This is a genomic window from Elusimicrobiaceae bacterium (genome assembly GCA_017528825.1).
Classification (GTDB): domain Bacteria; phylum Elusimicrobiota; class Elusimicrobia; order Elusimicrobiales; family Elusimicrobiaceae; genus Avelusimicrobium.
On sequence record JAFXOI010000025.1, the window covers coordinates 1 to 50,248 of the forward strand.

Below are 50,248 nucleotides of genomic sequence, written 5' to 3' on the forward strand. Positions count from 1 at the left end.
AGAAACTATGAAAAAAGGTTTCACGTTAATTGAATTATTAATAGTTGTGTTAATTATCGGTGTGTTAACTGCAATTGCTTTGCCGCAGTACCAAACCGCCACCGATAAAAGCCGGTACGCTACTTTGATGCCGATGGCCAAGAGTGTGGCTAATGCCCAAGAAGCATTTTACATGAACGGCGGACACTATTCGGAAGATTTGGCATACTTAGATGTACAGTTACCCAATGACCCGAGCGGTACGGTAGCTAACATAGGAGACGGATTAAAAGTAGAGATTAGTGAAGATACGGATTATGGATATGTGAAAATGTCCAAAGAGGGGTTAGAGAATAACTACATTATTTACCAAGATAACAGTCTAAACTATCCCAAAGAAATCCATTGTGAAGCGTTAAGCGGTAGTGACCGGGCAGAGCGGTTGTGTAAAGCATTAGGCGGCTCCTATATCAGCGGGAGCTTAAGTGAGGGATATGATACGTATGTGCTGGAAGGGGGCGGCAGTGGTACTCCGTGGAGCTTAGCACATGCCGACACAGGCACTACGGGTGTGGAAGGATGTGAATCCTATCCGTGTATTAAGGAATGTACAGGGGCTATTAGTGCTTGGGTTGCACAAGCTTTCGGGGCAACTCCGAGTTGCGAGGCAATTTATCAAGAAGATGGGAGTTTTGTGGAAAAAGCTTGTATAACAGGACAAGGCTGCATGGTTGTTGATTATACAGAGAACGGTATGGATGGAATGTTGTGTGACGAAAGTGGAACAGTATGTCCGATTTCAGGCCAAACAGATGCCAATGGTAATATTACCTCCTACCGGAGTTGTGAAAGTTCTTTAAACATAGGGGCAGACGGTAAGTGTGCTGGTTATGATTATGGGTATGATGCTACTTACGATGGTAATGGCAACCAAACCTCTTATCGACATTGTGCGTTTGATGAAAATGGGCAATGTAGCAGCTATGATTATGGGAGTGACTATACTTATTATGCTAATGGACAAGAGGCTACAAGGAGCGATTTTAGTGAAGACGGTTCTGGAGATAACTATACTTTTGATGAGAATGGTAATGTAACCTCTTTTAGGTACTGCTCTGCTGTTGACGGGAACAAGCAATGTACCGGGGAATATTATTCCGGTGGTACCTATACTTACAACGGAAATGGTGATCTGATAGCTTCTAGTTCTTTTTATTATGGCTCTGGAAATGAGACTACTTACGATGGAAATGGCCATACTGTATCTACTCGAAGCTGTGCTACTGACGGAGAGGGTGCATGTACCGGTGGTTATACTTCGGGGACGGATTATTCAGGTTATGATGAAAGTGGTAATTATTTATCATATACGTGTGCAATTGTAGATGGACAATGTAATAGTTACAGTACCGCTTATGTGTTCAAAAAAAGAACAGAGGGTAGCTGGGGTGGTGTCGCAGAATGTAAAGCTTGGAGTGGAAAAACTTGTACTTCTTGGTGTCGTACTCGATATGGCTATACTCATCAATGCAGTTCTTCACCAGAAACTTTTTTACTAGATGATAATGTGTAACAGAGAAGTTACGAAAATTTAAATTTTCCGTATGCGTGCGTGCAGAGCTTACATAGATGATATCTTTACCAGCCGTCCTATTTTGGGCGGCTGTTTTTATGGCGTCATATTTTCCTAGTTAAACAAATAGATAGTTTTACGTGCCTAAAAAGGTACAATATAGCTATCTATATAGAAAGGAGTTTGTATGCTAAAAAAATCATTTTTTTCTCTTTTATTTATTAGTTGTTTTTCGCTGGCGGGGGCGGAGCCGTTGCAAGTGGTATCTGTTTCTCCCAAGGGAGATGTTTCTCATGCCGGAAAGCGGGCCATCCAAGTTACCTTTAATCAACCGGTCGTGGCCTTGTCTGAAAAAAATGCTTTTGCTCAAGGAAACTGCCCGCTGGTTATTACGCCTGCCGTTGCCGGCACTTGCCGATACACAGGCACTCAAACCTTACAATTTGAACCTGCTGAAAACTGGAAAAATGCTACAGAGTATAAAGTTTCTTTACCGGCCGGATTTTCTTCTTCCGTGTCTAAACAGAAACTAGCCAAAGAGGAAAGCTGGTCTTTTACGACCCCTCGCCCGTCGGTGCAACAGGTACTTCCCAGCTCCAACGAACAATGGATTGATGTGCGCCCGCTCATTTATGTCAAAATGTCTCAGCCGGTAGATTTAGAAATAGCTAAACAAGCCTTTCATTTGACTCATCCGCTAGCGGCACAAGAGCCCAGCTGGTGGGAGCGTATCAAAGCGTATGTATGGTCAGAAAATTTGCCATCTAATTCACAAGTGGCAGAAGTGCCCGTGACATTGCGTCGTCTTACCGCCAAAGAAAAAGAAGATAATTATTCCTATTTAACGCATACCAATCAAGTGTTTGTAGCAGAAGTGCAAAAAGATTTACCGGTGCAAACCCCTGTTACAATTACCCTTTCTAAAAATTTGCACGGTACGGAAGGCCCTTTGGGTTTAGCAGAAGATTTTACTTCTGTTTTCCATACCTATCCTAAACTTCAAGTGGCCGGAGCCAATGTGGAGGGGTGTTTGCCATTTGACGCACATATAGATTTTACTTCTCCGGTGCGCTTGTCAGATTTAATGAAGCATATGACGATTTCCCCGCAGGCGGCCTTGGCTGAGATTACAGAACAAGAAGCCCAGACCTTAGGCTATCAACGTTACGTGCCGGAAAAGCAGGAAGAAGAAAAACCGGTTTCACATCCGGTGCGATTGCCCGCCGGTACGGGTTACTTTGTCATGCCTCTTTCCTTTTTGCGTTTGCAACCTCATCAGCCGGTTACGGTTACGATTGATAAAGATTTGACAGATATTTACGGACAGAAATTGGGTCGGTCTCGCACGTTTACAGTAACTAATAACGGGTATTGTCCTGCGGTCGTATTTAAGGGAGGAACCGGCGTATTAGAAAGCTATTTGCCGGCCCGTCATCCCATTGATGTGCTCAATGAGGAATCGGTCGAGGTATATGCGGCTCGGTACGGAAAAGAAACTTTTATTCCGTTTGCACAAAAAGATATTCCTTATTGCAAACAAGCGGAACTGGATAAAGCGGCGGTGCAGTATAACGGAAAATATGATTTCCATATTTCTGCGGACAAAACCCGAAAAACTTATTTAGATTTATCACGCTTTCACCCCAGTGCCCATGAGAGCATTATCTTTTCACAAGTGCGGGTTCCCAGTGCGTATCGGGCAGATGGTTTCTGCTGGGTGGGCGCTACGGATAATATTACCGATCTGGGAGTCACTCTTAAAACTTCCCAAGAAAATACGTTAGTGTGGGTTACTTCTTTGCAAACAGGAGAGCCGCAAGGCAATTTGAACGTAGAACTCAGAGACAGCTCTAACCGCACGGTATGGAGCGGTAGCACCGATGCGAACGGATTAGCTTGGGCTCCCGGGTGGAAAGAATTAAATGTAAAAGCCGCCAATCGTTGGAGCCGACCGATTTTATATGCTTTTGTCAGTAGCGTGGGAGGAGACGCGGTACTAGCCAGTGACTGGAATGACGGACTGGAATTATGGCGTTTTAACATCAATTATGATTATTCTCCGCAGGGTAGTACACTTAAAACCGCGCTTTTTACAGACCGTGGCGTATATCGTCCGGGAGAGACCGTTTATCTAAAAGGACTCACGCGTCAGTTGAAAAAAGGAGCGTGGCAATTACCGGAAGTTTCGAAGGTATTGGTGAAAATTTACAATTCTCGCGGAGACGAGATGTTTAAGCAAACAATCAGCTATCAAAAAGGATCGTTTGACTGGTCTTTCGTGCTGCCCAAAGAAGCCACAACAGGTACCTGGCAAGTATATGCAGTACCTGAGAATAGCGAAGAAGATACCATTTACTCTTTTCAGGTAGAAGCCGTCAAGCAAGCAGATTTTGAAGTGAATGTGCGTGAATTGCAGCCGTCATATATCGGTGGACAAAAAGCAGAATTTACTGCCTCTGCCCAATATCTTTTCGGAGCACCGGTAGCCGGCGGAAAAGTAAAGTGGACCGTACGCCGAGCGAATGAATGGTTTGATCCGAAAGGGTATGATGATTATATTTTCGTTCCCTATTTCCTGTCACGGGAAGATCAAACAAAAGATGGCTTGTTGGTGGAATCTTCGGGAGAGTTAGATGAGCAAGGAAAAATTAATTTTTCCGTTCCATTGCCTAAAGTATCTCGCATGCAAATGCTGTATGCAGAGGTAGGAGTACAAGCTCCCACCGGCCAAGAATTATTTGCTAGAAAAAGTATCCCTTTGTATCCGGCCGAATTCTATTTGGGAGCTTATATGGAACGCTGGTCGACCGAACTGGGAGAACCGGTCAAAGCCCAGTTGCTTGCGGTGAATGAAAAAGGAAAACGTGTTGGCCCCGTGCAGGTCAAAGCCACGATTGAAAAAGAAGAGTATTTATCCATTCGTAAAAACGGTCTTGCCGGGCGTTTGGAATGGGTTAGCCAGCGACGTACGAAAAAATATCCTTCTCAAACATTCACGGTTGGTATGGACGGATATGATTTTTCTTTCGTGCCTGACAAAGCCGGTAGTTATTTGATTACCCTGTCGGCTAAAGACAGTCAAGGGCGCACCGTACGCGGCGGTTTTGAAGTGACGGTATATGGAAAAGGCGAGGCCTATTGGAAGCAAAATGATGATGATATCCTCGTACTCAAACAGGATAAGAATTCTTACCAAATTGGAGATACGGCCCGTATTTTAGTGCAAAGTCCGTACGAGAATGCAACCGCACTGGTGAGCGTCGAACAGAATGGAGTATTAGACAGTTGGGTCACTCCAATTTCTGCCGGAGCCGATTCAATCGAGGTGCCCATCAAGGCCAGTTATACTCCAAATGTATTTGTGAGCGTGACGTTGGTGCGCGGCCGCGCCGAAAAAGCAGCTTACGACGAAGAAGGATTAGATTTAGCAAAACCGCAGGGAAAAACGGGATATGTACAGTTGATTGTTTCGCAAGAAGAACGGGAAATTACGACGACGGTTTCTCCCGCTAAAACTGCGTACCGACCCGGGGAAGAAGTGCGGGTCAAAATTAATACGCGAGTGCAAGATAAACCGACACCGGCCGAAGTAACATTTATGGCAGTGGATGACGGAATACTTTTGCTAACCGGTTATCAAGTACCCAATTTAATGAAAGTATTTTATTTCTTGCGGCCGTTAACTGTTTTAACTGCTGACAACCGTTCCTTTTTAATCGGCCAGCGTAATTTCGGTGAAAAAGGAGAAAATCGCGGCGGCGGCGGTGGGTTAGGCAATAAATTAGGCGGCGCGGATTTACGTAGCCATTTTGAGTTCACCCCTTACTTTAATGCGACCGTGCGTACCAATGACAAAGGAAAGGCAGAAGTGAAATTCAAATTGCCGGATAATTTGACGAAATTCCGTTTGATGGCCGTGGCATCTACCGTCAAAGAATTCGGATCCGGAGAAGCTACCATTACGGTGTCAAAGCCTTTGATGATTACGCCGAAAATGCCGCGTTTTGCCCGCCAGTCAGATGAGTTTTCATGCGGCGCAGTCGTCTACAATTATGAAGATGAAAAAGGAATCATTACGGTCACCGCGCGTGCTTCCGGCGCAGTAACACTGGCAGAAAAGACGCAACAAATCCACGTGCAAAAAGGAGCCGCGCAAGAAGTAACGTGGCCGTGTCAGGCTAAGGAACTGGGGCAGGCAAGTGTGATCTTTACTGCTAAAGGAGCGAAAGAAGAAGATGCCGTGCAACATGCATTTTCTGTTATCCCCGTGGAAAAACAACAGACGCTGGCGTTGTATAGTGCTACAGAAGACACGCAAACCCAGCAATTAGAGAAACCGGATTCTGTCAATCCGCAAGTACCCAGTACCGTAAATCTTTCACTCGCTTCTACGGCTCTATTGAATTTACGGGGAAGCATGTTGTATTTGCTCACGTATCCGTACGATTGTTTAGAGCAGAAAATGTCTAAAATTTGGCCGGTCATAGAAGGCGCTGATCTGATAAAAGATTTCAAGTTGGGCGACACCACTTCCTATCGGAAAAAAACGCAGGAAATTTTAGATGAAATACCCTCTTACCAACACAGTTCCGGCGGATTGGGTTATTGGCCGCAAGTACAGCCCGATCCGTATGTAACGGCTTATGCTTTAGAGACAGCTTATCACGCCCAAAAAGCAGGTTACAAAGTGCCTACGGACTCTTTGAAAAAGGCCAAAACTTGGTTGAAAGGTATTTTTAACGGTAACAAGATGCACGCTTATCCATACTCGTCTTTGGAAAATCAAACCGTACGTGCGTATGCCGTGTACGTATTGGCTTTATACGGGGAGAAATTGGAAAGTCATTTCAATACGTTATATAGCCATCGTAACGGATTGAGTTTGGCCGGGCAGGCTTATTTGTTGCAAGCGGCTAAATTGCTTGGCAAAGGAGCAGAAATCGAGAAAACATTGGCACAAGGATTACTAAATCAAGCGCAATACGGAGCTCAGACCATTCATTTCTCAAGCGGAGAAAATCAGCCGTGGTTGCATATGAGTGCCGTGAAAGAAACTGCTGTGAGTTTGGATGCTTTATTAAAAGCGGGTGCTTATTTGCAACAACCGTATCAGGTCGTGCGTTGGCTCATAGAACAGCTTAATGCACAAGGTCACTGGCAAAATACCAATGCAAATGCCGCTGTATTTAGAGCTTTGCATACATACTATACGTTGCAAGAAGCGCAGGAGCCGCAGTTTAAGGCGGCTGTTTCACTGGACGGGAAAGAAGTGTTTCACGCTCGTTTTGAAGGACGCAGTGTCGAAACACAGCAGACTGCTTGGCCCTTTAATCAGGTATATGCCAAACAAGATCAGGCGACTGTACGGGTGCAAAAATCCGGCGCAGGACGAGTTTATTATACCTTGGCCCAGACCTATGCGCCTAAGGCATATACAACGCCCATTCAGGCCGGTTTTACGCTCACGCGTCAGCTGACAGACTTGAAAGGCAATCCTGTTACTCGCTTGCAAGCCGGTGAGCGCTATAAAGTAACCTTGAAAACAAGTACTTCATCGGCCTATTCTTTTGTGGTGCTGGAGGATTTTATTCCTGCCGGTTTTGAGATCGTCAATACCAACTTAGCCACCGAAAGCCGCAACGATGCAGATTCTCTGCAAAATTCGGATTGGGGTGGTTTTGAACGGGATGAAAAATACGACGACCGCATTGCTATTTTTGCGGATTATTTGAACGCCGGTGAAAATGAGTACAGTTATTTGGTACAGGCGATGACAGCCGGCACTTATCAATATCCCAGCGCATGGGCCAGCCAAATGTATGATCCGGCGGTATTTGGGCGTAACACTACGCAAACATGGACAATTGAACCTTAATGAAAAAGTTAGCAGTTTATTTGGCAATGGGACTTGTTTTACTTCCCCGTCTAACGAACGGGGAAGTATTGTCTGTAGAGGCGGGCGCGGTATCTGTGCCGGCTTCCGTGCAAGTATTGGATAATCAAAATCATCCGTTACAGACTTTTTTATCTAATCGCCAAACTTATTCCGAACCGGTGTCTTTATCAGACATTTCTCCTTTTGTTTTGCTAGCCGTACAGGCGGCAGAAGACCGTCGTTTTTATAAACACCATGGCATTGATTTTAAGGCGGTGTTGCGCGCAGTTTGGCAAAATGTACGATGGCACGGTATTGTGTCGGGGGCTTCTACGATTACCCAGCAATTGGTGCGCGCCTTGCATCCTCGGCCTAAGAATTGGCGTAACAAATGGATAGAAGCGTGGGATGCGTGGCAGTTAGAGCGAAAGTATTCTAAAGATGAGATCTTGCAGCAATATCTAAATATACTGGAGTTTGGTAATCATACGCAGGGTATTGAAGCCGCGGCGCGGTTTTACTTTGGTGTGCCGGCCAGTGAATTATCCGTGGCACAGAGTGCCTTGCTTGCCGGACTGATTCAATCGCCTACGCGGTTAAATCCGCTTAAAAATCCGGAAGGGGCACTGGTCCGTCGCAATCGAGTACTGCAAGCTATGTATCGAAATCAGTTTATTACGCAAGAGGACTATCACTTGGCTTTATCTGAACCCTTGGCTTTGCAAGCTACTACCCGTCCGGTACAGGCACCGCATTTTTCACGACTGATTTCACGCTTAACTTCACCCGGAGAACAGGTGCAGACTTTTTTGGACGCAGATTTGCAACAGTATGCTGAAACTACCTTGCAAAGACACGTAGATCGCTTGGCAGAGGAACATGTGACCAATGCCGCCGCTGTGGTGCTGGATAATCAGACAGGAGCGGTTTTGGCCTATGTGGGATCAGCTGATTTTGAGGATGTGGAGCATGCCGGACAAGTAGACGGAGTGCTGGCTAAGCGGCAACCGGGATCTGCCTTGAAACCGTTCGTGTATGCATTAGCTTTGGAAAACGGATTTACGGCGGCTAGTATTTTGCAAGATGAAGATACTTTTTTCGAAGGAGGATTCCGGCCGCGTAATTACGATGGTAAATTCCATGGGGGAGTATCGGTACGACGTGCATTGGCCAATTCGTATAATGTGCCTGTTGTGCGCGTGGCAGAGACGTTAGGCGCGGCGCGTATTTTGCAAGAGTTACATGCTTTTGGATTTGCTTCATTAAATCATCCGGCAGAATTTTATGGACTGGGAATTGCCTTAGGTGGGGGGGAAGTAACTTTGTTAGAACTGGCTAATGCTTATAGCGCTTTGGCACGCGGGGGACTTGTAAAACCAGTGGTTTTTGCGCGCGAACCACGACTGCAAAGCAATACTGTTTCCGTGCGTGCAGTGCCGGAGGAAATCAGCTATATCATTACCGATATCTTGGCTGATAATGCCGCGCGGGCGGATGCTTTTGGCTTAAATTCTGCGTTACAATTTCCTTTTCCGGCGGCTGCCAAAACCGGCACGAGCAAAGATTATAAAGATAATTTTGCAATCGGTTATACTGCGCGTATTACGGTGGCGGTTTGGGCGGGAAACTTTGACGGATCTTCGATGCAAAAAGTATCCGGTGTGACGGGGGCGGCTCCCATTTTGCATGATATTTTAGTTTATGCAACTAAGCGTTATCCGGCCGGTCCGTTTGCAAAACCGTACGGAGTAGTGTCTGCACGTATTTGTACGCACAGCGGACTTTTAGCCGGAGAGAATTGTGCCGCTACGCGCGAAGAACTTTTTACAACGGACACCATACCTACGCAAATTTGTGACGGCACACATGAGAGTATGCCGGCTCCGTTACAATTTATTTTCCCCGTGCGAGGAGATGTGTTTGTGTATGATAAATCTTTGCCCGATACTTCTCAACAACTGCACATACAGGTTTCCGCGCAAGCGCCGTGTTCGTGGCGGTTAAACGACCAGCCGCTACCGGAGACGGAGTCTGAATTTTGGTGGCCGCTTCAAAAAGGCAAATTTGACTTAACGGTTACATGCTCGGGGCAGACGGCCCAAACATTTTTTACGGTATTGTAAATCTTTTCTTTGTTTGGCCGTTTTTTCGTCGGGAAATAAAAAAGGCTTGACATCGTTTTTTTTTTTTTTATACCATTTAAAAAATTAATTCTCGGCCGTGCGTTATTTTGCAGAAAATGCACTGTCATTCCGCAGAACACACACTGTCATCCCGCAGTGTCGTAGTGCGGGATATAAGTAGTTTCGCAACGGCGTTATACCCCGCACAGAAATCTTGCGGGGTGACGGCAGGGAAAAAAGGAGGGTTGTTTATGTTTGTAAGAAATAACAGAGCTTTTACGCTTATTGAGCTGTTAGTAGTAGTCTTGATTATTGGTATTTTATCGGCCATCGCCCTGCCTCAATATGAAAAAGCGGTTGTTAAATCGCGCTTTGCGGAAGCTTTTGTGAATTTAAAAACAATTGCTAATGCTGTGCAAGTATGTGAATTAGAAACAGGGACACAAGCTGCAAATAATCATAATATTGGATGTGCTAATTTTGACAATTTAAGTATTGATATAGGAGATATAGCGGAGGATGGTGCTCGGGCTACAACAGAGAAATTTTGGTATTACGCAGGCCCTCATACTGCTTTGATAAGTGATAATGTTAAAGCAGTTGCTGTTAGTAGAGAGTGGGAGTATTGTGTATGTATATATGGTGATGGACATTTTGAGGGCCATGTAGATGATGGTGCTTATACAGGAGGGAAAATACCTACATTTGATATTTCTAAACTTTTACAAATAGAGGATACTGGAACCTGTGAATGTGCGTAGATAAATTATTTTAAAAGTCCTACTCAATCGAGTAGGACTTTTATATTATCTTTCTTTTTGATGTTTCAAACTGGCCTTGACTAGTCCGTCAAATAAGGGGTGCGGACGCTGCGGGCGAGAGGCAAATTCCGGGTGGAATTGTCCGGCGATGAAATACGGGTGATCGTGACGCTCCACAATTTCCGGCAACACGCCTGCATGCCATCCGGTTACATAGAGCCCGGCTTTTTGCAATGCTTTGACGAACTTGGGATTGAATTCGTAGCGGTGGCGGTGACGTTCTACAATGTGGTCTTTTTTGTACAATTTGTGCGCTAAAGAACCTTTTTCCAAGTCTGCGGTGTAATTGCCCAAACGCATGGTGCCGCCTTTATAAACGACTTTCTTTTGTTGCGGTGTCAAATCCACTACAGGATGTTTCGTTTTGGGATTAAATTCCGTAGAGTTAGCATCTTTCATACCGCATAAGTGGCGGGCGGTTTCTATCACGGCGCATTGCATACCCACACAAATGCCCAAGAAGGGTAATTTGTTTTCCCGTGCGTAGCGGATGGTTTCAATTTTTCCTTCAATTCCGCGCGTACCAAATCCGCCCGGAATTAATACCCCGTCCACTTCTTTTAGTTTAGCCACGACATCATCTTTTTCGGTATTAATATAGAGAATTTGTACCTTGGTGTCATATTTCATACCTGCATGACGCAAGGCCTCGTTGACAGATTTATAAGCATCTTGCAGTTCGGAGTATTTTCCGGCGATGGCGATTTTAACTGTTTTGGACGGATTTAAGGCCTTATCAAAGAAAGCAAATGATTTTTCATCTACGGATTTTTTAGCCTTTAATCCCAGTAGCGACAGTACGCGTTGATCCACTTTTTGGTGATAAAAATTTTTAGGTACTTCGTAAATGGATTTCGCATCCGTACATTCAATCACATTTTCTGCCGGCAAACTACAGAATAAAGAAAGTTTATCTTTCAGTTTTTTAGAAAGCGGTTTTTCCGTACGGCAAATCAGCATGCTGGGTTGGATACCCAGTTCACGCAATTTATTGACGGAGTGCTGAGAGGGTTTTGTCTTGAGTTCTTGCGCTACTGCAATGTAAGGAATGAGGGTCACATGCACACTAATTACGTTAGCAGGGCCTTTTTCTTGGATTAATTGGCGGGCCGCTTCTAAGAAGGGCAAAGACTCAATATCGCCTACCGTTCCGCCGATTTCAATGATAGACACATCAAAATCTTTTTCAAACGCGCAAAAACGTTTTTTGATTTCGTTCGTAATGTGAGGAATAACTTGTACGGTAGCTCCCAGGTATTCGCCACGGCGCTCTTTGTCAATCACGGTTTGATAAATGCTGCCGGCGGTGTTGGTATTTGCTTTGGTCATTTCTACGTCTAAGAAACGTTCATAGTGGCCCAAATCCAAATCCGCTTCCGCGCCGTCCACCGTCACAAATACTTCTCCATGTTGATAAGGGGACATAGTGCCCGGGTCCACATTAATATATGGATCGCACTTAATCATATTTACTTTTAGGCCGTGTAACTGCAATAGTCTTCCGATACTGGCGCCGGAAATTCCTTTTCCCAAAGAACTAACTACCCCGCCGGTAATAATAATAAATTTGCTCATTTAATTCTCCTTTATCAATAAAAAATCTGCTCAAAAAAGGGAACTCCCGCCAAAGCGGGAGTTCTCGCTTTAAGAAAGTTTTAGATACGCTTCGGCGGCCAATAAATCTTGCTCTGTATCGATGGCCGGGCCGGTACCTTCAATAACTACGCACTTTAAGGTCATGCCATCTTCCAAAGCGCGTAACTGTTCCAGTTTTTCCAGTTTTTCCAGCGGGCTCTGCGGTAACTGTACAAAGCGTTCCAACGCTTTACGTTGATACCCATAGATACCGCAATGTTGCCAATAAGGAATGTTTTTGTTGGCGTCCGTAATTTCTCGTTTGTAGGGAACACGAGAGCGTGAAAAATACAAAGCTTTTCCGTCTTTATTGAGCACGGCTTTGACACAGTTAGGATTGTCAATTTTCTTGTCATCTAAGGTGGCAATCACGGCGGAAGCAATGTCACAATCGGGCTCTGCTTGCAAGAGAGCAGCAATTTTTTGGATGGTAGAGGGAGCAATAAAAGGCTCATCTCCCTGTACATTAATAATGATTTGCTCCGGACGATCTTTAGCAGCCTCATAAATGCGGTCTGTTCCGCTCTGGCAGGTATCGCTGGTCAGTACGGCATGAGCGCCAAATTTGGCCAAAGCATCCACTACGAGTTGACTTTCTGTGGCAATCAGCACTTCGCCAACGTTTGCTTTTTTACAGGCTTCGTACACATGCATGACAACGGGTTTACCGGCTAAAAGTTTCAACATTTTACCCGGCAAGCGCGAAGAACCATACCGCGCAGGAATGACAATCAAAACATCTTTCATGGTAGTACCTTTTCGATCTCTTGTACGGTGGCGGTAGCCGTGCCAGATTTGCTCACCACAATGCCGGCTGCATAGTTGGACAGTACGGCGGCTTCATGCAGTTTGGCTCCGCAGGCTAAGGCTAAAGTGAAAACAGAAATTACCGTGTCACCCGCACCTGTTACATCATATACTTCCTGTGCGGTGGCTTTTACGGTGGTGGGTTTGGCTTTTCCTTTTTCAAACAAACTCATACCGTCTGCACTACGGGTAATTAAAATAGAATCAGCCTGTAACATTTTCAAAATTTTCTGACCCAATTTTTCGATGGCTTCTTCGCCGCTTTGGGGGGATAAACCGGCTCCTTCCCAAGCTTCTTTCGTGTTGGGGGTCATACAAGTAATATTTTTGTATTTTTTGAAATTATCCAACTTAGGATCCACACATACGGGGATTTTGCGTTTGCGGCAGGCGTCTACCAAAGTTTTGATATTGCTGTCGCTGAGCATTCCTTTACCGTAGTCGGATAAAATAACCCCTTTGGCCGTTTTAAGTGCGTGATTAAAATTCTGCATACATTCCACGCTTACTGCCGGAGAAATAGTGTGTTTACTTTCGCGGTCATAGCGGACGATTTGTTGTTGCTCTGCCATAACACGGATTTTTTGCGTGGTAGGGCGGTCATAATCTTCTGCAATCCCCTGAATGTTAACTTGTTGTTTGCGCAAAAATTCTTTCAAAATTTCACCGCCGGCATCCCGACCGACGACAGATATCAAGGTAGGCTTGGCACCTAAAGCCGCCAAATTGACGGCTACGTTACCCGCTCCGCCGGCTACAAAAAATTCCTTGTTTACTGCCACCACAGGCACCGGAGCTTCCGGTGATATGCGAGAGACAGAGCCCTTGATAAAGTGATCTAGCATCACATCGCCGACCACGATCATTTCTTTGCCTTTAAAAGCGCGTAAAATTTCTTTGAGTCTTTTGGTTGTTACGGTTTTCATGAGGTCCTCTTGTAATCATTATAAAATATTTGTAGGGGCTTGTCTTTGATAAGCCAACAGCTCCGCCGATACAGAGCCGATAAACACTTCCACCGACATTTTGACAGGCATTTTATACTCATCATCTGTTAGCCAGACTTTGAGACTTTTTCCTTTGGATACAAAAATGCCTTCTTCGCGTATTTGCGGTTCTACGACTACACAATTAAATTTGCCGGCGGCGGTTTTAACAGTTTCTTTTTTTAATACTTTTACGACTAACGGATATTGTTTTTCCCGATTGACAATGTCAAAAATAATATCTCGGCCGATTTCTATTTTCTGGGCACGCACATAGTATAAAGCACTGAGCACATCTAATACTTTTATTTCCAGCGGCCCCTGGATATTTTTGGGGGCTTCTTTTTTTCGAATTTGTCCTCGATATTGGTGGTTTGTATAATCAAAAGTAAGCCATTCATCGCGTTTGTAATTGCCTTCCCGAACACTTTGTCCGTATCCGAGGGAGTAGAGTTCTGCTGCGTCCAGCCAAGACTGGTTGATATCCCGCACTTTGAACACGGCATCAATTGCAGCTGCGGAGAATGCGGTTGTTTGTAATAAGTAGGTCGGCCGGCCGTTGATTTGCATGAGTCCGCGGTTGTGAATATAAGCAGTTCCGGCTTTCACAAAAGAATAATAAATACCGTATTTTAACTGTTCGTATGCCCAAGGCGCCTGTTGCGGCTTATCTTTTTCTAAAGATTCAGAGGCATACGGGTGTAGTAAACGATTGGTCAAATCAATGGTATCTTCGTGGTCAAAAGTGGGTTGTTGGGCAAGCGGAGCTTTTATTTCCGGTTCGACGGGAGCAGGGACAGTGGTGGCCTGTTGCACAGTTGTCTTGCTGGGCGCCGCCGTGGAAGCGGTGGTGCGAGGTTTCGGCGTAGTTACGACGATCTTTTGAGCGGAAGGAGCCGCAGATACCGTAGCGGTTTTCACTTCCGTAACAGGCGTTGGTGTGTAGTCGGTTTGTGTAATAGTTTCTTGTTTGGTTTGTTGGGGGGTAGAAGTGACGACAGCGTTTTGTTGACGGCTGTGGCAGGCTAAAAGTAGCAAAGGGAGGACAAATGCGAATGCTATTTTAGTAGTCATCTTGTTTGTCCTCTTTCAAAATATATCGTGCCGCAGTCAGCATATCAGACGCAATGAAATCAGGTTTTAGATCGGGATATTTTTGCAAATGATGTTTACCGTTGGCAGTTGTTACCAGTACTGCGCGGCAACCCAATTTTTGACCAAAGAGTATATCTGCTTTTTTATCTCCCACCATAAAGGAATGGCTGACATCGATATTGTATTTTTGAATCAATTGCTCGCCCAGTAAAGTGCCTGGTTTACGGCAGGAACAAGCCTGATCGGGCGCGTGCGGGCAAAATACAATATCACGTATTTGAATCGGTTTTAATAGTTCTTTCAAACGGTTATGTACCGCCAGCACTTCCTTTTCCGTAAAGTAACCGCGACCAATACCGGATTGATTGGAAACAATAAAAAGTTGAAAGCCGGCTTTGGTAAGCCGAGCCAAGGCTTTAGGGACGGGAGCATACAATCGCACCGCAGCCGGATCGGATAGATAAGTGCCCGGTCTTTCGTGGATTAATGTGCCGTCACGGTCAAAGAAAACAGCTTTTATTTTATTTGACATTCCGGATGCTCCTCAAACCATTTCTGACCCTCTTTTTCGCGTTTCCAACGGTTATGAGCCCAAAGCCAATTTCCCGGATACTGGCGTATCCATCGTTCGTAAACATCGGTTAATTGACGCGTGAACGCTCGAATATTTTCTTGGCTATATTCCGTCGGTGGAAGCAGGGGGTCTTCTACGGTACAAATGATGCGCCCGTTTTCCCGCGTGACCTTGATGGGAAATACGGGAAGTTGTAAGCGAATAGACAATAATGCGGTGATGGGGGACACGGCGGCCACCCGTCCCAAAAAGTGCATAAAAATTTCACTGGCGACGGCATTTTGATCCGTTAAAATGCCTAACATTTGATGTTTTTTTAATAATCGAACAGCAGTAAAAAAGGGATTGGCGTGATGATTGCTGTACACGGTTATTCCACCAAATACATGGCGCAAACGATTTGTTTCTTCGTCGACATAAGGGTTGTCCACTTTTTGGGCCATGCTGTTAGATTCAATCCCTGCCACGCCGACAGCTAAACCAAATGCTTCCCAGTTGGTAAAGTGCCCGATGTGTATAATACCGCCGGTGTGCTGGCGAGCATAGTGCAATTTTTCTATTCCGCGTATTTCCACTTTTTGCGTAACTTCGTCAGCAGACATGGCCGATAAATGCACAAATTCCGCTAAAATTTGCCCCATATTACGCCATGATTCACGCGCAATTTCTCTTGCTTCTTCGATGGATTTTTCGGGGAATGCGAGTTGTACATCGTGTACACTGCGCTCAAAACGTTTTTTTAGGATATAAGTTATGTTGCCGGTGCAAAAACGGCCCAAAGCGCAAGCCGCACGATAAGGAATTAATCGCAAACAAAAACAGGCTGTTTTCAGCCCGACATATTGCATGAAATAAGAAGGAGATTTCTTAAAGCGCATACCTTATTATACTAACTTTATCCGGCAATAGGGCAAGGCCGACAAGTTTTGCAATAAATGCTACAATATATCCACTTTACTTAGTAGTGAGGATAATTATGGACGCACTCAAATTACGGGAAAAATGGAAACAAAATTGGGCGGGACGATTTCTTTTGTTAATAGCCAGCAAAATATATGGATTAGGGGTATATTTGAACCGATTGGCCTACGAGAACGGTTGGAAGGCGGTGCGGTCCGTCAATTCTCGGGTGGTGTGTATCGGCAATATCACAGCCGGAGGAACCGGTAAAACTACGGCAGTGTTGCTAGCCGCTATGGCACTGGCCAAAGAAGGAATAAGAGTGAGTATTGTGTCGCGCGGATATAAACGCCAGCAACAAAATAAAGACGAGGTGGTTATTTTGTTCGATAATCCAGATGCGGACTGGCGCTTGGCCGGAGATGAGCCGTATATGATGAGCCGTTTGCTCATCCAATATAAAGTACCCATTGTCATCGGTCGCAACCGTGCAGCCGCCGCCACGGAAGCATTGCGCCGCTTCAAAAGCCAGATTATTTTGTTAGACGACGGATTACAACACCATGCATTAAAAAGAGATGCTAACATTATTTTAATTGATGCTAAAAATCCGTTTGGAGGTGGGCACCTGTTACCGTTGGGAAATTTGCGCGAGCCGTTGTCTGCACTTAAAAGAGCTAATTTGGTGGTGCTGACACATTGTGATCAGGTGGACATGCGGAGCTTGGAAGAAACGAAAGATAAAATCCGCGAATATAACGATTTGGTAGATATAGTTGAAAGTGTGCATGAGCCGGATTATTATTTCGACGTATGCAACGCGCAAAAAGTGGATTTGAAAGAAATCAAAGGCGAAGTAACTTGCTTTAGTGCCTTAGGCCATCCGGAGACTTTTGAAAATACCTTAAAGGGGTTGGGCTTGACGCTAAAGCAAGTGTGGCGTTTCCCGGATCATCAACGTTACACGGAGGAGCATTTGCGTACTTTTGAACAGACGCGTCACGGTCTGCCTTTGGTGACTACCTTTAAGGATTTTGTGAAGTTCCCGGATAATTGGCGCGAGATTTTAACTACGGATGTATATGTACTTTCCGTCAATCTAAAAATTCGCGGAGGGGAAGGGGAATTTGATAAATTTACCGACGCTCTTTATCCCAAATTCTCTCGTATGAGAAGATAATAACCGCTTTTTACGGGTTATTTTATTTCTATTAAAAACTAGTAATGCGCAAGGGAAAATCCCTTGCGCATTTTTTATTTGTTGGCCGTTTTATCGTCGGGAAATAAAAAAGGCTTGACTCGTTTTTTTTTTTTGCTACGATTTCTTAGAACGCCGCTGTTTTCAAGGCACTTGCTTGTGAAAGATTGCATTACGGGCGTTTTAAGATGATTAAACAGGAGAATAGAAATGTCAAGGAAAGCCTTTACTTTAATTGAATTACTAATCGTAGTTCTGATTATCGGTATTTTGTCAGCTATTGCTATCCCCATGTATCAAAGTGCAGTAGATAAGAGCCGCTGGAGCACTTTATTAGCTCCGGCCAAAGCCTTGCAAACTGCCCAAGCCGCTGCTCATATGGAAACCGGAGCTTATGCCGATAATACCAGCGCCTTGGTGGTGTCGTTAGCAGGCGAAGCCGAAGACAATAAATATATTATGGCTGACGCAGAATATAGTATTGATACCAAAAACGATAATCAAAGCACGATTACGGGAGCATTAACGGCATTACCCAATGTGCGCTTATCCATGTTCTTAAAAGATCCGGAAACGTATTTATTTTGTGATGCTAAGACTGGGGATAGTAGAGCCGAGCGCTTATGCGGGAGTTTATTAGGTGGTACGAAAGCCAGCACGAAGGACGGCTACACAAAATATCTATTAGATTATCCCGGCCCATGTGCATGGGCTAACAGTACGGGACAATGTTATACTAGCGAAGAAGCACGTTGCACAGCTTTGGGTATGCCATATAATAATGGAACATGTGGATATAAGAACGAAAATGGTGCTACGATTAATGAAGGCGGTGTTTGTGACGGTGATGACAGTTGGGGTAATAACAGTAATAGTGCTGAGAGATATGAACATCAATGTCGTCATGCAATCGTAAATGAAGATGCAATTTGTCTTTCAAGTGGTTATGGATCCTGTGCAGATTCTGAAATAAATAATGGAGGAATTTGTAAAGTAACAGGAAGACAATATGGTTGTATTCGGGCAATTATTAATGCAGGAGGCGTATGTCTTGGAGAGGGGGGGCAAAATTCTTGCATAAATGTTACAGTTAACGGTGGAAAATGTATTGCAAAAACTTCAGGGGCATGTGCGGGAGGCACCTACACTAATGGTGGGTGTTGCGAAGATTATGGACAAGGTTATTGCCCGTCAGACGCTCCAAAATGTTAGTATATTTTTGAATAAACCCCTCTCTTTTTCTACAATGTAAAAAGGGGGGGAGAAGATGAAAAAAACTATTTATAATTTGCAGTTTAACGAGAGTTTAACCTATCAGCAAGGTCATCTGACCTACACGTGGATACGTGTGCCGGGCGGATGGAATTTGACGGTAGAAAATGCGACGGGGGGAATAACCAATACATTCATTCCGCAGCGCAATGAATTTACCGAAGTGGCGCGCGAAATGGAAAACAAAGCGACGGATATGGTGGGACTGAAAGTCCTTGAAAGAGAAAAAACAAATTAAAATTATAACGATATAAAAAGGGGGGAATAACTACTTTTTCCCCTCTTTCTTAATGGAAAAATTATTCCTCAAACGCGTAAACTAAAGAAAAGTCCTGGTTTTCCCCCTGTTATTTCTTTCTGCATTTGCGCGCGAGATGGCGCCCGATATAGGCTATATTTCCTTGTTTGTGCCTAACTGCACACGTGTTTTCTCAATAAATTCCTAGCAATATACTAGCAAAACCCTTTTATACAGGTTGTTTTCGGTTAGAATAGTGTCGCATGTAGGGTTTCTTGTTATGTTAGGACCCTATGCCACCGGCTTTTCTGCTACATGCTACACCGGCTTTTCCGTTTAGACCCTAGCCCAATACCCCCATTTAATAAATAAAAGGGTCTTGGCAGATCCCCAAACGGATAAATTCAAGAAAATTAAAACTAATTAAAATGCCCTAGATTGTTTTGCCCCATACCCTAGGTACCCCAAAATCAATCTGGGGCGTTTTTGCAAAAATGCTATTAAATTTGCATTTTCAAAAACAGCAAAAAAGGAACAATTTTGTGCCTAAAGATGGCAAAATGGGGAACAAAAATTTAGGTCAATACAAAAATAGACACAATTTTTTTGCCTGCTAAAATCTGCTTAAAGTTGGTTTTATAAAAAATCTAAATTTATCTATAGAAATATATAAAAAATACTTAAAAAATATATATTTTTATATTTTTTATAATATTCTATTTAGAAAATAAAAATACTCTTTTCTACCTGCTTTAGTTAACATAATAAAAATTATCGTTAGTTATTAATATCAAAAAAACGGCCCCCCTTGAGCCGTTTTTTATGACAATTTGCAAAAAATGTAGATTAGGTTGTATTTTGAAAAATCTAATAATCCAAATTAGATTTTCTACGCTAGAAAAAGGGGAGAAAAAGAGACATTTATGTTTTTTTATCAGACCGTAAATGGGGAAAAAGTCCGCTTTTTTAGGGCTAAGAACAAACTCAAAAAAAGTGTTCATCCCCCCTTTTTCTCTAAAATTATGGATTTTGCGTCAGTTTACCGGCTAATACATAGGCTTTTGCAAAGCCTTCGTCAGAGAGAAGATAGAGACGCGAGCGTTTACTGCCGACGGAGCGGACGGTGCCCATTTTCATTTCCCCGCCCAAGACGCGGTCCAGTCTTTCCCCTCCGTAGCCGGACTTTTTGAGAGATTTTGAAAGGGCTAATGCGCTATAGCCGTCGGGGAGGCCGAGTAATACCTTGGCCGCGGCCAGCAACACCAACGCCGCCGTATCGGAGGTAAGTAAGCGGTTTTTCCGACGGAGAAATACCATATTATCTTCCACTCTTACGATTTCCTCCCATAATCGCACATCCGGCATGCTTTGTGTCGAAGAGGGCGCGACCCTTTTGGCGGCGCGTTCTGCGGCGGAAATGGTCGTATTAATTGGCGGTAGCGCCGTTGGTTGGTTTCCCCCCTCTGCCGTCGGCCAATGATGGGGCCACGCGGCAGATCCGCTTCCGGCAGATTCCTCGACGGACGGCGTATAGGAAATAGTCGGGTCTGTTTCGACGAGGTGCGTGGCAGATGCCGCAACAGCCGGTACGCGCGATGTTTTCCGGCCGTCTTTTCCTATTAATTGCAGGAAGTCCGAGCGTTGTTTGTCAATAAAATCAGGGCTTCCTTCGGCTTCAAATTCTTCACCGGAGCGGAATTTGAAACGGATCTTGACCTTATCGTTTGAGCTCTGTTCCATATTGCAAAATCTCCCTCAAAAATGCATTTCAAAAGTTATCCACTGCGTCTTTCACAGCTTATTGACATATAATAAAACATTTTTTGACATATGTCAATATATGTCAATTATATGTCATTTTATGTCAAAATCTTGTGAATAACTATTTTTCTCGACGAGAAAATAAAAAATTTAAGTCTTTGCCTTACGGAAAAAACGCAAAAATCCGGTTGATTTTCGGCAAAAAATGCCACCTAATAAAGATTATTAGATTTTTTTGTGGCTAAAATGGGGCAGGCGCGGGATGTTTTGATTTGGGCAAAATGCAAAAAAAGAGCCTAAAATGAGAACTGCCATTTTAGGCTCCAAACAGCAAAACTGCAAAATTAAGGTTGATTTTGCGTGGTTTATTTTTTAACAACAACCACAATTTGAAGAGTCCTCTGGTATATTCAATAATTTTGAGTAATCAAAGCTAGTTGCTTTCTAAAAGTGCTAAAATAAATCTATGAAACAGTTTGCCCCCCTCCTCTTAAAGTGGTACGGCGTACATAAGCGCACGTTGCCTTGGCGGGATATCAAAGACCCCTATAAAATTTGGATTTCCGAAATTATCCTGCAGCAAACCCGCGTGGCACAGGGGTATGATTATTTTGTGCGTTTTATCAAAAAATTTCCGGACGTTAAAAGTTTAGCCGCCGCCAAAGAGGATGAGGTGCTCAAACTATGGCAGGGCCTTGGCTATTACAGCCGCGCGCGCAATTTACACGCGGCGGCCAAAAGTATGGGCGGAGTTTTCCCCCGCACTTACGAGGGCGTGCGCGCACTCAAGGGAGTGGGCGATTATACGGCGGCGGCTATTTGTTCGTTTGCCTATAATATGCCGCATGCGGTGGTGGACGGAAATGTATATCGGGTGCTATCCCGCGTGTTCGGCATAGATACGCCGATAGACAGTACCGTTGGGAAAAAAGAATTTTCGGCACGGGCGCAAGAGCTACTCGATAAGCAAAATGCCGGCGATTATAATCAAGCCATCATGGATTTCGGGGCGACGTGTTGTACGCCGCAAGCGCCGCAGTGTGGCAGTTGTCCGATGCGGAAATTTTGTGTGGCTTGTGAGAAAAATCTGCAAGATAAATTGCCCGTCAAAACGCAAAAGACTAAAATTTCTACACGTTACTTCCATTATATATATGTGGAGCAAGGTAAATTTACGTGGCTTCATAAACGCGGGGCAGGCGATGTATGGCAAAATTTATATGAGCTGCCTCTTTTAGAGACACCGACGGAAAAATTGGATGTTTCGGCTGAAAAGCAACTCAAAAAATGGTTTGGCGCGGCGCAGGTAATGCCTGCCGGAAAGCCGGTCAAACACGTTTTGTCACACCGCATTATCTATGCACATATATATAAAGTAGTACTCCCCCCCACTCGCAAAGTACCGACGGAATTTTTGCGCGTGCCGATTAAAAATTTACCGAAATACGCTATCTCTCGCCTGGTGCAAAAATTATTGGAAAAGATATAAAAAAACCCCACCTTTCGGCGGGGTTTTATGTATTACGAAACGAATTAGAACTTATATCCTACGGTCAAGCTATACATATCGCTGCGACCTTCGGAGTATTTCATGGGCATGGAATTATATTGGGTGCTGGCAGTTCCATTTAAATTTCTGCCGAAGATATGAGCATAAGCAATGTCAACACTCCATGTATCGTTGCGGTAGCCAAATCCGATACTGCCGATATGGCGATCGTCCACCGGGACCAGTGTGTCCATGGAATGGCGATTAATCGGAGATTTATCAAATACATATCCGGCGCGCACGGCCCAATTTTGGAGGAACCAATATTCCGTACCAAAATTGAGACGGAATGTGTCTTTATAATTCTTCATATTATGGATAGTCGGCGTGGCTTCCATATCTTTGTATTCGATTAAGATTTGGTCGTAAGAGCTCCAGAAAGTGCCTATGATGCCGGCTTCTAACGTCCAGTTATCCGTCGGGCGGAAGGACAAACCAGCCGTGACACTGTCGGGCAAGGTAATGGCGCCTTTCGCATCTGCATCATAAATGTTGCGTGCTGGATAATTCATGCGGGCATCAATACCACCATTTAAATTTTGTTTTACTTTAGTGCGATACATCGCGCCGAAGGCCCATTTTTCAGCCCACTGCGGACGATAGGTAAAGGAGTAATTTCCCCCCCAACTGATACCGGTACCATGGATTCTGTATTGAGAAGCATCTCCCAATGGCGGAGACAATAAAGAAGATTGTTTAAAATCAATTGTCATAGCTTCTAAGCCCATCGCTACGGAAACTTCATCACTGAGTTTTACTGCAATGGTCGGGGTGAAAGAGAAGGTTTCCAATTCCACTTTATAAGCTAAGGTACTGCCAGTCCAGTTTCGGTGATCTTTATATTCGCCGCCTAATCCATAGCGTGAAAAACCGCCGATACCAAAATAAACTTGGTCGCTCCATTGGTAGGTAGCGTAGAAATTAGGTAATGCCCAAACATCTTTTTTTAAAGAGCGGGCATCACCGTTAACAGTTGCTTTTGCATGAGCCGTTACAACGGTGCCGCCTAATTGTACTTGCGTACCTTCCAACTCTGTAATCAAAGACGGGTTAGTAGCTAAAGAAGCCGGTTCAGCTTCGTTGGCCACAGTGGCGCCTCCCATAGCGACGCCGCGGGCACTGTATTCATACAGCGCAAAGCCGGCACCTTGTGCGGTGACAGCAAACATCACAAATGGCAAAACAACCGCCACTAGTTTTTTAATTGTATTTTTCATAAAGGTTTCCATACATAGAAATCCCTCTTGTTGGGCAAGAGGGATATGAATTATTTGGTTAATTGTGTAATTTTATCTTTGGCAAACACACCAAAATAAGTTTTGGTATAGTCTTCCAAGATTTTTTTGTAAGTGTCCAAGGCGGCAGTTTTGTCGCCGGAGAGTTCTTGACTAATAGCTAAAGTAAGGTAAGCTTGGGGTAAAGCAAAGCTGGTCGGATTATGTGCGATGAACTCTTGTGCCGTTTTGATGGAGGCGGCATAATCTTGCGTGGCTTGTTGGGCCCCTGCCAAAGAAATAGCGGCAACAGTGCGCACGTGCGCATTTTTGGCCGTCATCAATTTTTGGTACATATCCGCTGCTTGTGCATAGTTTTCTTGTGTGAAAAGCACATCTGCCAGCAACAACTGTCCGTAATAAGCCGCATCAGAATTCGGATAAGCGGCCGTCAGAGCTTCTACCGCTTGAGTAGCTTGGGCTTGTCCTTGCGTAAATAGTGCCACTTGGACCGCGTAGTATTGTGCCCAACTGTTTTGACGCACTTTTTCTTGATGGGACGTATACCCAGCGACAGCCGCCAATACGACGGCAATTACTATCACACTTCCCAACACCAGTTTGGCATGGGCTTTGCAATAGTCAATCGTTTTAGAAACGAACAAAGTCAAAGAATCTTGATTATTTTGAGTAGTATTTTTAGCCATATATCTTATTATAGTAAAAAAGTAACGGGGCAGGCCAGTTACTCTAACTCCTTTTCCGTAAGTTGGCGGCACTCAATACCGTTTTTATTTAAGAAAATTAAACCGTCTTGACTGCGGTCGTAAAGCGTTTTGAAGAACACGCGCGTAATACCGGCGGCCACAATCACTTTGGCACAATGAATGCAGGGAGAAAACGTTACATACAAAGTGCTTCCTGTTGTGGAAATGCCGTTTTTGGCCGCGAATAAAATAGCATTCTGTTCGGCGTGTAACTCATTTTCATTGGAGAATTTGCCGTGCTCATCATAGAAGGTGCGGCTGGCATGATAATCTTCAAACGAGGGAAATTCTTGGGAGTATTGGGCTTGGTAAACTTTTGCGAAGTAATCTTCACAATGTTCCTGCCCGGAAGCCGTGCCGTTAAATCCGATGCTGATGACGCGGTTGTCTTTTACTAGTACCGCGCCTACATGCATCCGGCAGCAGGTGGATTGATCAGCCACTAACTCGGCCATTTTAGTAAATAATTTATGTTTATGTTTCATATGCCTCTACCATTTCTTAAAAATTAAAAATACGGCGCACACCAGTAAGCAAAATGCCAGCAAGTGATTCCAGCGGAAGTGTTCATGGAAATATAAGGCCGAGAATATCGCAAATACCGTTAAGGTAATGATTTCTTGTGCTACTTTAAGTTGTGTAACGGTAAAATAAGCGCTACCGAGTCGGTTAGCCGGTATTAACAAACAATACTCAAAGAAGGCAATTCCCCAACTAATTAGTATTACTGCCCACAGAGCAGTCCCTTTGTATTTGAGGTGTCCATACCACGCGGCCGTCATGAATAGATTAGAAACTACTAATAAAGCAAAAGGTTTCCACATATACATATTATATTATAATAAGAGGTTAACTGTGAAATGTTGCAATAAAAGAGCCGTTACACGTGTTGTATAACCAGATGCAAATTGATTCCAATATAGAAAGTAGAATTTATATAATAAAAGAATATGAAAAAAATATCCATTTTAATGAGTAGTTTACTATTAATTTGTGGGCTAAATGCACAAAGTTTGCCTACCATTTCAGACGCGCAAACGGCAGATGAATCGGTGCAAGCGATTCAAGCCTTAGCAGACGAGGCAGGCGAGCTCCCCTCTTTGGACGGTGAGTTGACGGTGCAGGATTGTGTACGTATTGCTTTGGCCAATAGTCCCAAAGCAATTAGTGCTCGCTTGGCGGTACAATCGGCGGCAGTTTCTTTAAGTAATGCTAAAAATGTGCTATTGCCTAAAGTATCGGCGGAGATACAAACGGGTGCCACCAACACGAAAATAGCGGGAGCACCACGCAATAATGACCAACAAGTATCTTCTTCTATTGACGCAAGCCTGAGTATTTCTGGGTTGACCGATATCGGGCGGACGATTCGTACGCAACAATTAGCTTTAGAACAAGCGCAACTGTCCTTGGCTAATACCGAAAATGCCATTGTGGCCAGTGTTAAAAATGCCTATTATGCGTTGTTGGCGGCGCAACGGACAGTGCAAATTCGTACCCAATCGCGTGATTTATACCAAGATCAATATGACCGCACAAAAGCCTTCTATGATCAAGGACTGCGCCCGAAGGTGGATGTTACGACCGCGGAAGTGGATCTAAATAATGCTATTTTAAGTTTGATTCGGGCCACGAATTTAGCAAAAACTAAAAATTCTACGTTGGCCAATGTGATGGGCGTTACGCATGCGGAAGAATTCAAATTAAACGGAGAGATTGAAACCGAAGAATTTACTTATACGTTTGAGCAAGCCTTAACGCAAGCATATGCCCAACGTCCCGATGTACACTCTTCTAAAACGGGCCTGCGTATCCAAGAAATCAAACTCACGCAAGCTAAAGCAGCTTATTGGCCTACTTTTACCATGGGGGCTGTTTTTAGCAAGAGCGGCGATGAATTTAAGTTGGACAATGATCAAACTCGTTTGTTTGCCGGAGTGGAAATTCCTATTTTCAGCGCGTTGAAAGTATATAACGGAGTTAAACAGGCGAAGATTAATTTGGCCTCTGCACAAAACAGTGATCGCAGTTTATCCAACGATGTATATTTGGAAGTACAAAATGCTTTTGTAAAATTAAACGAAGCGGCAGAAAGCATTCCGGTAGCGGTTTCTAATGTGGAAAAAGCAAAGGAAAATATGGAATTGGCTCAAGGCCGTTATAATGAAGGTATCGGCGATATGATTTCTTTGAAAGATGCGCAAGTCGCTTATACTAATGCGGAACTGAGCCTACTTACCGCGCGCTATGATTACGCGGTAGCGTTGGCAGAACTTAAACAAGCAATGGGTGCAAAATAATATGAACATACTAAAAACTTTCTTTTCTAAACTATGGCACATGCCGTGGTGGCTTAAATTAATTATTATCCTGCTCATCGTAGCGGGCGGCTGGTGGTTGCATAAACGTTTCATTCGCAAACCTCCTATGCCTAAATATAAACTGGCCGAGGTGAAAAAAGGCGAAATTAAGGACATTGTCAAAGCGTCCGGTCCTTTGGCTCCGATTAATACAACCGAAGTGGGCGCGCTGGTGTCCGGTGAGATTTTGAAAATCTATGTGGATTACAATTCGAAGGTGAAGAAAGGGGATTTAATGGCCTTGATTGACCCGACCCAAGTGCAGGCGGCTTATGAACAGGCGCAGGCCAGTTTGTCTTCTGCCAAAGAGGAATTGGAATCGGTCAAGATGACCTATAATTTAGCGCAGGCCAACCTTAAACGCTATCAAACTTTGTATAGGAAAAACTATGTGGCTAAGACGGATTTGGAGCAATATGAGCTAGCCTTTGCCAATGCCAAAAGCGGCTTAAATTCGGCTCAGTCTCGTGTCATCCAAGCGCAAGCTAGCTTAGACCGTGCGCAAAAAGATTTGGACAATACCCGCATTATTGCGCCGATTGACGGCACGGTGCTGGGTAAAAAAGTAAGCGAAGGGCAATCCTTAACTTCCGGTTATGCCACGCCGGAAATGTTTACTTTGGCGCAAGATTTGACCAAAATGCAAATTGAAGCCAAAGTGTCTGAAGCCGATGTGGTTAAAATTAAACAAGGACAAGAGGCCGCGTTCACGTTAGACGGATATCCGGACGAGAAATTTAAAGGCACCATCCGCCAAGTGCGCACCAATTATTCTGCGTCTTCTTCCTCTAATTCTTCCAGCAACAGCACCACCACATATATGGTCGTAATCGACGTAGATAATACCGAAGGAAAATTTATGCCCGGGATGACGGCTACTATTACCATTACCGCAGATGACAAAAAAGATGTTTTATTAGTGCCTAATGAAGCGTTACGGTTTTCCCCCTCTTTCAATAAAGAAAAATTTACGACCACCGGTGTGTGGGTGATGCAGCGTGGTGAAAAACCCAAACGCGTGGATGTGTCGATTGGCATTATTGCTGAGAAAGAAACCGAAATTAAATCCGGCGATTTACAAGTAGGACAAAAAGTCATTCTTTCCGAAGATAAAACCGGACAAATGGCAGAAGGTTTTGGCCGCCGCAGAAGATAAGGATTTATCATGAGCTTAATTGAAACAACTGACTTATTCAAAACCTATGTTTTAGGAGATGTGCAAGTGCACGCGCTGCAAGGGGTCAGTGTGTCGATTGAGCGCGGCGAATTTGTGGCGGTTATGGGGCCTTCCGGCAGCGGCAAATCTACTTTTATGAACATTTTGGGCTGCTTGGATAAACCCACCAGCGGCAAATATATCTTAGACGGAATTGATGTGACGGCGACAAATTTGTCTAAACTGGCCGGGGTACGTAACCGCAAAATCGGATTTGTCTTTCAGGGGTTTAATTTAATCAGCCGTACGACGGCCCTTGAAAATGTAGAACTTCCGATGATTTACAATCATACCCCTGCGCATTTGCGCCGGAAAAAGGCCTTAGAATGTTTAGAGGCGGTAGGCCTTGCACAGCGCGCCTATCATATGCCCAATCAACTCTCCGGCGGGCAACAACAGCGCGTAGCGATTGCACGCAGCTTGGTGTGCGACGCACCGATTATTTTTGCCGACGAGCCGACAGGAAACTTAGATACCAAAATGAGTATCGAAGTAATGGAATTATTTACGCGCTTAAATAAAGAGTTGGGCAAAACCATTATTTTGATTACGCACGAGCCGGATATTGCCGAATATGCCGGGCGTTTGATTACTTTCCGTGATGGGAAAAAAGTAAGTGATGAGGTGAAAAAATGATTGATACCTTTGTGTCGGTTTTCCGCATTTCCCTCAAAGCCATTTTTGCCAATAAAATGCGCTCGGCACTGACGAGCTTGGGTATTGTGATTGGGGTAGCCGCGGTGATTACGATGTTAGCGGTGGGCTCGGGCACGCAGCAAAATATGAATGAGCGCTTTGCGCGTTTTGGCACGAACACTTTATATTTAGGAAAACCGTGGAATTTAGATGAAAGTATTTCCTCTCCCAAAGATATTACTATGGATGATGTGCGCGCGGTGCGTGAAGTGGCGGGTGTAAAGGCCGCTTCCCCGTATATTACCGATGGCTTTTCGGTGAAATATGGTTTTACGTCTACTTCGGTGGATGTATTGGCAACCGATACTTCTATTTTCGAAGTGTACGACTGGCAGTTGGCGACGGGGCGCACCTTCACCGAGCAAGAAATAAGTACTTATGCGCAAGTAGCGGTATTGGGCGATACGGTGGCAAAAACGGTTTTTTCCGACATGGATCCTATCGGCAAAACGATTATATTTGATGAAATTCCGTTTACGGTGATTGGGGTGATGAAGAAAAACGGACAAGGCGGTTTTGGCTTTGATATGGATGAAGGAACCTTAATCCCCTATACGACAGGTAGAGTGAAAATGAACACCGGTTGGACTTGGCGCAGTAGTGATCGGCTGGCATTGGATCGCGTGATTATTCGGGTGGAAGATATTAATCAAATTGAAAATGTGAAGGAAGGCATTTCAAATGCCGTGCGCAATACCCATAAAATACATCCGATGGCGCAAGATGATTTTGAAATTACCGATATGGCCTCTTGGGTGGAACAGGCCAAAGCCGCCAGCAAAACAATGAGTATTTTGTTGGCAGTGATTGGAATTGTATCTTTGTTGGTGGGCGGTATTGGGGTCATGAACATTATGCTCGTGTCTGTGACGGAGCGCACGCGCGAAATCGGCATTCGTATGGCTATTGGGGCTACCAGTGCCGATATCCGTTTGCAATTTTTGGCCGAAGCGGTGACCTTGTCTTGCCTAGGTGGACTAATTGGGGTACTGATAGGGGTGGGAGTCAGTCTGTTTATAGCTTCCCATGCCGATAATATCCCCGCTCAACTGAATATTTTTTCTATTATTATTTCGTTTGGCTTTTCTGCCGCAACGGGTATTTTCTTCGGGTTTTACCCCGCCTACAAGGCCTCTAAACTCACGCCTATTGATGCATTAAGGTATGAGTAAGTAAAATTTAGTGCTCATTCTATGGAAGTATATATTCATAGGCGCAACCAGTTCCCTTGTAAGAGCCATTAAAAATTTTTTGGCAATAATCACCTTTATTTTTAGTAAATTTGTAATTTGTGTTGATACAACTAAAATATTCGGAACAAGAAATATTTCCGTTAGCCTCAGACATATTTGGTTTATAAAATGAAACGATTCGAAAGGTGCCCCCTTTATAAGGACCTGTTAAACGTACCATATTAAAAGCTATTGTTTCATGATTTTGATACAATTGAAGTGCCCAGTCTTTATTCGTTTTTTGATCTACAACAACACTAGCAATGATTTCACGTGTGTCTTGTTGTAAAGGAATATCTATATCCAATAAATCAAAACGATTTGCATATTCTCCATTGGCTAAGTAATATCGTTCATTCGCAAGCCATACCTGTCTCAGTAATTGTATGGCTTCTGTAGCTTTTGCCTTTTCTACGGCCTTTTCATATTGCGGCAGGGCAATAGCAGATAAAATACCGATAATCAGTACGACGACCAACAATTCAATGAGTGTAAAAGCTTTTTTTGTCGTCATCCCGGACATGGATCCGGGATCCAGTCTGTTTATGAAGGTATTTTCCTTATTAACGGCCTGGATTGTGGGTCCACGCCCGCAATGACGGCTTTTTTGATTGTTTCTATTTTCTTTTTTCATCATCATTTTCTCGTATTTTTATACTCGGGCTCAAACAAGGCCATAAAAAACGGCTGCCTTATTTGAGCCGATCTGAACAACCCAAATAAAACAGCCGTGGTCTGCCGTTCTTGCGAACGGCAAACACTTGGCACAAAACAAACGGCTCATGACTTCCGTTCATTTTGTGCCTATAACGACTGCTTTTGGATTCAGATCGTGTTTTCAGTTTTCTGAAAACAAGTCCGCATTCTACATGCGGTTCCAAAAACAGATTAAATTGTAATTTGCGCCCTTGTGGGGCGGTTTCATCCTCCCTAAATAGGATAATTTTATTATACTAATTTGTTTTTATTCGTCAATCTTTTTCATTTTTCCCCCTCGTCAATGAGGGGCTTTTTTTGCTATCTTAAAAATAGTTGCAATAAAATTGCCATCTTTTGTGTTATATAGATGTGAGGCGTTTATGAGCCAGCGTAGCGATGATGAATTGGTACAAGGGTGCCAGCAAGGGAAAGAGGAAGATTTTAATGAATTAGTATATCGGTATAAAAACAGTTTATACCAATATATTCTGGCTCTCACACGCGACGAAGGAGCCGCGGGAGATATTTTCCAAGAGGTGTTTTTAAGTTTCTACCGTCGTATTGGAGAATATAAACCGGAAGGAAAATTGAAAAGTTATTTATTCACTTCGGCGCGCAATCGGGTACTTAATTATTTTCGGGATCGGGATAAAGCGATTTCTTTGGATGATACCGATGAGGAAGGAACGCCGTATTTGCACCAAGAAGTAGCCGGAAATGATCTTTCACCGTTGGAGGGATTGGCGCAGGCGGAAGGATTAGAAAAAATTCGTATGGCATCGCTCTTGCTCCCCCCCAAACAACGGGAAGCGGTATATTTGAAACAATTAATGACGTTTCAGGAAATGGCCGAAATGTTACAACGCCCCTTAGGAAGTGTACTGGCGGATTATCATCGGGGCATACGTAAAATGCAAGAAGTATTAAAAGAGGAAAATTTATGAAAAATATATGCGAACAAGCGGCTTTGTATTTTTACGGTGAAATGGACGCACAGCAAGCCGCTCAATTTAAGCAACATCTTGCTAATTGTGAGGCCTGCCGACGGGAAATAGCCTTTTTGCAGGCCACGCAGGAGGCTTTGTTCCCCCCCGCCGCGCCGCAAGCGATTGTAGAGCGGGTTTTGCAAGGGAAAAAAATACCTTTTTGGAAACGTGTGTATAAACTGGCTTTGGGAGGAGCTTTGGTGTTGATACTGGGGGTATATGGATTTTTCCATTTGCCTTTGAATCAGACCGAACAGAACAACACGGACTGGATTGCTTATGTGTCTGTAGAAGCGGATACACAATATCAAAGTTTTGTGACGGATTTTGAAGCATTTGAAAACGATTTTTAGAATAAAACAGGAGGGTTGTATATGATGAAAAAAGTAATAATGTTAGCAGCTGTACTGGCTTTGTGTGCGCCGGTATTTGCGGCTGAAGAGCAGGGAAAAGGAGCACCGCAGAAGGATTTCCACCCGTCTATGCATGCTCAAAAGGGCCCGCATGGTATGAAGGGTGGCTTGCAAAAAGGCATGATGTTTGGAAACAAAGAAAACTTGGAAAAAATGAAAGAAGCTCAAGCCAAACATAAAGCTGATTCGGAGCAATTGGAAAAGTTGGTAAAAGAATATAAAAAGGCAAAAGACGGCAGCAAAAAACAAACCGCTGCCCGTGAAGAAATCGCCAAAAAATTAGGCGAAATGCGTGAGGAACAAATCCAAAATCGCCGTGAAAAAATAGCTGGGTTTGAAAAACGCATTGACGAAATGAAGAGTCGTTTGGCTGAAGAAGAAAAACCGGAAGCTAAAGAAGCTTGGCTCAATGATATGACCGAACAAGTGATTAAAAACGACGGTAAATTTAATCCGGCTTTTCGGGTAGGACCCAAAGGACAGGGCAGAGAAGGTTTCGGCGGACCGAGAGAAGGTGGCCCGCAAGGCCCGGGGTTTGACGGTGAAGTACATCCTTTACCGATGCCGCCGGCTCCTGCAGAAGAAAAATAATAGCAGTAGTTTCTAAAGCATAAAAAACCCGCCCGGTATGGGCGGGTTTTTTTAAGTATGAAATACTTAGTTGCTCAACGCTTCTTTCCAAGCTTGTTTCTCGTCGTTTAATTGAGTCTTAACGGTATTTACTTTTTCTTGGACAGCTTGCTTAGCTAAGTCGGCAGCTGAAACGGACGAAGAGTCTGTATTAGTCGCCGAAGCAGCCGCTTTGGCGTTTTGATAAGCTTGTTTGGCTTCGATTAATTTTTGACGAGTTTCAGCCGATTTTTGTAATGCTTCTTCTAAAGTTAACGGAGTGTTAGCGGAAGAAGTAGCGGTATCTGCAGTGCTGGCACAACCGGCAAAAGCCATGGCGGCCAACAAGGTAAAGAATACAGTTTTTTTCATGTCAACCTCTTTGTGTAGAATATACCTATATTGTAAAAAAAATACTTTTGTTGTGCAATTTTTTCTTTGCAGAGTTGGGGTTTCCCTCCGAAAATGTTATGATAGAAAAAAAGAGACAGGAGTGCATATGAGCATTTTGGCAATAGCAATTTGTTTGGTAATTGGGATCATTATTGGGGCGGCAGTGTTATATATCTATGAAAAACCCCGTCAACAGGCTTTGGAACAGGAAGTGGTTCGGTTGCGTGGTGAAGTGGCTGACATGGCAGACTTGCGCCGCCAACAGGTCGTTTTAACAGCCGATAATGCACGCCTGAAAGAACAAACGCTTTCCCTGGAAAAAGAGCGGGCTCTTATTGAAAAGAATTTTGCGGATTTGTCTGCTACCTATCAGGCCCAGTTTGCCGATTTGGCCGGTAAAATTTTAGAAGAAAAAACAAAAGGACTTGAAAATAAAAATACGGAAGTATTGCGCCCGTTGGCCCTACAACTGGAAGGTTTTGTCAAACGGGTAGCCGATATGGAACGTATGACGGCAGAAAAGCAAGCCCGTTTAGAAAAAGGCCTCTATGATGTGATGAAATCTACCGAGAAAATTGACCAAAGTGCCGTGAGTTTGGCCAATGCCATTAAAGGCGAGTCTATCGTGCGTGGTAGCTGGGGTGAAGAGGCCTTAAAACATATTTTAGATAGTGCCGGCATGAAAGCGGGGGTGGATTATTTTGAACAAGTTTCCGAAGAAGGCAAGCGCGTAGATGTGCAAATTGCTTTGCCCAATGATCGGTGGATTGTGGTAGATTCTAAGACGATTTTTAATCATTATATGCAGTATTATAACGAACAAGATCCGAAACAAAAAGAGGCGTTGTTAGAGGCACATGTTAAAGACGTTAAGAAAACTATTCGGGATTTATCTTCCAAAAAATACTATAAGAAATTTGAACAGACCGGCGACAAGGTACAACCCGATTATACCTTGATGTTTGTATATCCGGAAAGCGCATTGTTGGCGGCGGTATCCCAAGACACGGAAGTGTTGCAAGAGGCATGGAAAAATAATATTGCGCTGGTGTCGGCTACTTCTTTGATGAGTACGTTAAAAATGGTGTCTAAACTGTGGGATATTGATAAGCAGCATGCTTATATGGAAAGCTGGAAAGAAGACATTGTGAAATTTTTAGAAAAATTTAACGACTTCTTAATCAATTTTGCTAAGACGGAAAATGCAGTCTTAAATGCTGCAGAAAGCATCAAAGTAGCCCGCGGCCATGTGGACGGTAATAAAGGGGCACTCTTACCCGTTGTGCAACGCATTGTGGACATGTATGAAGTGCCGGTTAGCAAAGAAAGCGCTCGCCTGCTTAAACGGTTAGACTATGAATATACCGGCAGTAAAAAACGCGGGGCTACTACTAAAAAAGATACAGAAGAAATTACTTCCCAGACGAATTCTTTGCCTTTTGAGCAGGCATAGCAGGCACGGGTGGCAAGTCCGGCAACGTATCTAGGTTTTTAATTTGACAAAAACCGTTCGTGCATCTTGTTTTGACCAAGTGGCTGTTCCACTCTTTATTTAGTTTTTCCAGTTTCCAATCTTCAAACATCATCATATACAAAGTAGCAGTAGGGTCACCCAAAATAGCATTTCGCTCGTTAGCAGGCAAGAGGGTGATATCTTTGGCGGGGATATCTGATTTGAAGTAGGTACGCAAGTACCAAGAAAACAAATCATCATAAGTGTGCTTCGGAAATCCTTCTACTGTAATTGTATATACATTGGGGGATTGAACGCGCATCATATGGGTGGCAAAAAATCTTGCGTTAGAGCCTAAATAGTCAAATCCATAGGGGGCCTGCTTAGCAAAGCACAAAAGATAGCAAATACAATGCAACAGAATAAGTAATATCATCCATCTAAAGCGGGAAAAGACGGGAGTCAGTAATAGAGCAATAGCCAAAAATACAGCCGGTATAAAGGGTATGAAATAACGGAACATTAGTAACAAGATAATACGAAATGCCAGTATATTCACGGTAAATACCAACAGACCGGGAATAAGCAACAGGATGATTTCTTTGGCATAAGGAATCTTGCGATATCTTTCGTAGCTGATTCCTGCACAGAAGACACATAATAGTCCAATGGTCCACTGCCCCCATCGGTTACTACATAGCTCATGCCAAAATTCAGTTGATTTGTAGTCCGCTAAATTCCAAGTGCTGGGAATCTCTTTCGCCCACCAAATATTGGACCACCACTGTCCTGAAAATTTTGCTCTTCCGATATTTTCCCACAAGTTAGGCCACAGCCACGGCAAAAAACAAATAAAGACAAGTAACGGCACATAAATAAACCATCTGATTTCTTGTTTATATTTCAACGCCAGCAGAAATAAAATCACGGAACAGAGTCCGAACAACAAAGCTCCGAAATAATGCGTGTAACACAATAAAACAGACAGACAGGCATACAAGATCCATTGTCGACGGCTAATGGGCGTTTTTTCCCACACAGAGTGGATCATATTCAGATACAGAAAAGTAAATGAAATGGACAACAAGAGTAGTAAACTGTAGGCGCGCATATACGAAGTGTATATAATGAGCGTCTCGTTAAAACCTAGCAATAGGACAAAAATCCAGCGGGCTATAGAACGGTGTTTTTTGTCTAAGAAAGTAGGGAAATAGTGCCACGCCACGAGTAATGCAACGATCCCGAAAAACAAACTGGGCAATCTGCCTATCCATTCCGGTCCATATGGAAAGATATGGTTCCAGATCCATGTGATGAAAGTGTGTAACGGCGGATGTACATCTATCAGTAAATAGTGTTTTAAAATATATCCCCAAGAGAGAGCCGGATTGGCCGACAGAGCGGTATAAATCTCGTCGTAATCAAAACTGCGCGTAATAGCAATAAACCGCAACACAATACTTTCAAAAAAAAGTATTGCGGCCACCAGCGTAATAGGTTTTGAAAAAAATCGGCGCATAGGAAATAAACGTTTTATTTTCAGAATAAAAAGGTCTCTTTATTATATACAATTTCTGCTATTTATGTGAGAGGATCTCAGTAGCATTTTCAAAAAAATAATTAGATTTTGTTCTTCTAATCTTTTTCCCCCGCCTGAAAAATAAAAAATTGCTAATCCGTTTCTTTTTATCTTATTGCCTCGGAACGATAGAAAATCATATCTTACTGATGTTGTTTAACTTATCTTAATCTCGGGGGTAGACTCAATGAAAATCAGGATGACAGAGGTCTTAGCAGGCCTTTTTATTTTGTGCCCGTTGTTTGTTGCGGCACAAAATATGCCCGCCGCTAAACATGAGCGGCGCCAAGCACAACAAATCGTTGTGTTTGAATATGACGAAGAGGAATTGTGGGAAGGAGAAGCAGTTACGCACGAACGTTCCTTGGCGCAAAGCTATCTTCATATGAAGAAATTGCTTAAGGATAAGACCGGTATACAGTTGGGCGCAGATATCAGCTATACCGCCCAGCGCGGGGCACCGGGTGGCAAGCAAACTGCTATCCAAGGGTATTACTATCCATATATGACGTGGGATGTATTCAAAGACACATTCATGGGTAGTGGCCAAATTAACGTTAACTACAATTTTATTCGGTATTGGGGAATGGAGGGCAGCACTTTGCAGAATCGCTTGGGAGTGGCGGCTGCGCCGAACGATTATACCGCCAATCAAGAAATTTTTTCGCAAGCGTCTTTTACACATACGCTGCCCGGAGAAATGGATTGGCTGAGTTGGACGGCGGGACAATTCCCCCTCTACAATTTTGACGGAGCCAATTATTTAGATAACCAACAAACGGGGCTGATTAATTTTGCCATGTCGCAAAATGCTTCTGCCACGTATGCCAATGCCGGCTTTGGTGGATACCTACAAGCTGCTCCGGGGAATTGGACATTTGTTGCGGGTTATCAAGATGCCAGCAACATCAGCGGTCAAACAATACGGTTGCATACGGCTTTTAACGGAAAATATACGTATTTTGGGTATTTGTCTTATGCTCCGGAAATTCACGGACTGGGGCAAGGGCAATACAGCTTTTTGTATTATTATCAACCGTCCGTCAAAGAACAGGAAGGTATTTCCCGTGGATACTCATTTAATATGAACCAAAATTTGAGCGAAAAATGGGTATTGTCCGGCCGGGCCAACTGGTCTGATGGGCACATTGCTCCCATCAAAAATTCCTATGTCTTAGCGGCTACGTGGGTCAATCCGCTTGAGCGCAATGCCAATGATGCCATCACATTGGGCGTGTCATACAATCGCCTAGACCGTAGTCTCTTAGGAGCGGTACCGTCTGTTCGCAAATATGAAAATGCGGTGGAACTGCAATGGGTATGGGGCATTGGCAAACTCATCACGATCACGCCGGATTTACAACTCTATCCGAAAGCGGCCGTGGGAGATGGACATAAATTTGTAACCGTAGCCGGCCTACGCGCTGCGGTCTTGTTGTAAAAAATAACAGGGGGTAATAATCATGGAAGAATTACAATTAGGAACTAGATATCCGACTTTGGCTTTTATTACGGGCGGCGGCGGTTGTGCCGAAGACGGTATCCCGCCTCAACCGTTTGAAACGTTCTGCTATGACTCTGCATTGTTGCAGGCCAAAATTGAGAACTTTAATATCGTGCCGTACACCTCGGTATTGCCCAAAGAACTGTTTGGCAATATTGTGCCGGTCGATAGTGTACTAGACCAATTCAAACACGGTGCGGTATTGGAAACAATTATCGCCGGTAACGGTGCTCGCCAAGAAGAACACAAAGCCATTGCTACCGGTGTGGGCGTGTGCTGGGGTAAGGATAAAAAAGGCAATTTAATTGGCGGCTGGGCGGCAGAATATGTGGAATATTTTGACACGTTTATTGACGACGATATTGCCAAAGGTCATTGTGAAATGTGGCTTAACAAATCACTTAATCACGAATTGGAAATTCGCGGAGTGGCTAAACACAGTGATTTCCAAATCTGGCACAATTACGTCAATATCACCAAGCCCTTCGGTTATTGTTTAACCGCTATGGGTTTCTTGAACTTCAAATTCGCGCCTTTAGCTAAAGCGAAAGACGCTATGCCGTTGGATTAGTATTATCTTGGGGGAGTTATGGCAGAAAATCAAGTTAAAAAACTAGGCGTAATCGGTCTAGCCGCCATTGTGGTTAGCTCTATGGTTGGGGGCGGGGTTTTCTCCCTCCCCCAAAATATGGCCGCCGGAGCCAGTGCAGGGGCGGTGCTGCTGGCGTGGCTGATTACGGGTATCGGGATTTATTTTATCGCCAATACTTTTAGTATTTTGTCGCGCGTAAAGCCGGACTTGACCGCCGGTATTTATATGTATGCGCGCGACGGGTTTGGCCCGTATGCCGGTTTTACCATTGGGTGGGGCTATTGGCTATGCCAAATCTTTGGCAATGTGGGTTATGCGGTTATTACAATGGACGCGCTCAATTACTTTTTCCCCCCTTATTTTCAGGGCGGAAATAATTTGTGGTCCATTGTGGGTGGTTCGGTGCTGATTTGGTTTTTCAATTTTGTCGTTTTGCGCGGCGTGCGTCAAGCGGCGATTATGAATTTGATTGGTACGATTGGAAAACTGGTGCCGCTACTTTTATTTATCCTAATTTTGCTGTTTAGTTTTCACTTGGATAAATTTGATTTTAACTTCTGGGGCAAACTGGCCGAGGACGGCAAAACACTAGGCGGATTGGGAGCGCAACTCAAAAGCACCATGCTCGTGACCTTATGGGCCTTTATCGGTATTGAAGGCGCGGTGGTCATGTCTAACCGTGCCAAAAGTCAAGCGGCCGTCAGCCGGGCTACGTTTCTTGGATTTTTGGGTTGTTTAGTGATTTATATCGGGCTTTCTGTGTTGCCGTTTGGATTTTTGACACAAGCCGAAATCGCCGCGGTGGCCAATCCTTCTACCGCCGGAGTTTTGGAAAAAGTAGTCGGTCCGTGGGGCGCGTGGCTGATGAATATCGGACTATTAATTGCGGTATTATCCTCGTGGCTGGCGTGGACGATGATTACAGCCGAAATTCCGCAGGCCGCGGCACAAAACGGCACGTTTCCCAGACAGTTTGCCAAAGAAAATGAGAACGGGGCCCCGAGTGTGTCTTTGTGGGTAACCAGTATTTTAATGCAACTGGCCATTTTACTTGTGTATTTCTCCAACGATGCGTGGAACACTATGCTCTCTATCACGGGTGTAATGGTACTTCCGGCGTATATTTTCAGCACCGCTTATTTATGGAAACTGGTGGAGGACGGAGAGTATGCGCGCGTGAGCAAAACCGGTCGAGCAGGGGCGCTGTTTACCGCCACAGCGGGCACTTTGTACGGTTTGTGGCTGGTGTATGCGGCGGGCGTGAAATATCTGTTCCTAGCGGTTATTTTCCTAGCGGCCGGAGTGCCGGTGTTTATATGGGCGCGCAAACAACAAAACGACGGAAAGCGTATTTTTGCCGGAAAAGGCGAAAAATGTTTTATGGGACTTTTGGTGTTATTTGCACTGGTGGCGATATATGTATTTAGCCGCGGTCTTGTGAAGATATAAGCCTAAATCCATGGGGAATAAAGTAGTACGACACAGCCCGGTCATTTGACCGGGCTGTTTGTGAAAAAAGAGCAAAAATTATAGGTCATTATCTACATATTCCCAACCTAGCGCTTCATATTGCTTACAAATCTTACGGCCTAAATCGTTGGTCTCTGTAATACAAGCATTATACCAACCATCTACTGCTGAATCATCATTGTAGATTTTCTCTTGAGTGCTACGTAGGGCATACAGATCTCCTTGAGCTCCTGTTCTATAAATTTCAATATATCCACCAGAACTAGTAATACCTGCACCATACTGAAAATATTTTGTAAAGCAACTATTAGCATCCCACTCGCAGGGTAATTCCACATTTGCAAACTCTTCATATCCTATTCTATCACTTGGCAATCCGTTTTCCATAATATACACTTGCATTTGTCGTTTCATGGTTGCAATATTAGTCATGGCTTCGGCGGCGCGGGATTTTTCCACTGCAATCGTATATTGCGGCAAGGCAATGGCCGACAAAATGCCTATAATCAATACGACCACTAATAATTCAATCAGGGTAAAACCTCTTTTATGTTTCATACAAGCTCCTTTTTGTTTTTGGAACAGACATAAAAAACGGCCGCTACGCTTGAGCCTATCTAGGTAACCCAATACATAACAGCCGTGGTCTGCCACTCTTGCGAGTGGCAAACACTCGGCACTAAACAGCCGGGTAATTAGTCCGTCCATTTAGTGCCTAAAACGACTGTTCTTGGACCTAGATAGTGCCTTGTCTGTACAAAGCTCTCCGTGTTCTGCACACGGTTCCAAAAACAGAATAAATTGTAAGCAGGGGATTGGCCTGCGGTACTACCTTGATAGTATAGCTTATTTTTGCTTTTATGCAAACAGAAATTTTTTTATATAATAACTGCTATGGAAAAAGACGAAAAAGATACTTTTCTCCCCCCTTTTTACCGTGCGCTGAAAAACTACGCCAAGGGAAAACCCGCGCTGTGGAGTACGCCCGGCCACGCCAGCGGAAACGGCTTGAAATCCTGCCCGGCCGGGAAGGATTTTTATGAGTTTTTCGGACATAATTTATTTCAAACCGATATGTCTAGCAGTGTTGAGGAACTGGGCTCGCTGTTAGAGCATGAAGGCGCTCCGGCCGAAGCGGAAAAACGCGCCGCCGAAGCATTCGGGGCCGATACCACGTTTTTTGTGCTAAACGGTACGTCCACCGCTAATAAAGTGGTCTTTTTTGCCACGGTTAAACCCGGCGATTTGGTGCTAGTGGGGCGCAATTGCCATAAATCTATCATCCATGCCATTATCATGAACGAGGCCATTCCCGTTTATTTAACTCCTAAGCCGTGTTCGTATGGAATGATTGGCCCGATTGATTTTAGTCAATTAACCAAAGAAAGCATCCGCGCCAAAATTGCCGCTAGTAAATTAACCACTAACCCCAAAGCGGCCAAAGTGCAATTAACCGTGATTACCAACTCCACCTACGACGGCGTGATTTATCACGCGGGAAAAGTTAAAACACAACTGGCCGACTTGACTCATTTTTTACTTTTTGATGAGGCCTGGTACGCGTATGCGGCATTTCACCCGTTTTATGAACACCGTTACGCAATGGCCCCGCGCGCCCGTCGGCGTATGCAGATGCCGGCTTTGTTTGCCACGCAGTCCACGCATAAACTGCTCTTGGCGTTTTCGCAATGCTCTATGCTTCATTTCCGGCAGGGTTCCGGCCCGCAAGAGTTGGACCCGCAAGGCCTCGTAGAAGCCAATTTGATGCATGCCAGCACGTCGCCTTTTTATCCGCTGTTTGCCTCGTTAGACGTTAATACGCAAATCATGAAAGACAGCGGCTATGACCTCATCAACAAAGCACTGGATATTGCGTTGCGTTTTAGAGCAGCTGTCCGCCGTGCCGGAGCGCGTTTTGCCAAGAGAGGTGACTGGTGGTTTACCCCATGGCAACCGGTGGGTAAACGACTGGAAAAAGATCCGGCGCATTGGGCCTTAAAACCCAACGATAAATGGACCGGGATGCAGATTAAGCCAGAGGATGATTATATTTTAGATCCCTTAAAAGTAACCTTATTAACGCCCGGAGTGTGCGCCGACGGAACCATGGAAAATTTCGGCATTCCGGCGGTGGTAGTCAAAAAATATATGGCCGCGCGCGGTGTGGTGGCTGAGAAAAACGGATTTTATAATTTGCTTTTCTTGTTTGCGCCCGGCGTGAGTACCACCCGCACCGCACAACTACTGCGCGTACTACACGATTTCAAATTAGAATATGCCGATAATACGCCCGTTTCCCAATGGTTTCCGACGATTTATCAGGCACATCCGTCTCATTATCAAGGAATGGGCCTGGCTGATTTATGTCGGAAAATGCATGCATTTTTGAAGGAGTATGATATCATGCGCCGTAGCCAGGATTTGTACACACATCTGCCCGAACAGGCACTTGCTCCGCATAAAGCGTATTACGGTTTGGCTTCGGGCCGCACGGAATATGTACCTTTAGAAGAAGCGGCCGGACGTGTGAGCGTATTTGCTATTCTGCCTTATCCCCCCGGCGTGCCGGTAATTATGCCCGGAGAGCGATTTGGGGCAACAGATAGTCCGGTGATGGATTATTTGCGTATCAATGAAGAGTTTGACAATCGTTTCCCAGGGTTTGAAACGGAGTTCCACGGCGTTAAAAAAATGTGGGAAAATGGTCGTCTGCGCTACTATGTGTGCGTGCTCAATAAAACTAAAAAAGGCGGCAAGGTGTAAAATTATTCGGTCGGCGTTTTTTCCGAAAAGTACACGGCAGCAGATAATTTATGAGCATTGCAAAACGCTAGAATTTCCTTACGCAAGTTGTGCCAGTAGTTCCCATTATTCTCTTCGTAAATTTGATGATATAACGCCTTCAAATGCGGCTGTTTTTGCGTGATATACAGTAACACTCGATGTAATGCCGAAGCGCGCAACTTTAAATTTTCAAAGGCGTATCGATCTACAAATCCTAAAGAGGATTGCACTAGGTTTTTCCAATCCGTTAGTCCGGGGCAAACCGGGGCCACGTTGAGCCAAGTGCGAATGCCTGCCCGGTGTAGGGTTTCTAAAGCCGCTAGGCGCTCTTGTATAGCCGGAGCGCCGGGTTCTATTTGTTGACGGATTTCATCTTGGTGGGTACTGACAGAAATACCGACTGTCACTTCCGGTATTTGTTTCAAAATATCAATATCTCGCAGTACCAAAGGAGATTTAGTCAAAATAGTAATTTGCGCGCCGCTGTGACGTAATTGCTCTAGTAATTGGCGGGTTAAGCGGTATTTTTCTTCTAAAAAATTATAACAGTCAGTAACCGAGCTAAGTAGTATTGTTTTGCCTTGCAAATCAAGCGGTTTATGAGAAATGCTGCGCGTTTTGACATCTAGAAAATCGCCCCATGCTTCTTCGTGACTGGTGAGCCGTTTCATATATTCAGCATAACAATAGATACACCGGTGCGGACATCCCACATAGGGATTAATGACATAATCAAATCCCGGTAATTTGGAAGGCGTAATATATCCTTTGGTCACTATTTCTTTTACGGTAAGCATAGCAAGCAAGTTCCTCACTAAGTGAGATATTTTATATTATAGCAGTATGAGAGAAGCATTTGAATTAATCAAAAACGCTCAAAGTGGCGTTGTATTTACTGGGGCAGGAGTGTCTGTGGAAAGTGGCATTCCCCCCTTTACCGGTGCGGGTGGCCTATGGAATAAGTATGATCCAAAATTTATTGAACTGGATTTTTTCTACCGTGATCCAAAACGCAGTTGGGAAGAAATGAAAAAGATTTTCTTTACCTGTATGGAAGAAGCGCATCCCAATAAAGCGCATGAAGTCATTGCACAACTGGAAAAGAGAGGCGGCTTTCAAGGGGTAATTACACAGAATATCGACGGATTACATCAAAGAGCCGGCAGTAAAAATGTGCAAGAATTTCACGGCACCATTCATCAAATGCACTGTCTAAACTGCGGTCGCAAATACCGCACGGAAGATATTGATTTAACAGAAGTTCCCCCCACTTGTTTATGTGGAGGAGTGCTCAAACCGGATTTTGTTTTTTATGGGGAAGGAATTCCCCCTGCGGTGTATGCCCGTTCCGAAGAGATGGCGTGTTCGTGTGATGTAATGATTATTGTGGGGACCGCCGGACAGGTAATGCCGGCGTGCAGCATGCCACTAACGGCTAAACAGTACGGGGCTAAAATTATTGAAGTCAATACTTTGCCTTCTGCTTTTACAGACACCGTGAGTGATTATTTCTATCAAGTGAAGGCTACAGAGTTCTTTGCCGAATTGGAAAAAGAGTTATAAAGAGAAAACCTATGGAAAAACTGCTGGCCTGTTTTAAAGGATTTTGTTTGTGGATAGAGCGTTGGACGCATATCCCGGAGCAGATGTGGCGTTTTTTAATGATTGGGGCCCTTAATACGGCTTTTGCGTATGGACTGTATGCTTTGTTTATTTTTGTAGGATTACACTATACGCTGGCGGTATTATTGTCCACGGTAATCGGTATTTGTTTTAGCTTTAAAACCTTGGGCGGGCTGGTTTTTGATAATCCCGATAACCGACTGATTTTTAAGTTTTTTGCCGTATATACCGGGTGCTATTTTCTAAATATTTTTCTGCTGGGTCTGTTTAGCCGCTATGTGTGGAATAATCTATATGCGGCCGGCCTGTTTAGCTCGCTAGTGGTGGCGGCGGTCAGTTTTTGCATTAATAAATATTTCGTATTTAAGAAATAACCTGTTGCGCAATTTCTTTTTCTGTTGTACGCATAGCTTGCAAGGTGTCACCCAGTAATTTGTCCAGTTCCCACCCCAACATCTCTGCGCCTTGTCTAATAATGTCGCGCGAGCATCCGGCGGCAAATTTTTTATCTTTAAATTTTTTCTTTAGACTAGCTAGCTCCATATCTTGCGTACTTTTAGACGGGCGCATGCGAGCCGCGGCTCCGATTAGTCCCGTCAGTTCGTCTACCGCAAACAATACTTTTTCCATTTCATGCTCGGGTTTTACATCACAAGAAATGCCATATCCGTGTGAACAGACGGCGTGTACCAATTCTGGTTCGGCTTGAATTTCGGCCAGAAGTTCGGGTGCTTTTTTACAATGTTCTTGCGGAAACTTTTCAAAATCAATATCGTGCAGTAAGCCGCACAATCCCCAAAAATCTTTTTCCGCGCCATAACCCAGGTTTTCGGCAAAATGGCGCATTACCGCTTCTACGGTAAAAGCATGTAAAAGATGAAACGGCTCTTGATTGTATTTTTTGAGCAAGGCAATTGCTATGTCGCGAGTAATAGCGGTACTAGTCATTTTTAACTCCTAAATTATCCCAATTATATTCATCGGTTAAAAAGATACGTACCGACGGGTCTTTGGCAATCAAACGGCGCATAAAATATTTTTTGAGGCTGGGTCGTTTGGTGGTATTGTAACAAATGGCTTTCGGGTAATTAGGGAAATAAGCCTTTAGATAAGGATAGAGGCCCATCCCGCTAGAAATACCCCATGGTTGTATTTCTTCAATACGATGTTGAGTTTTATCTACTAAGGCTTGTGTTTGTTCGGCATTGAATTCTTTTTCGAAACCGGTTATAAATAAAATCACCCGCAATCCGTTTTGTGTGAGCAGTTTGGCTTGTGCATCGTCTTTATAAGGCGGTTCAAAAATTAAATTTTCAAGCGGTACACCGCACAGGCGGGCAATGTTTTTGACCTCGTCTATTTGTGCTTGTGTGAGGGAGCTTTTCATATCAATCCAGAAAAAGTTTTCGGCAGGCTCTTTCGGAATAGAAAAAGCAGCTTGCAAGGTCATTTTATATTTGAATTGCCGCGGATCATGCGCTACATATAGCGTAGGATCGTTGGGCTGCGTGTATAAATCAATTTCAAAGCCGTGATAGCGTTTGGATTTAGTAAGCATCCGTTGGCGTTCATTGGTTTGGTGAATGAACGAAAACGCCGTAGGCCCCCAAGATCCCGTCGGTGTTCCCAGATAAGGGGTGGCTATGGGGGTAATAGGGCGCAGATGATTGCAGACCAAAATGTACGACACTCCTGCATAAATACCCACTAAAATAGCCAATAGCACGATTATTTTGCTCAAACGATATAACCAGGTATGTTTTGTTTTCATGAAAATCTCCTCAAGAAAGTTAAAACGGCAAAGCGGTATATTGATCTTGCATCCAAATGCGTACCGTAGGGTCTTGGTGAATGGCGCGAGTCAAGAAATATTTTTTGAGGCTGGGCCGCTTGGTAGTGGAAGAATAAATCGCTTTATTATATTTTGGGAAATACGCTTGTAAATAGGGATATTTGCCCAAGCTGGCCGCAATGGCCCACGGATGATAACGACGCAATAAATCTTCCAATTCTGCATTGAGTAAAATTCGTTTTTGCGGATCATTTTCATCTTCGTGAAAATGCGAAGAAATCTGTAGCAAAATAGGGAAACCGTTGGCACTTAGTAAATCGGCTGTTTCTCCCCCTTTCACTTCAAAAAAGATACGTCTGGGATGGATGTGATATTGTTTGGCAATTTGTTTGATATATTGAATATCTTCTTGAGTTAATGGGGTTTTCAAATCGAGCCAAAAAGTTTTTTCTTCCGGATGTGCTATTGCCGCAAAAATTTCTTCCAATGCCGGAGCTTTTGCAAAGGTGGATGCATCGTGCGCGGCTACTAATTTTTTTTGGTATTTGCTCACGTCTATTTCAAAGCCATTGAACGCTTTTTCTTTGGTTTGTGCGCGGTGAACGGAATTGACTGCATGTAGCATGTTTACGTCGGGCCGTATGTCATAAGAAGCTACTGCGGAAACGGGTGCAATCGGCTGTAGCGGCTGCATTTTTAACCAAATGTATCCGTACATGGATGTGGTATAGAGTAAAGCAATAGCGCAAAGCAGAACAAAGATTTTGCAAACGTTTTTCATAGGCATAAAAACGCCCGCCGGAGCGGGCGCTTTTCCAAGTATATTAGAAGCGATTCGGTTCTTTGCTGGGCAAGATGTAGAACACTAACAAAGTAAGAGGCCCTACAACCGGAATGAACACTAACAGTACCCACCAACCGCGAAAGTTAATATCGTGCAAGCGGCGCACAGTTAAACCCAAGCTGGGAAGAAGTAACACTAAACTGTAAATGTAATACAGCGTGCGGAACAAAGTTCCGACAGAGCCACTCATGGTTCCTAAGGCTGTCAAAATGACCAAAAAGATCAAATTGAACAACGTAAACAGCCAAAACTGTTTGCGGGTAGCACGGCCTTTGAAATCAAAGAAATGCTGAGTAATTACGTCCATGAAATACGTTTTAAACATGCCTTTTCTCCTTGATGAAATAGACTACTCTCATACTATAGCATTTTTTAGCTTTTTTGGCTATTTGTAGAAATGACTAAATTCTTTCAAACTTTCGTTTAGTGCTTTGGCGCTTACCGGTGTGTCTGTGGAGGTAAAATCTTCGTCGTAGGTTACCATGCCGCCGTAATTATTTAATACAGAGATTTTATTGCCTTCCTGCACGGCTTTGTTGGTGTAACTGGAGATAATCGTCCAAGGACGCGGAGTAGTGTCCAGCAAATCATAGCCCGAGCTATAATCGGACACTGCATTGTTGCAAAGCAGTGCATGGCGTAAAAGCAGAGGCACAATATCATAGTGGGCGGTGCGGCGATCTACTTGCTGGCCTTGCATACCGGGCCACCAAACTAGTAACGGAACCCGCGTTTGGTATTTTGCAAAATTACTGTTATGGCCCCAAAAATTGTGACGGGTATCGTTTACTTCTTGTCCGTGGTCGCCTGTCAAAATAATCACCGTATTTTTATCTAATCCTTTTTCTTTCAGACGGGTAAAAACCTGGTGCAACAGTCCGTCAATATAGTGCACAGAATTTTTATAACGGTTCAAATACGGGGTCGGATCTGTATTTTTGGTTAATAACAAATAGTTCATCACGTCCGGCGCACTGGGGGCAAACGGCCCTTGATAATCCGGCGGTAAGGACTGCCCGTGGGCGGAGTCATAAAATAAAAATCCGAAGAAAGGTTGCTGGGGATTGCGTGTATCTAAGAAATGTAAAAAATCTTGTTGCGCATCTTCGTCACGTTGCCATTTCTCTTCTCCCTTAGAAGATAAGCGTAAATTTTCAATGTCAGCAAACACATTTTGGTTAAACTCAGGACTGTTTAGGCGGGAACTGGCAAAAATGCCGAATTGATAGCCCTGTTTATCCAACTCTGCCATTAAGACAGGACGCATTTTGGCACCGGTAATAGTATCCCAATAAGCATAAGGCATAGAATAAAACAGGGAAAACACGCCTGCTTCGGTGGCATTACCGCCTGATAAGTGATTCGTAAAATAAAAGGCATCAGGGGCATTTTTATAAGCCGCATAGGTGTAAGGCATCGTTTGCGCAGTAAAAGAATCGGCCCGCCACGCATCAATCAAAATGACTAGGATATTGGGCTTTTGCTGGGGCGCGCAAGATAAGGGAGCCACCGGATAATTCAAAGCACCGGCCCGCGGGGTTTCATAAGGCTCGTGTTTCGGCTCAAAACCCATTTTGCGCAGACGTCGGTTCATGCTCATGGGGTTTGCCCAAGGTAGATAGGTTACTTGCGTGAGGACTGACGGAACTAACATAAATTTTCCCCAAGCATACATGCCATTATATCCGGCAAAACACAGCACCGCCATTAAACTCATGCAACTCATCATTTTGACGGATAATTGCCATTTGCAGGCCAGACGTACTAGTCCCCAAGTGGCTGCCAAAATAACAATTAAAGCGACCGCTAGTACGAAGTAAGTGGAAGTTGGAAAGACAAAAATTTCTCGTCCGGCCGGACCAAAAAAGAGTTGCAACATAGCCCCACTGATATGGAAGCGATATTGCGTATATACAAAAATGTCCAGCAGTAGCGTGGTGTTTACTAAAAATCCTATCAGCAGACTGCCCCAATAAGCTGTTTTTTCCCCTATCAGGCGACACAAGGCCAGCAGTATGAATAAACCCAGTGCCAGTAAAAAGAAATGTCCCGTGATAAACAGGGCGGTAAAAATCCCCCCTGTTACGGTAGGATAGAACCCGCTGATCATAAAATAAATCAGCGCCAACAAACAGCACAACACATATTCTGCGCTACAGAAGGAAAAAATTTGTTTTAGGTTCATATATAAATTATACCTATTTCGTGTGTGGGAACAGTACGTCAATTGTTTCAAGCACGGCTAACAGACAAATTTGTTGAGCGGTTGGCCGTAGTGGGTTTTTTTCCACAATTTCTTTTCCGATATGTATATAGTTGCGGTGCATACGGGCCGCGCGGCAGAGACGCAAGACGTGAGCAGGCAAGAGTTGTTTTTGCGCGTATATGCTCAGTAAATCGCTGAGGTTTAAATCAAAAACAGTTCTGGACTTTTTCCCGTTGGGAGCGGCCTGCGTGAGATGTAATTTTTCATGTAAATAGAGGGCCAGTAACAATTCTAATAAAGCACCGGATAATACGACCACACTGCGTACGTGTTCTAATAAATAATTTAAGATTAATTCATCAAACTGTTCAAGCACCAGGGTGCGATAGATTTTTGGCACGCGGGCCAGTTGTTTTTGTTTGCGGAAATAGTCCACGTGCGCCAAGGATTGAGGTGTAATTCGGCCCAGTTTAGTTTGCCAAGCATCAGGCAATTTGGACGGACAACGTACGCTGATGGTACGTTGGGCATAACGGCTTAGCGTACTGATTGGAGTATAACCGGGCAAAGTGCTTTCTTGTCTGATTTTTAGTCCGGTCATGAGTTTTTTTGTCTCCGGATCTTGGGGGATGAGCTGTTGTAAAATACGGGCACAACAGATCGCTTCTTCCGCCATTTGCAACGAAATAAAGGCTTGTAGCAAAGCAGGATGATACAAGGATTCTTTTTTCCCCTCCGGCACGTACAAGCGCAACAGTTGATAAATTTGCACCATTTGGCGATACTGAGCGCTTAGGCGTAAATCCGTGTATAGACGTTCCAAGTCGTCTTCGAAAGGACGGCCGGATAGTATGGCAGTTTTGATGCTTTCCACGCGTCGCTGAGAAGTATTTTTTAATAAACCGGACATAGTCTTATCATAGCAAATGTAGAAGGAATGAACGATTAAGATTTACGCGGTTTGCTGAAAAAAAGACATTTTTAATTTTCTTGTTTGGCCGTTTTGTTGTCGGGAAATAGAAAAGGCTTGACTCGTTTTTTTTTTTTGCTACAATTTCCCAGAATGCCACTGTTTTTCAAGACACTAAGTCTTTAAAGGTTGTACTGTGGGCGTTTTAGGCTGTTTAACAGGAGAATAAAAATGTCAAAGAAAGCCTTTACTTTAATAGAGTTGTTGATAGTAGTACTTATTATTGGAGTATTAAGTGCTATTGCTATCCCAATGTATCAAGGAGCAGTAGACAAAAGTCATTGGAGCACGATGTTACCGGGAGCCAAAGCGATAAAAGACGCAGAAGAAGCTTTTAAAATGGCCAATGCGGGATATACCGACACCATGGCTAATTTAGACGTAACAATGGAAAACAATGATTTAACATTTAATTTAATTACTCCTAATAATACATCTGACCCCAATGTAATCAGAGTAA

Annotated in this window: 43 protein-coding genes and 2 pseudogenes; 23 read left to right on the forward strand and 22 right to left on the reverse strand. The window is 44.0% G+C overall.

Annotated elements, in window-relative coordinates:
- Positions 1 to 7 precede the first annotated feature (7 nt).
- From IKN49_05120 to IKN49_05135, 4 genes and pseudogenes are all read left to right on the forward strand, one after another.
- Positions 8 to 94, forward strand: a pseudogene (locus IKN49_05120) (prepilin-type N-terminal cleavage/methylation domain-containing protein).
- A gap of 1,645 nt (positions 95 to 1,739) precedes the next feature.
- On the forward strand, positions 1,740 to 7,427 hold the full coding sequence (locus IKN49_05125) for an Ig-like domain-containing protein (GenBank protein MBR3632418.1): 5,688 nt from the start codon (positions 1,740 to 1,742) through the stop codon (positions 7,425 to 7,427).
- Positions 7,427 to 9,550 (forward strand): penicillin-binding protein 1C, encoded by a 2,124-nt coding sequence (gene pbpC / locus IKN49_05130; GenBank protein MBR3632419.1) that lies wholly within the window; start codon positions 7,427 to 7,429, stop codon positions 9,548 to 9,550. The genes IKN49_05125 and pbpC overlap by 1 nt, the downstream gene beginning before the upstream one ends.
- Before the next feature lie 251 nt (positions 9,551 to 9,801).
- Positions 9,802 to 10,311 (forward strand): pilin, encoded by a 510-nt coding sequence (locus tag IKN49_05135; protein ID MBR3632420.1) that lies wholly within the window; start codon positions 9,802 to 9,804, stop codon positions 10,309 to 10,311.
- A gap of 45 nt (positions 10,312 to 10,356) precedes the next feature.
- Here the strand turns inward: IKN49_05135 and IKN49_05140 are convergent, their stop codons facing one another.
- The 6 genes from IKN49_05140 to IKN49_05165 all read right to left on the reverse strand — a co-directional run bounded on the left by IKN49_05140 (position 10,357) and on the right by IKN49_05165 (position 16,346).
- A complete protein-coding gene (locus IKN49_05140; GenBank protein ID MBR3632421.1) occupies positions 10,357 to 11,946 on the reverse strand; it encodes a CTP synthase in 1,590 nt (529 codons plus the stop codon).
- A gap of 69 nt (positions 11,947 to 12,015) precedes the next feature.
- Positions 12,016 to 12,753, reverse strand: a complete 738-nt coding sequence (kdsB, locus tag IKN49_05145) for a 3-deoxy-manno-octulosonate cytidylyltransferase (protein ID MBR3632422.1) — start codon at positions 12,751 to 12,753, stop codon at positions 12,016 to 12,018.
- Entirely contained in the window at positions 12,750 to 13,739 is a 990-nt protein-coding gene (rfaE1, locus tag IKN49_05150) for a D-glycero-beta-D-manno-heptose-7-phosphate kinase (GenBank protein MBR3632423.1), read from the reverse strand. The genes kdsB and rfaE1 overlap by 4 nt, the downstream gene beginning before the upstream one ends.
- Before the next feature lie 18 nt (positions 13,740 to 13,757).
- Positions 13,758 to 14,873, reverse strand: coding sequence for a DUF3108 domain-containing protein (locus IKN49_05155; protein ID MBR3632424.1), 1,116 nt, complete (start codon positions 14,871 to 14,873; stop codon positions 13,758 to 13,760).
- Positions 14,863 to 15,426: an HAD family hydrolase gene (locus tag IKN49_05160; GenBank protein MBR3632425.1), complete on the reverse strand. Its 564-nt coding sequence runs from the start codon at positions 15,424 to 15,426 to the stop codon at positions 14,863 to 14,865. Before IKN49_05160 ends, IKN49_05155 begins: the two co-directional genes overlap by 11 nt.
- A complete protein-coding gene (locus tag IKN49_05165) occupies positions 15,411 to 16,346 on the reverse strand; it encodes a hypothetical protein (protein MBR3632426.1) in 936 nt (311 codons plus the stop codon). The genes IKN49_05160 and IKN49_05165 overlap by 16 nt, the downstream gene beginning before the upstream one ends.
- A gap of 98 nt (positions 16,347 to 16,444) precedes the next feature.
- Here IKN49_05165 and lpxK point away from each other — a divergent pair, with 98 nt between their 5' ends.
- The 3 genes from lpxK (at position 16,445) to IKN49_05180 (ending at position 19,076) form a co-directional block, all read left to right on the forward strand.
- Positions 16,445 to 17,548 (forward strand): tetraacyldisaccharide 4'-kinase, encoded by a 1,104-nt coding sequence (gene lpxK, locus IKN49_05170; GenBank protein ID MBR3632427.1) that lies wholly within the window; start codon positions 16,445 to 16,447, stop codon positions 17,546 to 17,548.
- A 228-nt stretch (positions 17,549 to 17,776) separates the two neighbouring features.
- Entirely contained in the window at positions 17,777 to 18,778 is a 1,002-nt protein-coding gene (locus tag IKN49_05175; protein MBR3632428.1) for a pilin, read from the forward strand.
- A 55-nt stretch (positions 18,779 to 18,833) separates the two neighbouring features.
- Positions 18,834 to 19,076, forward strand: coding sequence for a hypothetical protein (locus tag IKN49_05180; protein ID MBR3632429.1), 243 nt, complete (start codon positions 18,834 to 18,836; stop codon positions 19,074 to 19,076).
- Between the two features lie 1,020 nt (positions 19,077 to 20,096).
- Here the strand turns inward: IKN49_05180 and IKN49_05185 are convergent.
- The gene (locus tag IKN49_05185) at positions 20,097 to 20,816 is read right to left on the reverse strand and encodes a hypothetical protein (GenBank protein ID MBR3632430.1); all 720 of its coding nucleotides are present in this window, start codon (positions 20,814 to 20,816) and stop codon (positions 20,097 to 20,099) included.
- A gap of 487 nt (positions 20,817 to 21,303) precedes the next feature.
- On the opposite strand from IKN49_05185, the gene mutY reads away from it, so the two are divergent.
- Positions 21,304 to 22,326: an A/G-specific adenine glycosylase gene (gene mutY / locus IKN49_05190; GenBank protein MBR3632431.1), complete on the forward strand. Its 1,023-nt coding sequence runs from the start codon at positions 21,304 to 21,306 to the stop codon at positions 22,324 to 22,326.
- 44 nt (positions 22,327 to 22,370) lie between these two features.
- Here the strand turns inward: mutY and IKN49_05195 are convergent, their stop codons facing one another.
- The 4 genes from IKN49_05195 to IKN49_05210 are packed head-to-tail and all read right to left on the reverse strand — an operon-like array spanning position 22,371 to position 25,191.
- Positions 22,371 to 23,603 (reverse strand): outer membrane protein transport protein, encoded by a 1,233-nt coding sequence (locus IKN49_05195; protein MBR3632432.1) that lies wholly within the window; start codon positions 23,601 to 23,603, stop codon positions 22,371 to 22,373.
- Positions 23,604 to 23,653: 50 nt separating this feature from the next.
- The gene (locus IKN49_05200; protein ID MBR3632433.1) at positions 23,654 to 24,307 is read right to left on the reverse strand and encodes a tetratricopeptide repeat protein; all 654 of its coding nucleotides are present in this window, start codon (positions 24,305 to 24,307) and stop codon (positions 23,654 to 23,656) included.
- A 38-nt stretch (positions 24,308 to 24,345) separates the two neighbouring features.
- On the reverse strand, positions 24,346 to 24,852 hold the full coding sequence (locus IKN49_05205) for a hypothetical protein (GenBank protein ID MBR3632434.1): 507 nt from the start codon (positions 24,850 to 24,852) through the stop codon (positions 24,346 to 24,348).
- 6 nt (positions 24,853 to 24,858) lie between these two features.
- Positions 24,859 to 25,191, reverse strand: coding sequence for a DMT family protein (locus IKN49_05210; GenBank protein ID MBR3632435.1), 333 nt, complete (start codon positions 25,189 to 25,191; stop codon positions 24,859 to 24,861).
- Positions 25,192 to 25,317: 126 nt separating this feature from the next.
- Here IKN49_05210 and IKN49_05215 point away from each other — a divergent pair, with 126 nt between their 5' ends.
- The 4 genes from IKN49_05215 to IKN49_05230 are packed head-to-tail and all read left to right on the forward strand — an operon-like array spanning position 25,318 to position 29,811.
- Positions 25,318 to 26,667 carry a TolC family protein gene (locus IKN49_05215; GenBank protein MBR3632436.1) on the forward strand — a complete coding sequence of 450 codons (1,350 nt, stop codon included), beginning with the start codon at positions 25,318 to 25,320 and terminating at the stop codon, positions 26,665 to 26,667.
- Between the two features lies 1 nt (position 26,668).
- Complete coding sequence (locus IKN49_05220; protein MBR3632437.1) at positions 26,669 to 27,883, forward strand: efflux RND transporter periplasmic adaptor subunit; 1,215 nt, start codon at positions 26,669 to 26,671, stop codon at positions 27,881 to 27,883.
- 9 nt (positions 27,884 to 27,892) lie between these two features.
- Positions 27,893 to 28,579 (forward strand): ABC transporter ATP-binding protein, encoded by a 687-nt coding sequence (locus IKN49_05225; GenBank protein ID MBR3632438.1) that lies wholly within the window; start codon positions 27,893 to 27,895, stop codon positions 28,577 to 28,579.
- The gene (locus IKN49_05230) at positions 28,576 to 29,811 is read left to right on the forward strand and encodes an ABC transporter permease (protein ID MBR3632439.1); all 1,236 of its coding nucleotides are present in this window, start codon (positions 28,576 to 28,578) and stop codon (positions 29,809 to 29,811) included. The genes IKN49_05225 and IKN49_05230 overlap by 4 nt, the downstream gene beginning before the upstream one ends.
- A 19-nt stretch (positions 29,812 to 29,830) precedes the next feature.
- On the opposite strand, the gene IKN49_05235 is transcribed toward IKN49_05230, so the two are convergent.
- Positions 29,831 to 30,385 (reverse strand): prepilin-type N-terminal cleavage/methylation domain-containing protein, encoded by a 555-nt coding sequence (locus tag IKN49_05235; protein ID MBR3632440.1) that lies wholly within the window; start codon positions 30,383 to 30,385, stop codon positions 29,831 to 29,833.
- A 565-nt stretch (positions 30,386 to 30,950) separates the two neighbouring features.
- Between IKN49_05235 and IKN49_05240 the strand changes: the two genes are divergently transcribed.
- Genes IKN49_05240 through IKN49_05250 form a run of 3 tightly spaced genes read left to right on the forward strand, consistent with a single transcriptional unit; the run spans position 30,951 to position 32,560 of the window.
- The gene (locus IKN49_05240; GenBank protein MBR3632441.1) at positions 30,951 to 31,514 is read left to right on the forward strand and encodes an RNA polymerase sigma factor; all 564 of its coding nucleotides are present in this window, start codon (positions 30,951 to 30,953) and stop codon (positions 31,512 to 31,514) included.
- A complete protein-coding gene (locus tag IKN49_05245; protein ID MBR3632442.1) occupies positions 31,511 to 31,909 on the forward strand; it encodes a zf-HC2 domain-containing protein in 399 nt (132 codons plus the stop codon). The genes IKN49_05240 and IKN49_05245 overlap by 4 nt, the downstream gene beginning before the upstream one ends.
- 21 nt (positions 31,910 to 31,930) lie before the next feature.
- Entirely contained in the window at positions 31,931 to 32,560 is a 630-nt protein-coding gene (locus IKN49_05250) for a hypothetical protein (GenBank protein ID MBR3632443.1), read from the forward strand.
- A 66-nt stretch (positions 32,561 to 32,626) separates the two neighbouring features.
- Here the strand turns inward: IKN49_05250 and IKN49_05255 are convergent, their stop codons facing one another.
- Entirely contained in the window at positions 32,627 to 32,950 is a 324-nt protein-coding gene (locus tag IKN49_05255; GenBank protein ID MBR3632444.1) for a hypothetical protein, read from the reverse strand.
- Between the two features lie 127 nt (positions 32,951 to 33,077).
- On the opposite strand from IKN49_05255, the gene rmuC reads away from it, so the two are divergent.
- Positions 33,078 to 34,424: a DNA recombination protein RmuC gene (gene rmuC, locus IKN49_05260; GenBank protein ID MBR3632445.1), complete on the forward strand. Its 1,347-nt coding sequence runs from the start codon at positions 33,078 to 33,080 to the stop codon at positions 34,422 to 34,424.
- Here rmuC and IKN49_05265 read toward each other — a convergent pair.
- Positions 34,384 to 35,880, reverse strand: coding sequence for a hypothetical protein (locus IKN49_05265; protein MBR3632446.1), 1,497 nt, complete (start codon positions 35,878 to 35,880; stop codon positions 34,384 to 34,386). The two genes, rmuC and IKN49_05265, sit on opposite strands and share 41 nt — an antisense overlap.
- Before the next feature lie 310 nt (positions 35,881 to 36,190).
- Between IKN49_05265 and IKN49_05270 the strand changes: the two genes are divergently transcribed.
- The 3 genes from IKN49_05270 to IKN49_05280 are packed head-to-tail and all read left to right on the forward strand — an operon-like array spanning position 36,191 to position 39,548.
- On the forward strand, positions 36,191 to 37,444 hold the full coding sequence (locus IKN49_05270; GenBank protein ID MBR3632447.1) for a hypothetical protein: 1,254 nt from the start codon (positions 36,191 to 36,193) through the stop codon (positions 37,442 to 37,444).
- Between the two features lie 22 nt (positions 37,445 to 37,466).
- On the forward strand, positions 37,467 to 38,078 hold the full coding sequence (locus IKN49_05275) for a pyruvoyl-dependent arginine decarboxylase (GenBank protein ID MBR3632448.1): 612 nt from the start codon (positions 37,467 to 37,469) through the stop codon (positions 38,076 to 38,078).
- 18 nt (positions 38,079 to 38,096) lie between these two features.
- Complete coding sequence (locus IKN49_05280) at positions 38,097 to 39,548, forward strand: amino acid permease (GenBank protein ID MBR3632449.1); 1,452 nt, start codon at positions 38,097 to 38,099, stop codon at positions 39,546 to 39,548.
- A gap of 489 nt (positions 39,549 to 40,037) precedes the next feature.
- On the opposite strand, the pseudogene IKN49_05285 reads toward IKN49_05280, so the two are convergent.
- Positions 40,038 to 40,127: pseudogene (locus IKN49_05285) on the reverse strand (prepilin-type N-terminal cleavage/methylation domain-containing protein).
- A 336-nt stretch (positions 40,128 to 40,463) separates the two neighbouring features.
- Here IKN49_05285 and IKN49_05290 point away from each other — a divergent pair.
- Positions 40,464 to 42,332, forward strand: a complete 1,869-nt coding sequence (locus IKN49_05290) for a hypothetical protein (protein MBR3632450.1) — start codon at positions 40,464 to 40,466, stop codon at positions 42,330 to 42,332.
- A 2-nt stretch (positions 42,333 to 42,334) separates the two neighbouring features.
- On the opposite strand, the gene IKN49_05295 is transcribed toward IKN49_05290, so the two are convergent.
- The gene (locus tag IKN49_05295; protein ID MBR3632451.1) at positions 42,335 to 43,150 is read right to left on the reverse strand and encodes a radical SAM protein; all 816 of its coding nucleotides are present in this window, start codon (positions 43,148 to 43,150) and stop codon (positions 42,335 to 42,337) included.
- 46 nt (positions 43,151 to 43,196) lie between these two features.
- Between IKN49_05295 and IKN49_05300 the strand changes: the two genes are divergently transcribed.
- The gene (locus tag IKN49_05300) at positions 43,197 to 43,916 is read left to right on the forward strand and encodes an NAD-dependent deacylase (protein MBR3632452.1); all 720 of its coding nucleotides are present in this window, start codon (positions 43,197 to 43,199) and stop codon (positions 43,914 to 43,916) included.
- Between the two features lie 11 nt (positions 43,917 to 43,927).
- A complete protein-coding gene (locus tag IKN49_05305) occupies positions 43,928 to 44,350 on the forward strand; it encodes a GtrA family protein (GenBank protein MBR3632453.1) in 423 nt (140 codons plus the stop codon).
- Here the strand turns inward: IKN49_05305 and IKN49_05310 are convergent.
- From IKN49_05310 to IKN49_05335, 6 genes are read right to left on the reverse strand one after another with little or no spacing between them, the layout of a single operon-like run.
- The gene (locus IKN49_05310; protein MBR3632454.1) at positions 44,340 to 44,924 is read right to left on the reverse strand and encodes a hydrolase; all 585 of its coding nucleotides are present in this window, start codon (positions 44,922 to 44,924) and stop codon (positions 44,340 to 44,342) included. The two genes, IKN49_05305 and IKN49_05310, sit on opposite strands and share 11 nt — an antisense overlap.
- Complete coding sequence (locus tag IKN49_05315) at positions 44,917 to 45,747, reverse strand: hypothetical protein (protein MBR3632455.1); 831 nt, start codon at positions 45,745 to 45,747, stop codon at positions 44,917 to 44,919. The genes IKN49_05310 and IKN49_05315 overlap by 8 nt, the downstream gene beginning before the upstream one ends.
- Positions 45,748 to 45,766: 19 nt before the next feature.
- Positions 45,767 to 46,549 (reverse strand): hypothetical protein, encoded by a 783-nt coding sequence (locus IKN49_05320; GenBank protein ID MBR3632456.1) that lies wholly within the window; start codon positions 46,547 to 46,549, stop codon positions 45,767 to 45,769.
- A gap of 43 nt (positions 46,550 to 46,592) precedes the next feature.
- The gene (locus IKN49_05325) at positions 46,593 to 46,937 is read right to left on the reverse strand and encodes a DUF805 domain-containing protein (protein MBR3632457.1); all 345 of its coding nucleotides are present in this window, start codon (positions 46,935 to 46,937) and stop codon (positions 46,593 to 46,595) included.
- A gap of 60 nt (positions 46,938 to 46,997) precedes the next feature.
- A complete protein-coding gene (locus IKN49_05330; GenBank protein ID MBR3632458.1) occupies positions 46,998 to 48,797 on the reverse strand; it encodes a sulfatase-like hydrolase/transferase in 1,800 nt (599 codons plus the stop codon).
- Positions 48,798 to 48,810: 13 nt separating this feature from the next.
- A complete protein-coding gene (locus tag IKN49_05335; protein ID MBR3632459.1) occupies positions 48,811 to 49,728 on the reverse strand; it encodes a hypothetical protein in 918 nt (305 codons plus the stop codon).
- A 231-nt stretch (positions 49,729 to 49,959) separates the two neighbouring features.
- Here IKN49_05335 and IKN49_05340 point away from each other — a divergent pair.
- Positions 49,960 to 50,248: prepilin-type N-terminal cleavage/methylation domain-containing protein (locus IKN49_05340; GenBank protein ID MBR3632460.1), on the forward strand; the 289-nt coding region annotated here is incomplete at its 3' end.

Bases quoted from the DNA above. Each gene is read 5' to 3' on its own strand.
- IKN49_05125 (MBR3632418.1), top strand. From the start codon at position 1,740: ATGCTAAAAAAATCATTTTTTTCTCTTTTATTTATTAGTTGTTTTTCG.
- pbpC (MBR3632419.1), top strand. From the start codon at position 7,427: ATGAAAAAGTTAGCAGTTTATTTGGCAATGGGACTTGTTTTACTTCCC.
- IKN49_05135 (MBR3632420.1), top strand. From the start codon at position 9,802: ATGTTTGTAAGAAATAACAGAGCTTTTACGCTTATTGAGCTGTTAGTA.
- IKN49_05140 (MBR3632421.1), bottom strand. From the start codon at position 11,946: ATGAGCAAATTTATTATTATTACCGGCGGGGTAGTTAGTTCTTTGGGA.
- kdsB (MBR3632422.1), bottom strand. From the start codon at position 12,753: ATGAAAGATGTTTTGATTGTCATTCCTGCGCGGTATGGTTCTTCGCGC.
- rfaE1 (MBR3632423.1), bottom strand. From the start codon at position 13,739: ATGAAAACCGTAACAACCAAAAGACTCAAAGAAATTTTACGCGCTTTT.
- IKN49_05155 (MBR3632424.1), bottom strand. From the start codon at position 14,873: ATGACTACTAAAATAGCATTCGCATTTGTCCTCCCTTTGCTACTTTTA.
- IKN49_05160 (MBR3632425.1), bottom strand. From the start codon at position 15,426: ATGTCAAATAAAATAAAAGCTGTTTTCTTTGACCGTGACGGCACATTA.
- IKN49_05165 (MBR3632426.1), bottom strand. From the start codon at position 16,346: ATGCGCTTTAAGAAATCTCCTTCTTATTTCATGCAATATGTCGGGCTG.
- lpxK (MBR3632427.1), top strand. From the start codon at position 16,445: ATGGACGCACTCAAATTACGGGAAAAATGGAAACAAAATTGGGCGGGA.
- IKN49_05175 (MBR3632428.1), top strand. From the start codon at position 17,777: ATGTCAAGGAAAGCCTTTACTTTAATTGAATTACTAATCGTAGTTCTG.
- IKN49_05180 (MBR3632429.1), top strand. From the start codon at position 18,834: ATGAAAAAAACTATTTATAATTTGCAGTTTAACGAGAGTTTAACCTAT.
- IKN49_05185 (MBR3632430.1), bottom strand. From the start codon at position 20,816: ATGGAACAGAGCTCAAACGATAAGGTCAAGATCCGTTTCAAATTCCGC.
- mutY (MBR3632431.1), top strand. From the start codon at position 21,304: ATGAAACAGTTTGCCCCCCTCCTCTTAAAGTGGTACGGCGTACATAAG.
- IKN49_05195 (MBR3632432.1), bottom strand. From the start codon at position 23,603: ATGAAAAATACAATTAAAAAACTAGTGGCGGTTGTTTTGCCATTTGTG.
- IKN49_05200 (MBR3632433.1), bottom strand. From the start codon at position 24,307: ATGGCTAAAAATACTACTCAAAATAATCAAGATTCTTTGACTTTGTTC.
- IKN49_05205 (MBR3632434.1), bottom strand. From the start codon at position 24,852: ATGAAACATAAACATAAATTATTTACTAAAATGGCCGAGTTAGTGGCT.
- IKN49_05210 (MBR3632435.1), bottom strand. From the start codon at position 25,191: ATGTGGAAACCTTTTGCTTTATTAGTAGTTTCTAATCTATTCATGACG.
- IKN49_05215 (MBR3632436.1), top strand. From the start codon at position 25,318: ATGAAAAAAATATCCATTTTAATGAGTAGTTTACTATTAATTTGTGGG.
- IKN49_05220 (MBR3632437.1), top strand. From the start codon at position 26,669: ATGAACATACTAAAAACTTTCTTTTCTAAACTATGGCACATGCCGTGG.
- IKN49_05225 (MBR3632438.1), top strand. From the start codon at position 27,893: ATGAGCTTAATTGAAACAACTGACTTATTCAAAACCTATGTTTTAGGA.
- IKN49_05230 (MBR3632439.1), top strand. From the start codon at position 28,576: ATGATTGATACCTTTGTGTCGGTTTTCCGCATTTCCCTCAAAGCCATT.
- IKN49_05235 (MBR3632440.1), bottom strand. From the start codon at position 30,385: ATGACGACAAAAAAAGCTTTTACACTCATTGAATTGTTGGTCGTCGTA.
- IKN49_05240 (MBR3632441.1), top strand. From the start codon at position 30,951: ATGAGCCAGCGTAGCGATGATGAATTGGTACAAGGGTGCCAGCAAGGG.
- IKN49_05245 (MBR3632442.1), top strand. From the start codon at position 31,511: ATGAAAAATATATGCGAACAAGCGGCTTTGTATTTTTACGGTGAAATG.
- IKN49_05250 (MBR3632443.1), top strand. From the start codon at position 31,931: ATGATGAAAAAAGTAATAATGTTAGCAGCTGTACTGGCTTTGTGTGCG.
- IKN49_05255 (MBR3632444.1), bottom strand. From the start codon at position 32,950: ATGAAAAAAACTGTATTCTTTACCTTGTTGGCCGCCATGGCTTTTGCC.
- rmuC (MBR3632445.1), top strand. From the start codon at position 33,078: ATGAGCATTTTGGCAATAGCAATTTGTTTGGTAATTGGGATCATTATT.
- IKN49_05270 (MBR3632447.1), top strand. From the start codon at position 36,191: ATGAAAATCAGGATGACAGAGGTCTTAGCAGGCCTTTTTATTTTGTGC.
- IKN49_05275 (MBR3632448.1), top strand. From the start codon at position 37,467: ATGGAAGAATTACAATTAGGAACTAGATATCCGACTTTGGCTTTTATT.
- IKN49_05280 (MBR3632449.1), top strand. From the start codon at position 38,097: ATGGCAGAAAATCAAGTTAAAAAACTAGGCGTAATCGGTCTAGCCGCC.
- IKN49_05290 (MBR3632450.1), top strand. From the start codon at position 40,464: ATGGAAAAAGACGAAAAAGATACTTTTCTCCCCCCTTTTTACCGTGCG.
- IKN49_05295 (MBR3632451.1), bottom strand. From the start codon at position 43,150: ATGCTTACCGTAAAAGAAATAGTGACCAAAGGATATATTACGCCTTCC.
- IKN49_05300 (MBR3632452.1), top strand. From the start codon at position 43,197: ATGAGAGAAGCATTTGAATTAATCAAAAACGCTCAAAGTGGCGTTGTA.
- IKN49_05305 (MBR3632453.1), top strand. From the start codon at position 43,928: ATGGAAAAACTGCTGGCCTGTTTTAAAGGATTTTGTTTGTGGATAGAG.
- IKN49_05310 (MBR3632454.1), bottom strand. From the start codon at position 44,924: ATGACTAGTACCGCTATTACTCGCGACATAGCAATTGCCTTGCTCAAA.
- IKN49_05315 (MBR3632455.1), bottom strand. From the start codon at position 45,747: ATGAAAACAAAACATACCTGGTTATATCGTTTGAGCAAAATAATCGTG.
- IKN49_05320 (MBR3632456.1), bottom strand. From the start codon at position 46,549: ATGAAAAACGTTTGCAAAATCTTTGTTCTGCTTTGCGCTATTGCTTTA.
- IKN49_05325 (MBR3632457.1), bottom strand. From the start codon at position 46,937: ATGTTTAAAACGTATTTCATGGACGTAATTACTCAGCATTTCTTTGAT.
- IKN49_05330 (MBR3632458.1), bottom strand. From the start codon at position 48,797: ATGAACCTAAAACAAATTTTTTCCTTCTGTAGCGCAGAATATGTGTTG.
- IKN49_05335 (MBR3632459.1), bottom strand. From the start codon at position 49,728: ATGTCCGGTTTATTAAAAAATACTTCTCAGCGACGCGTGGAAAGCATC.